Annotated in this window: 54 protein-coding genes and 2 tRNA genes (2 of these 56 cut by a window edge); 26 read left to right on the top strand and 30 right to left on the bottom strand. The window is 48.7% G+C overall.

What is annotated here, in order from left to right; genetic code table 11:
• The 3 genes from IPL32_07630 to IPL32_07620 form a co-directional block, all read right to left on the bottom strand.
• Positions 1 to 829, bottom strand: partial view of a TIGR00159 family protein gene (locus IPL32_07630; protein ID MBK8465686.1) — the 5' portion only. It extends 8 nt beyond the left edge of the window; the window shows 829 of its 837 coding nt (coding positions 1-829); the start codon lies at positions 827 to 829; its stop codon lies off the left edge, out of view.
• An 86-nt stretch (positions 830 to 915) separates the two neighbouring features.
• The gene (locus tag IPL32_07625) at positions 916 to 1989 is read right to left on the bottom strand and encodes a rod shape-determining protein (protein ID MBK8465685.1); all 1074 of its coding nucleotides are present in this window, start codon (positions 1987 to 1989) and stop codon (positions 916 to 918) included.
• A 56-nt stretch (positions 1990 to 2045) separates the two neighbouring features.
• Positions 2046 to 3764, bottom strand: a complete 1719-nt coding sequence (locus IPL32_07620; GenBank protein ID MBK8465684.1) for an FHA domain-containing protein — start codon at positions 3762 to 3764, stop codon at positions 2046 to 2048.
• 66 nt (positions 3765 to 3830) lie between these two features.
• Between IPL32_07620 and IPL32_07615 the strand changes: the two genes are divergently transcribed.
• Entirely contained in the window at positions 3831 to 4976 is a 1146-nt protein-coding gene (locus IPL32_07615) for an aminotransferase class V-fold PLP-dependent enzyme (protein ID MBK8465683.1), read from the top strand.
• 6 nt (positions 4977 to 4982) lie between these two features.
• Here IPL32_07615 and IPL32_07610 read toward each other — a convergent pair whose 3' ends face one another.
• The gene (locus tag IPL32_07610; GenBank protein ID MBK8465682.1) at positions 4983 to 8060 is read right to left on the bottom strand and encodes a sigma 54-interacting transcriptional regulator; all 3078 of its coding nucleotides are present in this window, start codon (positions 8058 to 8060) and stop codon (positions 4983 to 4985) included.
• Between the two features lie 221 nt (positions 8061 to 8281).
• Here IPL32_07610 and IPL32_07605 point away from each other — a divergent pair, with 221 nt between their 5' ends.
• The 6 genes from IPL32_07605 (at position 8282) to IPL32_07580 (ending at position 14349) form a co-directional block, all read left to right on the top strand.
• Complete coding sequence (locus IPL32_07605; GenBank protein MBK8465681.1) at positions 8282 to 8599, top strand: ATP-dependent Clp protease adaptor ClpS; 318 nt, start codon at positions 8282 to 8284, stop codon at positions 8597 to 8599.
• 139 nt (positions 8600 to 8738) lie between these two features.
• Positions 8739 to 11573, top strand: a complete 2835-nt coding sequence (gene ileS / locus IPL32_07600) for an isoleucine--tRNA ligase (protein MBK8465680.1) — start codon at positions 8739 to 8741, stop codon at positions 11571 to 11573.
• A gap of 8 nt (positions 11574 to 11581) precedes the next feature.
• Positions 11582 to 12031 (top strand): nuclear transport factor 2 family protein, encoded by a 450-nt coding sequence (locus IPL32_07595; GenBank protein ID MBK8465679.1) that lies wholly within the window; start codon positions 11582 to 11584, stop codon positions 12029 to 12031.
• Positions 12031 to 12576, top strand: coding sequence for a signal peptidase II (lspA, locus tag IPL32_07590; GenBank protein ID MBK8465678.1), 546 nt, complete (start codon positions 12031 to 12033; stop codon positions 12574 to 12576). Before IPL32_07595 ends, lspA begins: the two co-directional genes overlap by 1 nt.
• Positions 12566 to 13384, top strand: coding sequence for a prolipoprotein diacylglyceryl transferase (gene lgt, locus IPL32_07585; GenBank protein ID MBK8465677.1), 819 nt, complete (start codon positions 12566 to 12568; stop codon positions 13382 to 13384). Before lspA ends, lgt begins: the two co-directional genes overlap by 11 nt.
• Positions 13381 to 14349: an RluA family pseudouridine synthase gene (locus tag IPL32_07580; GenBank protein ID MBK8465676.1), complete on the top strand. Its 969-nt coding sequence runs from the start codon at positions 13381 to 13383 to the stop codon at positions 14347 to 14349. Before lgt ends, IPL32_07580 begins: the two co-directional genes overlap by 4 nt.
• Here IPL32_07580 and IPL32_07575 read toward each other — a convergent pair.
• Positions 14288 to 15112, bottom strand: coding sequence for an IclR family transcriptional regulator (locus tag IPL32_07575; protein MBK8465675.1), 825 nt, complete (start codon positions 15110 to 15112; stop codon positions 14288 to 14290). The genes IPL32_07580 and IPL32_07575 overlap by 62 nt on opposite strands.
• A 155-nt stretch (positions 15113 to 15267) precedes the next feature.
• On the opposite strand from IPL32_07575, the gene IPL32_07570 reads away from it, so the two are divergent.
• From IPL32_07570 to IPL32_07560, 3 genes are all read left to right on the top strand, one after another.
• A complete protein-coding gene (locus tag IPL32_07570; protein ID MBK8465674.1) occupies positions 15268 to 16836 on the top strand; it encodes a hypothetical protein in 1569 nt (522 codons plus the stop codon).
• A gap of 70 nt (positions 16837 to 16906) precedes the next feature.
• Complete coding sequence (gene aceA / locus IPL32_07565) at positions 16907 to 18229, top strand: isocitrate lyase (GenBank protein MBK8465673.1); 1323 nt, start codon at positions 16907 to 16909, stop codon at positions 18227 to 18229.
• 495 nt (positions 18230 to 18724) lie between these two features.
• Positions 18725 to 21835 (top strand): GH92 family glycosyl hydrolase, encoded by a 3111-nt coding sequence (locus IPL32_07560; protein MBK8465672.1) that lies wholly within the window; start codon positions 18725 to 18727, stop codon positions 21833 to 21835.
• A gap of 63 nt (positions 21836 to 21898) precedes the next feature.
• Here IPL32_07560 and IPL32_07555 read toward each other — a convergent pair whose 3' ends face one another.
• A complete protein-coding gene (locus IPL32_07555) occupies positions 21899 to 22558 on the bottom strand; it encodes a DUF2306 domain-containing protein (GenBank protein MBK8465671.1) in 660 nt (219 codons plus the stop codon).
• Between IPL32_07555 and IPL32_07550 the strand changes: the two genes are divergently transcribed.
• On the top strand, positions 22557 to 23330 hold the full coding sequence (locus tag IPL32_07550; protein MBK8465670.1) for a YARHG domain-containing protein: 774 nt from the start codon (positions 22557 to 22559) through the stop codon (positions 23328 to 23330). The two genes, IPL32_07555 and IPL32_07550, sit on opposite strands and share 2 nt — an antisense overlap.
• A 34-nt stretch (positions 23331 to 23364) precedes the next feature.
• Here IPL32_07550 and IPL32_07545 read toward each other — a convergent pair whose 3' ends face one another.
• Positions 23365 to 24057, bottom strand: coding sequence for a hypothetical protein (locus tag IPL32_07545; protein MBK8465669.1), 693 nt, complete (start codon positions 24055 to 24057; stop codon positions 23365 to 23367).
• 1 nt (position 24058) lies between these two features.
• Positions 24059 to 24508: an SRPBCC family protein gene (locus IPL32_07540; GenBank protein ID MBK8465668.1), complete on the bottom strand. Its 450-nt coding sequence runs from the start codon at positions 24506 to 24508 to the stop codon at positions 24059 to 24061.
• Between the two features lie 86 nt (positions 24509 to 24594).
• Between IPL32_07540 and IPL32_07535 the strand changes: the two genes are divergently transcribed.
• The 6 genes from IPL32_07535 (at position 24595) to holA (ending at position 30773) form a co-directional block, all read left to right on the top strand.
• A complete protein-coding gene (locus IPL32_07535) occupies positions 24595 to 25017 on the top strand; it encodes a PaaI family thioesterase (GenBank protein ID MBK8465667.1) in 423 nt (140 codons plus the stop codon).
• A gap of 88 nt (positions 25018 to 25105) precedes the next feature.
• The gene (gene tilS, locus IPL32_07530; protein ID MBK8465666.1) at positions 25106 to 26134 is read left to right on the top strand and encodes a tRNA lysidine(34) synthetase TilS; all 1029 of its coding nucleotides are present in this window, start codon (positions 25106 to 25108) and stop codon (positions 26132 to 26134) included.
• 168 nt (positions 26135 to 26302) lie between these two features.
• Positions 26303 to 28189: an ATP-dependent zinc metalloprotease FtsH gene (gene ftsH / locus IPL32_07525; GenBank protein ID MBK8465665.1), complete on the top strand. Its 1887-nt coding sequence runs from the start codon at positions 26303 to 26305 to the stop codon at positions 28187 to 28189.
• Between the two features lie 82 nt (positions 28190 to 28271).
• Positions 28272 to 29114 (top strand): dihydropteroate synthase, encoded by an 843-nt coding sequence (gene folP / locus IPL32_07520; GenBank protein ID MBK8465664.1) that lies wholly within the window; start codon positions 28272 to 28274, stop codon positions 29112 to 29114.
• Positions 29104 to 29679, top strand: coding sequence for an LptE family protein (locus IPL32_07515; GenBank protein MBK8465663.1), 576 nt, complete (start codon positions 29104 to 29106; stop codon positions 29677 to 29679). The genes folP and IPL32_07515 overlap by 11 nt, the downstream gene beginning before the upstream one ends.
• A gap of 50 nt (positions 29680 to 29729) precedes the next feature.
• The gene (holA, locus tag IPL32_07510; protein ID MBK8465662.1) at positions 29730 to 30773 is read left to right on the top strand and encodes a DNA polymerase III subunit delta; all 1044 of its coding nucleotides are present in this window, start codon (positions 29730 to 29732) and stop codon (positions 30771 to 30773) included.
• Positions 30774 to 30777: 4 nt separating this feature from the next.
• Here the strand turns inward: holA and IPL32_07505 are convergent, their stop codons facing one another.
• From IPL32_07505 to IPL32_07460, 10 genes are all read right to left on the bottom strand, one after another.
• The gene (locus IPL32_07505) at positions 30778 to 31470 is read right to left on the bottom strand and encodes a hypothetical protein (GenBank protein MBK8465661.1); all 693 of its coding nucleotides are present in this window, start codon (positions 31468 to 31470) and stop codon (positions 30778 to 30780) included.
• A 43-nt stretch (positions 31471 to 31513) separates the two neighbouring features.
• The gene (locus tag IPL32_07500; GenBank protein ID MBK8465660.1) at positions 31514 to 32719 is read right to left on the bottom strand and encodes a PilT/PilU family type 4a pilus ATPase; all 1206 of its coding nucleotides are present in this window, start codon (positions 32717 to 32719) and stop codon (positions 31514 to 31516) included.
• Between the two features lie 157 nt (positions 32720 to 32876).
• A complete protein-coding gene (gene thiE / locus IPL32_07495; GenBank protein MBK8465659.1) occupies positions 32877 to 33503 on the bottom strand; it encodes a thiamine phosphate synthase in 627 nt (208 codons plus the stop codon).
• A 68-nt stretch (positions 33504 to 33571) separates the two neighbouring features.
• Entirely contained in the window at positions 33572 to 34105 is a 534-nt protein-coding gene (rimI, locus tag IPL32_07490; protein MBK8465658.1) for a ribosomal protein S18-alanine N-acetyltransferase, read from the bottom strand.
• A gap of 83 nt (positions 34106 to 34188) precedes the next feature.
• A complete protein-coding gene (gene queA / locus IPL32_07485) occupies positions 34189 to 35220 on the bottom strand; it encodes a tRNA preQ1(34) S-adenosylmethionine ribosyltransferase-isomerase QueA (GenBank protein MBK8465657.1) in 1032 nt (343 codons plus the stop codon).
• Positions 35221 to 35306: 86 nt separating this feature from the next.
• The gene (locus tag IPL32_07480; GenBank protein ID MBK8465656.1) at positions 35307 to 36278 is read right to left on the bottom strand and encodes a DUF4433 domain-containing protein; all 972 of its coding nucleotides are present in this window, start codon (positions 36276 to 36278) and stop codon (positions 35307 to 35309) included.
• Between the two features lie 10 nt (positions 36279 to 36288).
• Positions 36289 to 37197 (bottom strand): macro domain-containing protein, encoded by a 909-nt coding sequence (locus IPL32_07475; protein ID MBK8465655.1) that lies wholly within the window; start codon positions 37195 to 37197, stop codon positions 36289 to 36291.
• Between the two features lie 274 nt (positions 37198 to 37471).
• Positions 37472 to 37870: a hypothetical protein gene (locus IPL32_07470; GenBank protein ID MBK8465654.1), complete on the bottom strand. Its 399-nt coding sequence runs from the start codon at positions 37868 to 37870 to the stop codon at positions 37472 to 37474.
• A gap of 488 nt (positions 37871 to 38358) precedes the next feature.
• A tRNA-Leu gene (locus IPL32_07465) sits at positions 38359 to 38446 on the bottom strand.
• A gap of 42 nt (positions 38447 to 38488) precedes the next feature.
• Positions 38489 to 39193, bottom strand: a complete 705-nt coding sequence (locus IPL32_07460; GenBank protein MBK8465653.1) for a hypothetical protein — start codon at positions 39191 to 39193, stop codon at positions 38489 to 38491.
• A 180-nt stretch (positions 39194 to 39373) separates the two neighbouring features.
• Here IPL32_07460 and IPL32_07455 point away from each other — a divergent pair, with 180 nt between their 5' ends.
• The 3 genes from IPL32_07455 to IPL32_07445 are packed head-to-tail and all read left to right on the top strand — an operon-like array spanning position 39374 to position 43513.
• On the top strand, positions 39374 to 41017 hold the full coding sequence (locus IPL32_07455) for a PAS domain-containing protein (GenBank protein ID MBK8465652.1): 1644 nt from the start codon (positions 39374 to 39376) through the stop codon (positions 41015 to 41017).
• A gap of 35 nt (positions 41018 to 41052) precedes the next feature.
• Positions 41053 to 42444, top strand: a complete 1392-nt coding sequence (locus tag IPL32_07450; protein MBK8465651.1) for a sigma-54-dependent Fis family transcriptional regulator — start codon at positions 41053 to 41055, stop codon at positions 42442 to 42444.
• 13 nt (positions 42445 to 42457) lie between these two features.
• Positions 42458 to 43513 carry a thermonuclease family protein gene (locus tag IPL32_07445; protein MBK8465650.1) on the top strand — a complete coding sequence of 352 codons (1056 nt, stop codon included), beginning with the start codon at positions 42458 to 42460 and terminating at the stop codon, positions 43511 to 43513.
• A 15-nt stretch (positions 43514 to 43528) separates the two neighbouring features.
• Here IPL32_07445 and IPL32_07440 read toward each other — a convergent pair whose 3' ends face one another.
• The 3 genes from IPL32_07440 to IPL32_07430 all read right to left on the bottom strand — a co-directional run bounded on the left by IPL32_07440 (position 43529) and on the right by IPL32_07430 (position 45279).
• Complete coding sequence (locus tag IPL32_07440) at positions 43529 to 44485, bottom strand: hypothetical protein (GenBank protein MBK8465649.1); 957 nt, start codon at positions 44483 to 44485, stop codon at positions 43529 to 43531.
• Positions 44486 to 44489: 4 nt separating this feature from the next.
• Positions 44490 to 45098, bottom strand: a complete 609-nt coding sequence (locus IPL32_07435; protein ID MBK8465648.1) for a class I SAM-dependent methyltransferase — start codon at positions 45096 to 45098, stop codon at positions 44490 to 44492.
• Positions 45099 to 45192: 94 nt separating this feature from the next.
• Positions 45193 to 45279: transfer RNA gene (locus tag IPL32_07430), tRNA-Leu, on the bottom strand.
• A 91-nt stretch (positions 45280 to 45370) separates the two neighbouring features.
• Between IPL32_07430 and IPL32_07425 the strand changes: the two genes are divergently transcribed.
• The 6 genes from IPL32_07425 to IPL32_07400 are packed head-to-tail and all read left to right on the top strand — an operon-like array spanning position 45371 to position 48571.
• Positions 45371 to 46033, top strand: a complete 663-nt coding sequence (locus IPL32_07425; GenBank protein ID MBK8465647.1) for a YggS family pyridoxal phosphate-dependent enzyme — start codon at positions 45371 to 45373, stop codon at positions 46031 to 46033.
• Positions 46034 to 46035: 2 nt separating this feature from the next.
• On the top strand, positions 46036 to 46497 hold the full coding sequence (locus tag IPL32_07420; protein ID MBK8465646.1) for a hypothetical protein: 462 nt from the start codon (positions 46036 to 46038) through the stop codon (positions 46495 to 46497).
• Between the two features lie 4 nt (positions 46498 to 46501).
• Positions 46502 to 47095 carry a YggT family protein gene (locus IPL32_07415; protein MBK8465645.1) on the top strand — a complete coding sequence of 198 codons (594 nt, stop codon included), beginning with the start codon at positions 46502 to 46504 and terminating at the stop codon, positions 47093 to 47095.
• A 3-nt stretch (positions 47096 to 47098) separates the two neighbouring features.
• Positions 47099 to 47380: a YggU family protein gene (locus IPL32_07410; GenBank protein MBK8465644.1), complete on the top strand. Its 282-nt coding sequence runs from the start codon at positions 47099 to 47101 to the stop codon at positions 47378 to 47380.
• Entirely contained in the window at positions 47377 to 47781 is a 405-nt protein-coding gene (locus tag IPL32_07405) for a hypothetical protein (GenBank protein ID MBK8465643.1), read from the top strand. The genes IPL32_07410 and IPL32_07405 overlap by 4 nt, the downstream gene beginning before the upstream one ends.
• Positions 47782 to 47830: 49 nt before the next feature.
• A complete protein-coding gene (locus tag IPL32_07400; GenBank protein MBK8465642.1) occupies positions 47831 to 48571 on the top strand; it encodes a YebC/PmpR family DNA-binding transcriptional regulator in 741 nt (246 codons plus the stop codon).
• A 14-nt stretch (positions 48572 to 48585) separates the two neighbouring features.
• Here IPL32_07400 and IPL32_07395 read toward each other — a convergent pair whose 3' ends face one another.
• The 9 genes from IPL32_07395 to IPL32_07355 all read right to left on the bottom strand — a co-directional run.
• The gene (locus IPL32_07395) at positions 48586 to 50895 is read right to left on the bottom strand and encodes a tetratricopeptide repeat protein (GenBank protein ID MBK8465641.1); all 2310 of its coding nucleotides are present in this window, start codon (positions 50893 to 50895) and stop codon (positions 48586 to 48588) included.
• A 93-nt stretch (positions 50896 to 50988) separates the two neighbouring features.
• Positions 50989 to 52818 (bottom strand): hypothetical protein, encoded by a 1830-nt coding sequence (locus IPL32_07390; GenBank protein ID MBK8465640.1) that lies wholly within the window; start codon positions 52816 to 52818, stop codon positions 50989 to 50991.
• Positions 52819 to 52914: 96 nt separating this feature from the next.
• The gene (locus tag IPL32_07385) at positions 52915 to 53181 is read right to left on the bottom strand and encodes a DUF2277 domain-containing protein (protein ID MBK8465639.1); all 267 of its coding nucleotides are present in this window, start codon (positions 53179 to 53181) and stop codon (positions 52915 to 52917) included.
• A gap of 3 nt (positions 53182 to 53184) precedes the next feature.
• Entirely contained in the window at positions 53185 to 54222 is a 1038-nt protein-coding gene (locus IPL32_07380; protein ID MBK8465638.1) for a methyltransferase, read from the bottom strand.
• Between the two features lie 133 nt (positions 54223 to 54355).
• Positions 54356 to 55033, bottom strand: coding sequence for an alpha/beta hydrolase (locus IPL32_07375; GenBank protein ID MBK8465637.1), 678 nt, complete (start codon positions 55031 to 55033; stop codon positions 54356 to 54358).
• Positions 55026 to 55748, bottom strand: coding sequence for a hypothetical protein (locus IPL32_07370; GenBank protein ID MBK8465636.1), 723 nt, complete (start codon positions 55746 to 55748; stop codon positions 55026 to 55028). Before IPL32_07370 ends, IPL32_07375 begins: the two co-directional genes overlap by 8 nt.
• Positions 55688 to 56119, bottom strand: coding sequence for an OsmC family peroxiredoxin (locus tag IPL32_07365; protein MBK8465635.1), 432 nt, complete (start codon positions 56117 to 56119; stop codon positions 55688 to 55690). The genes IPL32_07370 and IPL32_07365 overlap by 61 nt, the downstream gene beginning before the upstream one ends.
• 69 nt (positions 56120 to 56188) lie before the next feature.
• Entirely contained in the window at positions 56189 to 57502 is a 1314-nt protein-coding gene (locus IPL32_07360; protein MBK8465634.1) for a homogentisate 1,2-dioxygenase, read from the bottom strand.
• 22 nt (positions 57503 to 57524) lie between these two features.
• A protein-coding gene (locus IPL32_07355; protein MBK8465633.1) for a tetratricopeptide repeat protein crosses the window boundary here: on the bottom strand, positions 57525 to 57671 show its final stretch. It continues 525 nt past the right edge of the window; the window shows 147 of its 672 coding nt (coding positions 526-672); its start codon lies off the right edge, out of view; it ends in the stop codon at positions 57525 to 57527.

Raw genomic sequence — 57671 nt, 5'->3', positions numbered from 1 at the left:
TCTCTGTGTTCTCTGTGCTCTCTGTGGTGAATCTTCTTTCCGAGCGGGTTTCAATAAGCGGAATTTCCATCGCGTCGAGCAACAGTTTGCGAAGCTGGGTCGTATCGAGATTTCGCCTCACTTCGCCGGCTTCGACGTAGGTTATCAGGCCTGTTTCTTCCGAGACGACGAGCGAGATCGCGTCGGAGCCTTCGGTGACGCCGATCGCGGCGCGGTGACGCGTGCCGAGTTCGCGGGAGATCTCTGGATTTTTTGTCAGCGGCAGAAAAACTGATGCGGCGGCAAGTCTTTCGTTTTGGATAACCACCGCTCCGTCGTGAAGCGGCGATGAAGGATTAAAGATCGAAACGATCAGATCGTAACTTATCTTTGCATCTAGCTGCACGCCTGCGTCGATAAAATTTCGCAGGCCGATGTTTCGCTCGATCACTATCAGCGCACCGGTCTTTTCGGTCGCAAGCGTTGTCATCGCAAGCACGATCTCGTCATAAACGCTGCCCCCAAATTGCCCGCGCTGACGCTTCAATATCGGAAAGCGAAACCGGTTGGCGAAGTAAATCAGAGCTTGCCTGATCTCTGACTGAAAAAGAACGATGATCGCGATGCCGATAAACCCTACTGCGTATCGAAGCACGAATTCCAACGTGGAAAGCTCCTGCGCAACAGCAAACCAATACAGCAGCGCCAGTATCACCATACCTACGACCGTCGGCACAGCGCGCGTTCCACGCAGCAGCTTAAGGACGACATAGACAATGATAAAAACGAGCGCTATGTCAAGGACATTTCGCAGCGTATTTATCGTCGGAATGTAATTCGTGATCTGCATCTCTCCGGCTAAGCCTGCTCGACACAAATGTGCCAATCTAAGCGTCTATTGCCATAAGAATAACACAACAATGAAACAGATTAAGGTTAGGCTTCGAAGGGAATTTCGCCGTGTTGGAATACTCCAAGCTCATTGCGTGAGACACGTTCCAGCAGTTTTTCGTCCTCGAACATTTTGACGAGGCCGTTGACGGTTGCGTATCGCGGCTCCTCGGGAATGGTGATAGGAAGATTGATCGACCCTCGCATGTATCGGTCTATACCTTCGAGCAGGGCTCCGCCGCCGGTAAGGATGACGCCTCGGTCGTAGATATCAGCCGCGACCTCGGGGCGAAGTTCGGTAAGCGTATCTTTAACACGAAGAGCTATACGACGCACCACGCTTTCGACAATCGGATAGACTTCGCCCAACGTAATGTCGACGGCTCCCGGACTGCCGGTTTGAATATCGCGTCCGCGAATGGTGATCGTTTTGGAAATATCATCAGGAAGAAATGTCGATGAAAATGTCGTCTTTAGCAGTTCAGTGGTTTCAAAGCCGACCTGCAATCCGCGATGACGGCGGAGATGCGTTGCAAGGTTTTCGTTAATTTCATTGCTGCCGAGCCGGTCGGATGTCGAATGAACAATAGAGCCTTTTGCGACGATCGCAATATTTGTTGTGCCTGCGCCGATGTCAACGATCGCCGAAGCACGTTTGTCAGTCGGCAGAACGCCCGCGCCAAATGCAGCAGCCAGGCCTTCTTCCATCATGAAGACCTTGCCTATATGAGCATCTTCGGCGGCGTTAAAAAGCGCGCGCTGCTCGACGTGCGTAACATCTGAGGTCATGCTCATCACGGCCTGGACCGAGATACTCGAACCGCCCGTTTTTGCCTTTTTGACAAAATGGGCAAGCATCTTCTTTGTGCGTTCAAAATCGCCAACCACGCCGCCGCTAAGCGGGGCTACCACGACAAGGTCCCGGCCTTCCCGTCCACGCATCTCGGCTGCTTCCGAGCCGTAGGCGATTATTTCGTCTTTTTGTTCGTTGATTGCAACCAGCGAAGGCTCGTCGAGCACGACACCTCGGCCCTTAACGGCGATGATCGTGCTCGCCGTTCCGAGATCGATAGCCATCGAATCAGTAACCAGTTTTCTTAATGATGAGATCTTCAGCATACGGGTCTATTAGCCGCAATGATTGATTATATGTCTATTTGAAATTTGCGCTAACGTCAGACCCATTTTACTTCAAATAGGTCTACCGGTTGCAAGCGATTTTTTACAACGAGCGGTTCTCGTTTTGTTAACGGGAATACAGCTCCCGCCGCTTGGGCGGTTGCTTCGCTGACAAGTATCTGTCCGCCGGCTGCATTTGACTGGAGACGTGAAGCAAGATTAACAGTGTCGCCGATCGCTGTGTACTCAGAACGCCGCTCGGAGCCAATGTAGCCGATAGTGGCTTCGCCGGTATGAAGGCCGATGCCAACCGCGATCTGCGAGAAGCCGAGATCGACCAATTCCGTGTTTAGAGTAATAAGCCTTTTCTGCATTGCTGCAGCGGCTTTGAGAGCATTTCTCGCATCTTCCGGCGTTGCGGTAGGTGCTCCGAACAAAGCCATCAATTCGTCACCGATATATTTATCAAGCGTTCCGCCATGCTCGAAAATTATCTCGGTCATTGCGGAAAAGTAGAGATTTAACAAACCGACAACCTTTTCCGGATTCTCATTTTCCGACAACGAGGTAAATCCGCGAATGTCGGCAAAGAGAACGGTGATCGTCTGATTGGCACCGCCTAGACGGAATGAATCGGGGTTTTCGAGAAGCTGTTTTACGACATACTCAGGCATGAAGCGGCTGTAATTAGCACGTGCAACTTCTTCGCGGGCAAGGCGCTTGTGGGCTTTCACGGTTTCGACTGTTACCGCTGTTTGCGCCGCCACTGCGCTGATCAACTCTAAATGGTCCGGCGAAAACGCTGCAAATGGATCAAGCCTATCGGCGTAAAGAACTCCGTGAACGCTCGATTGCGTTATCAACGGAGCACAGATCGTTGAGCGAACGCCTTGCGCGACGATCGACTCTGCGCCTTGAAATTGCTCGTCAGTCTTTGCGTCCTGCGACAGGATCGCAACGCGGTCGCGCATTACTTTTTGCGTGATCGTCCGGCTGACGGTTAGTTTATCGGTCAATTTCTTTATGCTTTCTTCGCGCGTTTTGGCTCCGATCTGATACAGGCTGAGATCGAACGAAACCGAATTGTCATTTTCATCTGTCAGCAGGGCCACAACGCGATCGGCCGGAGTTCCGCGAAAGATAAGGTCAGTCGCTCGCTCAAATATCTCTTCAAGATCAAAGACGGTGCCCAACGTTTTGCTCATTTCAAAGAGAAGCCCGAGTATTTTTGCTTTTCGCCGAAGATCCTTGATCTCCTCAGGTGTCGCAACAGCATTCTCAAGTGACAAGCTTGAACGCCGGCCAATAAGGTCATTCACCGAGATCTGAACCTGCGTATGGCCAAGTGGAGCATCGTCGTAATTAATAGGCTGCGACTTTTCAGTCCCAGCATCATGCTCGGCGGTAACGGCTAATTGGGGAATCGGATCGTTTTCCAAAACAACGTCAGAATCACCCACACCAACGAGAAATCTCAGCTTGCTCTCCCCGATAGTAATGACGTCATCAGCGGTGAGTGGACACTGGATCTGAATATTTCCGTTTACAAAAACGTGATTGACGCTGCGGATGAGCTGGCCATTTTCGAGATGGCCGTCGATAACCTTAAATGTTTTGCCATCGCCGAAAATAAAGGCGTGCTTTCTTGACACTCGCCGGTCGTCGAGGACAATATCATTCTCTCTTGCACGCCCGATCGAATAGGTTTTGGCGTGGACAAGTTTTACTTCCCACGTTCTGCCGGTTGGCTCTGTAATTTTTAGTATTGCGTCCAAGGTAACCGTAATTGTAATTGTTTAACCGCAAATGGTAAATTGAGCGGGTTCTACTTTCAAGTTTTTATGATCTATTTTGACAACAATGCGACTACGCAGGTCGTTCCACAAGTTTTGGATGCAATGTTACCGTATCTTGGTTCGTCTTACGCTAATTCATCCTCAGGCCACTCATTTGGACAGAAATCGCTTCAAGCCGTCAAATCTGCCCGACAAAGCATTGCCGACTTGCTTGGCGCACGCATTGCTGATGAAATTGTTTTTACATCATGCGGCACCGAGAGCGATAATTGGGCGATCATTGGCGCTGTAAAGGCTGCACCCGAAAAAGATCATATAATCACAACCCGAGTCGAACACGAAGCCGTCCGAAAAGTCTGTCAAAACCTCGACGGAGTATCACATCGCGTGACATGGCTCGATGTGGACGAAGACGGCAACTTAGATCTCGATGCTTTGCGTTCAGCTCTCAACGAAAAGACAGCGGTCGTGTCGGTAATGCTTGCAAACAACGAAACTGGAATCCTTTTTCCGGTCAAAGAGATTGGTGAGATCATTAAGGAAAAATCTGATGCTCTGTTTCACGTTGACGGTATAAACGCTGTTGGCAAAATTTCAATTGACCTGAAGAACACAACGATCGATCTGTTCTCCGCAGCCGCGCATAAGTTCTACGGCCCGAAAGGAATTGGGACGTTGTACATCCGAGAAGGCGTCGAATTGCCTTCGTTCTTTATCGGCGGCGGACAGGAAGGCGGTCGGCGTGCCGGAACCCCCGCAACGCACCAGATCGTCGGAATGGCTGCAGCTGCAGAATTTGTCAAAGATATGTCGCCGATGGAAAAGGTCAGAGAATTACGTGACCGTTTGGAAAACGGGATCCTAAAGGATATTTCAAATTCTCGCCTCAACGGCACTAGCGACACGTCAAAACGCCTGCCCAACACATCGTGCATTTCGTTTGAAAATACGAACGGAGAAATGATCATGCACAAACTCGACGAACTCGGCATCTGCATCTCGACCGGCTCTGCCTGTCATTCGCATGACCACACAGCATCGTCTGTCCTTCAGGCGATGAATGTTCCGTATTCCTATGCAATGGGGTCAATACGATTTTCGCTTGGACGCTTAAATACTGAAGATGAGGTTGATATCGTAGTTGACGCTTTGACGGGAATCGTAAAGGAACTAACTGCGTTGGCTGACTAGTGTAGATCAAGCAGCTTTTTCGATTCCGTAGCGGGCTAATTTTAGATAAAGTCCGCGTCTTGTGAGGCCGAGTTCGTTGGCGACTCGGGAGATGTTCCAGCGGTGGCGTGTGAGCGAGGCGCGAATGAGTTGCATTTCGAGTTCGGAGACTGCATTTTCCAGAGTGCCGCCCTCGGGGATATTTGTAAAGGGAGAAATCACTCCGTCATACGATGCGATCGGCTTAATATTTGAACCCGTGTCGAACGGCGTTAAAGGTTGAGCACTTCGTTTTAATTCAGGCGAAAGATGGTCAGGTGTGACGACCTCATTATCGACCGCACGGGCGATGATTCGCTGTATTTCGTTGCAAAGCTGCCGGACATTTCCCTGCCAGTTGCAAACCATCATCAGATCGATCGTCTGTGGCGTAAAACTAATATTGTGTTTTCCAAACCGCGACGAGTAATGATTGATGTAGTAGTTTACGATCGGCGGTATCTCTGATCGACGTTCACGAAGCGGCGGCACACGCAGCCGAATTACATTTAGCCTATAGTAAAGGTCCTCGCGAAATGTACCGTCAGCAACCTTTTCCTCTAACGGCATATTGGTCGCGGCGATGATACGGACATCGACCTTTAGCGGTTTTTTGTCGCCGAGCGGCTGTATCTCACCTTCCTGCAGAAAACGCAGAAGTTTTGGTTGGACGTCGATAGGCAAATCACCAACCTCGTCCAGGAAAAGCGTTCCGCCGTCAGCGGTGCGGATCATGCCGGGCGAATCTTCGACAGCTCCGGTAAACGCACCTTTTTTGTAACCAAATAGATGCCCTTCAGCAAGTTCCTTTGGAACGGCGGTGCAATTAAATGGCACAAAGATCTTATCCTTTCTGTTAGAGAGGGTGTGGATCGCACGCGAGACTAGTTCCTTACCGGTTCCCGATTCACCCGTTACAAGAACAGTCACATCGGACGAGCGTATCTTATATACCTCCTCGACCAGCTCCGTCATCGCCAGCGACGAATGAATAAAGCCCGGCATTAGGCTATTGGACGTGTACGGCGAAGATTCGTGTTCGGTTGGTGAAGATTTATCTCTTTCGCGAAGTGCGATCACGTCCATACCGAGTTCGACGACACGAAGCAAAGGGGCTAGTGAGCTGTTATCGCTCAAAACAGCGCCGGATGCGGGACTCATAAGCAAAAAGGCCGGTGATGCCGCTGAGCCATGAAGTGGAAAGACCGCAATGTTCTTTGTGCGTGCGAAGGTTTTTTCCTCGCCCTTTGTCCGAGCTTCGCTAAATTTTTTGATCAGGTCGTTGCTTTCCTGCGGAGAATACCCGTGAGTAATAAAAGGATAGAGCTGTTTCTGATCGTTGAACTGGGCGAGCGCGATCTTGCTGGCATTGCTGTCCTGTTGGAGAACGGCGACAAGCTCTCGAAACATCAATTCGCGTGAGGCAGTGGCTTCAGCCAAACGCACGGTCAGGAGCTGTGAAACAACGGAATTTGACCGCTTTTCTGATGCGGAATTTCCGGTTGACACCGAATCTTTTTCTACTCTTTCTAGTTCCTTACCGATCCGCGCAATATAGGACGCAATACCAAGTTTTTTAAAGATATCCAGGGCCGATATTAGGTGGCGTCTTGCCCGGACAGAATTTCTAGCATCGAGGTGAGATCCAAGCAAAAAATGGAGGATGCCGGTGTGATACAGATCCTCGGCTGCTTCGAAAATGGTTAATCCACGGCTGAAATGATGAATTGCCATTTCGGTATCCTCTTCGGCAAGGGCAGCAAGCCCTCTGATCCGCTGAATGTTGCCGAGGACAAAAAAATCTGTTGGAGTGTCGCCTTCCTCCATCTCGGCCAGTGCATTTTCATATTCTTCGAGACCACTTTGGCTTAGGTAGCTTTCAGCAAGGATCAAGCGGGCCATATCCGCATATGCTTTTGTCCCAAGTTCAATCGAAAAATCAATAGTCTCACGAGCTTTTTCGATCGCCTTCTTGAACTTACCCTGAGCGAGGTAGCATCGAGCCAGGCTGCGCATTGGCTGAACTGTGTACCACGCATGCTTGCGCTGCTGTGCAAATTCAATTGCTCTGTGCAGCCATTTTTCGGCTTCGACGAGATCTTCGCGGAGAATGTTCAACTCGCCCAGCGAATCATAGATACCGGCGACATGAACATAATTTTCCCGCTCGGCTATCTCGAGAGCCCGGTTAATCATCGACTCAGCTTTTTCCCATTCGCCGATCAGGACGAGGTTCATGCCCATATTGTTATAGGCGATGACGCTATTCAGTGCGTGGTCAGTTTGGTCAAAAAATTCGATAGATTTTTCAAGACATGCTATACCGTCCTGCGGGCGGCGAAGGAACCAATAGGCACCGGACATATCGGTATAAAGTTTGCCGAGCATGAACGGAGCTGAGTTTTCACCAATAATATTGATGCCAAGTTCGAAGTTCTCTAATGATCTCTCGCTGTTGCCTTCCTGATGGTAGCTGTTAGCGATCTCACGATAGGATTCGGCCATTCCGAGCCAGTCGGCTGTGTCGCGAAAATGGTCGAGAGCCTTGAGAGCATAGTCGCGGCAGATTGGATATTCGCTCAACTTCCGGTAAACGCGAGCGAGGGCGATCTCAATACTGCCCGAGAGATGCCAGAGTTCGTTCTCGTCTGATTTTTGGCGGTTTTCTTTAAGAAGCGTGATAGCTTTTGGTTGGTCGCCAGTGTTGCTATATGCGATCGCAACCTGTGTCGTGACCTTTACCTGCGTTTCGGAGCCAAGCTGGGAAAGATTCTCATCCTCAGCAAATGGCTTGATCGTCTCAAGCGATTCCTTATATCGTCCGATCGTCTCTAGCGTGAATGACAATAAACGTGTCAGGTTGGCGAGATTGTCGGGCGTATGGTCGTAGCCTTCAATGGTTTTGACGAGTATCTTTTCAGCCTCGCCCGATTGGCCCTCGCGCAGCTTTTGCCCGACGCTGCGAAATACGGCGTCGATGCTTTCAAACGAGATAGCCCTCGCAGCAGCAGCCGAACCGCGGGCTTGTCGCGGCAACGACGAAGTTGTGGATTGTTCCCTTTTCATTTACTGTGCAAAAACAAAACGACGAATCGCCATATGCTTTCAATAATTGAATACTAAGTAAACAGTTGCGCATTTGAAATCTAACAGAAAAAACTCGCGGCGTCCACAATTTTTTTATTGTCTTGCTACAGAGAAAACAGAGGGTACTGAGATTAAGGAATATTATCGTTCTTTAAGGTCACTGTGTTCTCTGTGACGGATATAGCGGATATAATGGAACGATGCCTGAGTTTCCCGACATAGACGGCGGCAGCGATGTCTTGGAAGAAACCAAGATCAAGCTCGAAAAGCCGAAACTATTTAAAGTCATCCTTCACAACGATGACTTCACAACAATGGAATTTGTTGTTTTCGTTCTGCAATATGTGTTCAATCGTTCAGATTCCGAAGCTTTCTCCATTATGCTCAAAGTTCACAATGAAGGCATCGGCATCGCGGGAATTTACCCGTATGAGATCGCCAATATGAAAAGCGAAAAGGCAAAAAATCTTGCCCGTTCACGCGAGTATCCGCTGCTTTGCACAGTCGAAGAAGAGTAAAAAAATTCCCTTAAAATGATGGGCAAAATGTTCAGGTTCTGAAAAACGACCTGTTAACCATGCCTATTGTGTCCGAATACTTCTTTAACAATGATTCTGCGTGGTAATATCTAGGTTTTATACGGAAATGACAGAACCAATCGATCTTAAAAAAACAGTAAACCTTCCCAAGACCGATTTCGCCCAAAAAGCAAATCTTGGGCAAATGGAACCCGCGCGGCTAAAGAAGTGGCAGGAAATGGGCCTGTATGAAAAAATTGCCGATGCTCGCAAGGGACGAGATAAATTTATCCTTCACGACGGCCCGCCTTATGCCAATGCCGACATTCACATCGGTACTGCGCTCAACAAGATACTCAAAGATTTTGTCGTTAAGACGCGTTCGATGATGGGCTTCGATGCGCCTTATGTGCCCGGATACGACTGTCACGGACTGCCGATCGAGACAATCGTCGAAAAGAAACTAGCAGAAAAGGGAAAGAACAAAAACGATATTCCGGTAGCCTCATTTCGCCGTATTTGCCGCGAACATGCTTCAACGGCGATGAATAATCAGACGCGCGATTTTCAGCGTCTTGGGATTCTCGGCGAGTGGAAAAATCCATATCTGACGATGTCGCCCGAATACGAATCATCGACGGCGCGGCTGTTTGGTAAATTTCTCGACCGTGGCTTTGTTTACAAAGGATTGAGGCCCGTTTATTGGTGCATACATGACCAGACGGCTCTTGCGGAGGCCGAGGTTGAATATAAGGAACACAGTTCGCCGTCAGTGTATGTAAAATTTTCGCTAAAGACCGATCCGGCAGAGATCGATCCCGCTTTGGCCGGCAAAAATATGATAGTCGTGATCTGGACGACGACTCCATGGACACTGCCCGCAAATCTCGGCATAACCGTTCATCCGGATTTTGAATATTCGGCAATTGAAGTTTCTGACGCCGAAGTATTCATCGTTGCGTCAGAACTTGCAACTGCATTTACCGAGACATGCGGTTTTGCCGAGTATGAGGAAATTGCTCGTTTTAAAGGTTCAAAGCTCGACCGAATGGAAGCGAAGCACGCATGGCTGGATCGCACTTCATTGATAATGAACGGCGATCACGTCACGCTTGGTGAGGCTGATGCAGAGGTGGAGCTTGATGCACGGCATGAGAACAAAGCGGCAGGTAAATCAGGCACAGGTTGTGTTCATACGGCTCCGGGGCACGGCGCAGACGATTTTGCCGTTGCAAAACGATACGGCCTTGATATCTATGCTCCGGTCGATACCGCGGGCAAATTCACATCCGAAGTCGAACACTGGGCCGGCGAAGATATTTTTATAGCTAACTCTAAGATCGTCACGTTCCTTCGTGAGAGAGGTGCGTTACTTTTTTCGGAAACCTATCAGCATCGGTATCCGCATTGCTGGAGATGCAAAAATCCTGTGATCTTTCGCGCAACGCCGCAATGGTTCGTGTCGATGGATGAGGCAGTTGATGGCAGATCGTTGCGGCAGCGTGCGAGGGACGAGATCGAAAAGGTCAAATGGCATCCCGCTTGGGGCGAAGGCCGTATGAACAATATGTTCAAAGGGCGACCAGATTGGTGCGTTTCGCGTCAGCGGTCATGGGGCGTGCCGATACCGGTGTTTTATTGTAAAGGCTGTGACGAAGCAGTTGCCGATCCAAAGATTATCGACCACGTCGCTGATATTTTTGCGGTTGAGACGGCCGATGCGTGGTATGCACGGCCTGAGAGCGAATTACTTCCCGAAGGTTATAAATGCACAAAATGCGGCGGAGCAGACTTTCGCAAAGAGACGGACATTCTTGATGTTTGGTTCGATTCGGGCTCGAGCTGCGTCGCGGTTCTTGAAACGCGCGGCGAAACACTGCGGTTTCCGGCGGATGTATATCTCGAAGGCGGAGATCAGTATCGCGGTTGGTTTAACTCAAGCCTTAGCTGCGGTATCGCGGCACATGACGCTGCGCCTTACAAACAGATCATCACCCACGGCTGGGTCGTCGATGGCGAAGGCCGCAAGCAGTCCAAGTCTATTGGCAACGTGACAGCTCCGCAAGAGATCATCGACAAATCGGGTGCCGAGATACTTCGTCTATGGGCGGCGGCGGTCGATTATACAGAGGATGTTAGGTGTTCAGACGAGATATTGGCACGCGTCGTCGATGCGTATCGCAAGATGCGAAATACGCTGCGTTATGCGCTTGGGAATCTTGAAGGATTTGATCCCGTAAGTGATGCTGTGGCGCCGTCGGAGATGCTTGAGATTGACCGTTGGGCTCTTGCGGGACTTAACGATGTCACGAAAAAGGTGCTTGCGGCCTATGAGGCATACGATTTTCAGGCGGCGTATCATGTTCTCTACAATTTCTGCACGGTGACGCTATCGTCTAGATACTTTGACATTATCAAGGACCGGCTCTACATATTTGCTCCGAGATCTTTGGAACGACGCTCGGCTCAGACTGCTCTGCACACAGTTGTTGACAACTTGTGCCGCCTGCTCTCGCCAATATTGGCTTTCACGTCTGACGAGGCGTGGGAAAATTTACCCGGACAATCTGTGGCCTCGGTCCATCTTGCCGAATTTCAGGTCGCAGATGAGGCGGACCACTCAAGCCTCAATGAGAAATGGGAAAAGATCTTCGCGATCAGGGATGAAGTTTTGAAGGCACTCGAAGACGCTCGAAATGACAAGCAGATCGGCTCATCGCTTGATGCCAATGTAATACTGACAACAGACGCTGCGACGACACGATTTTTGATGGATTATTTTGACCAACTGCGTTACGTTTTCATCGTCTCGCAGGTCGAAGTTCATGAAGGAGATGCGTTCAGGGTCGAGATCCAAAAAGCAGACGGTGAAAAATGCGAACGCTGCTGGAATTATTCTGTTCGCGTTGGAGAGTTTGTTGAGTATCCTTCAGTTTGTGAAAGATGCAACGATGCTCTGAAAGAGATCGTATAGGAGTAGTTATGAAAGTTGGTATTGTATTTCTCATCCTGATTTTTGCTTTTGCGTTTAACGCATCGGCTCAGACATCAGAAAAAGATGCTGTGCGTGTTCCGCTCGAAAACTATATCAAGGGCCATGCGACCGGTGACGCGGAGTTTTTTAAAAAAGCGTTTCACACCGAGGGCAACCTTATCTTTATCCGCGACGGCAAATACACAACACGCAGCTTTTCCGAGTACATTGCCGGGGCAACCGGTGGCAAGCCTGCTGCCGATGAAGCTAAACGTAAACGTTCGATCGAAAGCATCGACGTAGTCGGAAACGCCGCGACAGCTAAGATAATCCTCGACTATCCTACAGTTAAGCTGACAGACTATATGTCGCTGCTCAAGATCAACGGTGAATGGAAGATCGTAAATAAAATATTTACCTCTGAGCCTAAGGCTCCCGTGGAAACCAAAAAGCCTTAATGAATAAGCGTGATCTATTGTGGAAGATTGCCTACCTCGCCATAGCCGGCGGGGTTTTTCTAATAGACCAAACTACTAAGGCGTGGGCGACAAAAGAGCTGCGTTTTGGAGGTGACAGGACACTAATTTCCGGCTTTCTTAATTTTGCATACGCGCAGAATACCGGCGTTGCGTTTTCGATGCTTGACGATCATGGTGATGCAGGACGCTGGGGGCTTTCGATAGTTGCCATTGTCGCGGCAGCCCTCGTCATGTATTTCTTTTGGCGAACGCCTCGAACCGACGACAGAATGATGGGAGCTCTCGCATTACTTCTTGCGGGCATCGCCGGTAACGTGACCGACCGGCTGCGGCTCGGGTTTGTTGTTGATTTTATCGATGTTCAATTTGGAAACTGGCATTATCCAACATTCAACGTGGCCGACTCAGCGATCTGTATTGGTGCGGGGCTACTTATTATTGACATGTACCTAAATGGCCGAAAGACCGTAACAACAAACGCACAAACCGCGATCCGCTCTTCGCATTCGAACGATGTATCCTGAACTATTTCGCATCGGCACATTTCCTGTAACGACCTACGGCATTTTTTTGGCGTTGGGGATGTTGCTCGCACTGTTTGTCGCATCGCGGCTCGGCGCTCCTGACGGATTGCCGCGTGAACGTATTTATGACCTCGGTCTTTGGACGTTGGTCGGCGGGCTTGTCGGTTCAAAGGTACTGATGTTCTTTGTCGAGGACAACGTCAACATATTTACTCTGGATTTCCTGCGATCCGGCGGTGTCTATTACGGGGGGTTGATAGGAGGCTTTTTGGCCGTTGTCATTCTCGTGCGCCTTTATAAATTGCCGTTATGGAAAGTCGCCGATGCATTTGCTCCCGGCCTTGCTCTCGGGCAGGCTTTCGGGCGACAGGGTTGTTTTTCCGCCGGTTGCTGCTGGGGCAAACCGACAAATTTGCCGTGGGGAGTACATTTTACCGAGTTGGGTCACGAATACACCGGCGTTCCGATCTACGGCCTCGACGGCAACCACATTCATCTACACCCGACACAGCTCTACGAATCGTTCATAATGTTTGCCGTTTTTGCATTTCTTATTTACCTGCATCGGCGAAAGAAATTTGACGGGCAGGTTCTTATTGCTTACGGTATCATCTATTCGATCGTTAGATTTTCTATCGAATTTATCCGCGACGACCCGCGCGGCGACCTTCTTGGATTTACGTCTCTTACAGGGCTTTCAACTTCACAAGGCATAAGCCTAATTGTCGCTGCCGGTTCGATTGTCTTTATGTTTATGCGTCATAAGCGAGTTTCGAGTTCAAAGTTCAAAGTTCAAAGTTCCGAGTGACAGAAGAACCTTCATCCTTCATCCTTCATCCTTCATCCCTTGATACGGGAAAGCGTCTCGACGCTTATCTTGCTGAAAATATCGACGGCTGGTCGCGTTCGCGCCTTCAGCGGCTGATCGAGAACGAAGATGTTCTGGTCAACGAAGCAGCGGTCAAGCCTTCGTATAGGGTTCGCGATAGTGATGAGATAGAGGTTGATCTGATCGAGGTGCCGGTTGCCAGATTTGAGCCGGAAGATATAACGCTCGACATTGTTTACGAGGACGAATATCTTGCCGTAATAAACAAACCGGCAGGAATGGTCGTTCACCCCGGTGCCGGTGTTCAAAGCGGGACACTGGCGAATGCGATCGCGTTTCATTTTGGGTCCAAAGCCCAGAATCCAACTTCCAAAGACCAAGACAGGGTCGGCATTGTACACCGCCTGGACAAGGACACGTCAGGCCTGATCGTCGTTGCTAAGACGGACGAAGTTCACGAAGCCTTATCTGAGCAGTTTCGGGAGCGGTTAGTTTATAAGAGTTACGTTGCGCTTGTTCACGGCTCGCCTGACACGAATACAGGTAAGATCGAAGCTCCGATCGGCCGCAACAAACATAATCGTCTAAGGATGAAGGTCGCTACGCACGGGCGGAGTGCTCTCAGCCTTTGGAAAGTGCGAAAACGTTACGCCAAATTCACACTTCTTGATGTTGAGATCAAAACCGGACGGACGCATCAGATCCGCGTTCACATGGGCTATATCAATCATCCGGTAGTCGGTGACGAGATCTATAACGAGGGCCGAGATAACACAGTTGCTGATACTAACACCCGAAATGCGATCAAATCAATGGGGCGATTTTTTCTCCATGCGGAAAAACTCTCATTCACACATCCGGTCACAGAAGAGCAGCAGGATTTCAGCGTCCCGCTTCCGCTCGTTTTGTTGAGTTTTCTGGAGACGCTTGAGAATGGCTCGTAGCGGTATAGCCTATTTCACGCGACACTTTGGCAGCAGCATCTGTAAGAAGGGCTACGATCTTCGGCAAATTCGGCTCATCTATGTGCTGGATGATGCTGGATGTTCCTAAAGCAGCTACCACTGAGCCGCGTGCATCATAAATTGGAGCCGCAATACACCGAACTCCTTCCGCATTTTCCTCGTCATCAACCGCAAAACCGTATTTTCTAACTCGAGCCGCCTCGCGCAGAAATTTCTCTGGTTCAGTTATCGAACGTTGCGTTTTTTGTTCCATACCGTGCAGGTTAAGGATCGCAATTATCTCCGTCTCCGGCATAAATGAGACCAATATCTTTCCAATCGCCGTCGTATGCACAGGCAAACGGTGGCCGACCCAGATGTCCAATTTGATAAAGCTCTTTTCGCCCTCGACCTTTTCGACATAGACCGCTCGGCCGTTATCGAGAACGGCAACGTGAGCTTCGGGCAGACGGCATTTTTGTAAGAATTCCGTGAGAAATGGTTTAGCCGCCTCGCGCACATCGAGTCCGGGAATCGCTCCTCCGGTCAGATCCATTACTTTTAGACCCAAACGATATTTGCCCTCAGTGTCGCGACGAAGATACTCACGCCGTTCCAAAACACGAAGAATATAGCTTGCCGAGCTTTTAGGGATGTTCAATCTCCGACTGAGGTCGGAGTTGCTCAAGCCGTTCTTGCCGACTGCAACCATTTCCATTATCGACAGTGCCCGTTCTACAGCGGTTGACGTTATTTCTGACATATTTCGTATTGTTCCATAATGTGAAATATTGTTCAAGATGCCGAACGCATCATAATTCTGGTATTTACAACGGATAATCAACTAATTTACCCTCAACTAAACTAACCTTCTGGAAAAAAGCGGCTGTTCGAAATATAGAACAACGGAAGTAATACATGACACAGGCTACACTAGAACGAACCGCCGATCTACGGATCAATCAGGCACCTGCGGATTTTGCGGCTAAAACCGTCTGGAACGAAGGTTTCTATGAACTTCTGGCGGAATTGCATGAAAAATTCACTCCGCGTCAGCGGGAATTGGTGAAAAAGCGGCGCCAGATTCTATCCGAAGCTCATAATGGGAATTTGCCGACCTACCTCGAGCCTTCAGAAGCAACGGAGGGCAATTGGCAGATAACGATTCCCGCTTGGTGCTCGGACCAGCGCAACCAAATGACCGGGCCCGCTGACGATGGTGAATTGGTCGTCAAAATGCTTAACTCCGGTGCTCCAGGCGTGATGATCGACCTCGAAGATTCGATGGCAAATGTCTGGGCGAATCTTGAAACCGGCATTGCAAACTCTCTGAACGCTCTGCATGGCGACCTTACGTATTTTGACAAGAAACGTGATCGCGAAGTCACGATCAAAGAAAGCTCGACCGTGATATGGACTCGTGTTCGCGGGCTGCATCTTAGTCAAGCAGGCATTTTCGATGACCTGATGTCAGCCTCAGTTTACGACGCTGCAAGAATTGCGTTTGGAGTTGACCGAACAAAACTAAAGCATAATCTGTGCTTCTACATTCCAAAATCGGAATCGGCCGAGGAAGCCCTGTTTTGGCGTGACCTATTTCAAATGCTCGAAGCGAAGCTCGGTTGGGAAAAGTGCTACATCAAATGCATGGCTTTGGTCGAGGCACATCCTCTCGCCTTTCAGACCAAAGAATTTATCTACAATCTCCGCGACCATCTCGTCGGGTTGAATCTTGGACGTTGGGACTACATGGCGAGCCTTATCTATTTCAATCTACATAATCCGAATTGGGTCTTGCCGGACAGAAACACCATTCCGTCTGACATTCCGTTCTTTCAAAATCTGCGAAGGTTGCTTGTCGAGGTTTGTCACAAACGAGGAATTCTGGCCATCGGAGGCATGACAGCTTTGTTTCCAAATCGACAAGATGCTGAACTCAACGAGCGAGCGTTAAAAACACTCGAAGCCGACAAGCTAAACGAAGCCAACGTCGGTATGGACGGTGCGTGGACAGGGCATCCCGACCAAAATGCTATCGCGGTCGAACAATTTCCAGATCCAAATCAGAATTTTGTCAGGTTTGAAGGGCAATCGCTTTCGCCCGATCTGCGGCCTTTGCCTACGGGTGTTGGTAAGCACACCTTAGACGGAACACGAGCCGCTGTAAGCACCGTTATTCGATACCGGCACGGCGTTTTAAGTGGCAAAGGAGCTTCGCTGCTAGACGGTTACATGGAAGATCTTGCTACCGACCGCATCTATCGCCTCATGATCGCTCAACGAATGAAACATCGCAAAACCGTGAAGATTATGGACGGTGATGTGGTTGTCGAACATACTCCTGAGTTTATCAGCAAGATATTTGACGAGGAATTGGCAAAGATACTTGAGCGAGTGCCGGACGCAGCGTCAGAAAAAGATCGATACGAGGAATCAAAACGCATTAGTGAAAGAATGATTTTTCAAGAGGAATTTGATCCGAGCTGAGCATGAATTTTAAATCTAAAATTTGAGATTTGATATTGGAGAAAAGGAATTTAATTTTCGGGGGAACACTATGAAAAAAGATGAACAGATAAAGGCAATGGAACAGGATTGGGCAACAAATCCGCGATGGGTGGGCGTGGTCCGCAATTACACTGCGGAAGACGTCCTGAAGCTTCGCGGCTCGGTGAAGATCGAATACACCCTGGCAAAGATCGGGGCGGAACGTCTCTGGGATTCGATGAAAACCAGCGATTTCGTCAACGCTCTTGGAGCGATGACCGGTGGACAGGCCGTTCAGCAGATACAGGCCGGACTGCAGGCGATATATTGCAGCGGCTGGCAGGTTGCGGCCGACGCAAACACGGTTGGCCAAACTTATCCCGACCAGAGTCTCTATCCATCGAACAGCGTTCCCGAGCTTGTCAAAAAGATCAATAATTCCCTGATGCGCACCGATCAGATCTACTCGACCGAAGGGAAGAATGGCATCAATTGGTTCGCTCCGATCGTTGCTGATGCCGAGGCCGGTTTTGGCGGCAATCTGAACGCCTTTGAACTGATGAAATCGATGATCGACGCCGGTGCGGCAGGCGTTCATTTTGAAGACCAATTGTCTTCGGCGAAAAAATGCGGCCATATGGGCGGCAAAGTTCTCGTGCCGACAGGCGAGGCCGTTCAGAAGTTGATTGCGGCGCGGCTTGCTGCCGATGTTTGCGGCGTGCCGACCATCGTTGTTGCCCGAACGGATGCAAACGGAGCAAATCTTTTGACCTCGGACATCGATGATAACGACAAACCATTCTGCACGGGCGAACGAACCGTCGAAGGCTTTTTCCACGTAAACGCAGGTATTGAACAGGCGATCTCACGTGGCCTTGCTTACGCACCGTATGCCGATCTCGTATGGTGCGAAACCTCGCATCCGGACCTCGACGAAGCCCGCGAATTTGCCGAGGCAGTCCACTCAAAATATCCGGGTAAGATGCTGGCGTATAACTGCTCGCCGTCGTTCAACTGGAAGAAAAAGCTCGACGATGAAACGATTGCAAAATTCCAATGCGAATTGGGCGCGATGGGCTATAAGTTCCAGTTCATCACGCTGGCTGGTTTTCACTCGCTCAACCACGCGATGTTCGAACTCGCCACAGGCTATCGCGAACGACAGATGTCCGCCTATGCCGAATTGCAGGAGCTGGAATTCGCTTCGGAGATAAGTGGATATCGAGCGACCAAACACCAAGCGTTTGTCGGCACAGGATATTTCGACGCACTGACACAAGTCATATCTGGCGGTGCGTCGTCGACAACGGCTTTGTCCGGCTCAACTGAGGAGGAACAGTTCGATGATGTAGTGATCAACGACGTATCGAGCAAAGAAGCAGTTCGCGTTTAGAAAGACTCCTCTTTTTCACACTGCGAGGTCGTCTGAAAGTTGGATTTCGGACGGCCTCATCTTATGTCTTCTCTTGGAGTCAAAATTTCATTTTTTTTGGAAACTTTTTTAGGAAAAATAGTATTCTCAGAAAAGTGCTGGTTTTTGAGGCAGTTTTGAATGTGGCACGTGCCACATTTTTAAAGTTTCCGAGCAAAAACACATGTTTTTTTGGGCTTTTGGGGGTAATTGTTGGCAAAAATAAAAAGCCATCTGACAGGGGCAAAAAGCCACTTTTGAGACCCAAAAAGCCATTTTAGACGGTCAAAAAGCCACTTTGCGTAACGATTTTAGAGCGCCATTTTGAGAGGGACTTTCGTCAATAATTCGTGTTGTCGTCGCTCACGTTTTCTATCCGTTCTCGTCGATGTAATCAGTGGAATCAATGGCATCAATGAGCCACCCGTCACCCTTTTCTTTTTTCCTGGCAGAGTTCGTGTTACAAATAGAGCAATTATGCGAGCCACTTCTAACTTCTCTGCATCTTTGCGTCTTTGCGGTTTGGTTCTCGCTCTGTGCATCTCGATCACGGCACAGAGAAAAGATTTCACTAAATGGGTAAATCCTTTTATCGGCACGGGAGGACACGGACACACGTTTCCCGGAGCGGTCATGCCGTTTGGAATGGTGCAGCTCTCGCCCGACACGCGCACCGACAACTGGGACGGCTCGTCAGGTTATCACTACTCCGACGACATAATATATGGCTTTTCGCACACACACCTCAGCGGAACAGGCATTCCGGACGGGTGCGATATTTTGTTCATGCCGACAGTTGGTGAGCCTCAGTTTTTTGCAAAGGAAGGCGATAAATCCATAAATGGCTACGCCTCGAAGTTCTCCCATGCGAACGAGAAAGCCGAGCCTGGATACTACGCGGTGAAGCTGGATGACGATGGAATTTTCGCTGAGATGACCGTGACGAAGCGAGTTGGATTTCATCGTTACACGTTTCCCGAAACCAAGCAAGCAAATATCAATCTCGACCTTAAGTGGCGGGACAAGGTGATTGATTCTGAGTATTCATTTTTGGCCGGTCCGGTGTCTAATTCGATTCGGATTGAAGGCCACCGCAGGTCAACCTCATGGGCAAAAAACCAAATCGTTTATTTCGTGGCGGACATTTCAAAACCATTTGAATCGGTTCGTCACGAAGGACGTGCAGTAACTTCGGCAGGTGACAAAGGAAGATTGCGGGTGACGCCGCCAAAATCGTCACGAGAAGTCTCGTTCCAATTCACGACATCTGAGAACGAGCAAGTCTTGATGAAAGTCGCGATCTCTTTTGTTTCCATCGAAGGCGCTCGGGAGAATCTCGAAGCCGAATTGCCTCATTGGAATTTTGATAAGGTTCGCGCCAGTGCAAAAGCGGCTTGGAATAAGGAGTTGTCGAAGATCGAGGTTTCGGGCGGGACGGATGCTCAGACAACGACATTTTACACGGCGCTTTATCACACGATGATCCACCCGAGCATCTTTAATGATGTTGACGGAAAGTATCGGGGGCTGGACGGGAAGATACACAACATTGCGGACGATGCTTTGAGTACCGGCTTTAGCCGGCCTGCTGCAACGAAGAGGCCGCCTAAAGGCGAGACTCAAAAGGAAAAGCCGCCTAAAGGCGGGACTCAAAACTCGTCGGATCAATACACAGTCTTCTCACTCTGGGACACGTTCCGTGCGGCGCATCCGCTTTATACGATCATTGATCAGAAGCGGACTGTTGATTTTATCAATAGCTTTATCCGAATATATGAGCAGGGCGGGCGGCTGCCGGTTTGGGAGCTTTGGGGCGAGGAAACCGACACGATGATCGGCTATCACGCCGTTTCGGTGGTCGCTGACGCGATGGCAAAAGGTATAAAGGGCTTTGACTACGAAAAAGCCTACGCCGCCGCCAAACACTCCGCCGAACTCGACCACTTTGGCCTAGCCGCTTACAAAAAACGCGGCTACATCTCCCAGGAAGACGAAAACGAATCAGTCTCAAAAACCCTCGAATACGCCTACAACGACTGGTGCATCCTTCAAATGAATCGCGTTTTAGGTCAGCAATATCCACACGCGGCAAACGGGAAACAACGAGCCATGGACTGGATAGAATACTCACGTCGGGCACGCTCTTTCGAAAACCTTTTTGACCCGAGGGTTGATTATTTTGTGCCGAGAAAGAACGGCGGCTTTATCAGGCCGTTTGCTCCGAATGAGGTTACATTCCATTTTACCGAAGGCAATAGCTGGGTCTATTCTTTCTTTGTTCCACACGACACTTCGCGAATGATGGAATTGATGGGTGGCAGCGACTATTTTGCCGGTAAACTCGAACGTCTTTTCGCGACAACGGAAAAATTAACAGGACGCGAACAGCCTGATATTACAGGGCTGATCGGCCAATACGCCCACGGCAATGAGCCTTCGCATCATATTCCATATCTTTTCAGCTATGCTCAAATGCCCTGGCGAACGCAGGCTTATGTTCGCAAGATCATGGACGAATTTTACAAACCTACGCCGGACGGCCTGATCGGAAACGAAGACTGCGGTCAAATGTCGGCGTGGTATGTTTTGAGCGCAAGCGGCTTCTATCCTGTTGTCCCGGGTGATGGCGTTTATGCTTTTGGAACACCGCTGTTTCCAGAGATGACATACAGGCTCGAAAACGGCAAGATGTTTAGCATCAAAGCCTTAAACGTCTCGCCGAAGAACAAATACATTCTAAACGCTGGACTAAACAGCGCTCCTTACAAAAAAGCGTATATAAGGCACGAAGACATATTGAAAGGCGGCTTACTCGAATTTGCGATGACCGATAAGCCCGTGACCACGGCATTTACGGAATTTCCCGCATCGGATATCTCGACGTCTACTGTGGCAGCTCCGTGGATCGACTTCGCATACAAGGTCTTTATCGGAACTACAACGCCGGGCGCGGCGGTCTTTTTCACGACAGATGGCCGCGAACCGGTTGACGGCGCATGGACGTTGTACTCGCAGCCTTTCGAATACGACCGCGATGCGAATTTGACGATCAAGGCCGTTGCCGTTTATAAAAAAGGCAATCGGAGCAAGACTGTCGAGGCAGTTTTCAGAAAACGCCCAAATGGCTGGACGGTCAAGATCGACTCGAAATACAACCGGCAATACACGGGCGGCGGTGATGAAGGGTTGATCGACGGTATTCGCGGTTCGACGAATTTTGCGAGCGGCGAGTGGCAGGGTTATCAGGCTCAGGACTTTGTCGCGACGATCGACTTGCAACGCGAAACCGAGATCAAAAAGGTTGGCGGCGGATTTTTGCAGGTTGCCCGTTCTTGGATATGGATGCCAACGCGAATTGTGTTTGAAGTGTCGTCTGACAATGTGAATTTTACTCGCGTTGCCGATATCAAAACGGATATTGATCCGAAGGACATGGAAAGCAAGATTCGCGATTACGTGCAAACGATCTCGCCGGTAAAAGCGAGATACGTCCGCGTCCATGCATACAATCTCGGCAAGATACCTGCGTGGCATCCCGGCGCAGGCGATGATGCGTTTATTTTTGTGGATGAGATAATGATCAACTAAGCAGAAACACGCGCGGTAGCAAGTGTGCCCTAACAAATCGGAGTCGGTTATAGCGCACACTCTCTACCGGTTGTGTTTCCGCCTTATCCATATCTCGGCAAAGATCAGGTTGGGAACCCAGCCGAGCCAGGCGACGGCACGATAGACGTCCATTGGCGGCAGTTCGATGGTGTTGGTGATCGACCATTTCCACGCACGCAAGGTCACTGCCGAAAGCGTGAGAGCGTAGCTGCGGATCATAAAGTTTCGATGCGCGGCGAAGTCGCCATTCTTAGCCTTAACCAAAGCAACAGCAGTAAAACTGATCCAGCCGATCGCCAATAAGACAAAGGCGATCTTTGACGGCAGGCCGCCGTTGGCGTAAAAGCCCATTAGCAAACCCGCAGGCCCGGTTATTAACAGAACATCGATGACATACACATAACCGAAAGTGCGGTGCAGCCTGGGATAGAAATCCTGTATCTTGCTCGAGAACTGTGTAAATCCTGCGAGCAGCGCCCACATGCTTGCATAGACGTGGACAAAAAAAGCGACGCGCCAGTGGTAAATGTCTATATAATCTTGTTTGATCTGTAGGAAGCCGACATCGAGATTATAGGGAATGTATGCGACCGTGATCTGGGCCATCAAGAAAGTAAAAAAGCCGAGCGTGAGTAAAACAATTGCATTGAAAGCACTAATACCATTGAAAAAATGCCTGATTTTTAGTAAACCTTTAGCCATGAAAAAGCTTATCTATATACCGCTGTTCGCGTGCTGTCTTCTCGCCTGCAATATGGAAAAGAGTGTCAGCAAAAATTCGATCACGAAAGATGATACCACTACGGCTACGACGGCAGTGGCGTCAAGCCAGGCACAGTCGGCACCTGCGCCTGCGGCCAGCAAGGCACAGGAAATTCTCGGTTCATTTGTCGGCCCTTTTGGTGACAATAAGATCACTTTGCTGATAACTAAAGTGGACGATACAACGGTGTCGGGACGAAGCATCGTAGGCGGTAACGACCGGCCTTTTGACGGAACTTTTACAGTAGAAAATGGCGTTTACAACATCATTGGAAAAGAACCGGGTGATCATAAAAATGATGGTGTCTTTACCTTCACCGTCAACGCAGCCGAGCCGAACAAGATCATCGGCGATTGGAAACCAAACGATAAGAAACAAAACGAAAAGATTTATACCCTCGAACGAAAAGAATTTAAATATAGAAAAGATGTGGGAACGTGGCCCGAGGCTTCACAGCGATTGCTGAAAGCTGGCGATGTCGAGAATCTTATAAAGCCTGAGCTCGAGCTTATGCGTAACGAGATATTTGCCCGTCATGGTTACTGCTTCAACAAAAAGCACCTGCGTCAGCAATTTGAAAACGAAGACTGGTATGTTCCGAACACCGTTGACATCAAAGGCTATCTAACCGATATTGAAAAGAAGAACATCGCTCTCATCAAACGCTATGAAAAGTATGCGGAAGAATACGGTGATGAGTATGGAAGATAAAGCACAGGAGAAGTTTTGAATATTTCTGTGCTATTCAAATCAGACTAGGAGTTTTCCGACCAACGTAACTTTTTCCATTTTTTGTTAATGTCCAACGCTTCCAATGTTTAGGGGAAATACGTGCGGGAAAGTACTCCTGAATGCGCGTTGCTAACATTCGAGCTTCATCGCTAGCTTCTCCGAACGGCAAGGAAAGAAAAAGATGAGCAGTTGATGTTTCTGAAATTCGAGCGTACACAAATGATTCGCCTAAATATCTTTGAAAGTCGACGTCAAATTGTAAGTATTCGGTTCTAGATTGAAACGGAAGTCGCAGTCCGTTGGAATCGGCAAAGATAAGATTCCAGTAAACGTGTATCACTACTGATCGTCCTGCGTTCCCCGCGTTCGGTATTGGACGCAGCCGCTCGAGGTCATAAACTAAAGGTTCTAATTGAATTGGATCAACGATCCATTGATGTCCAATGTGTTCGCCGATTTGTCGGCTCTCTTTCTGTCGAAATTTCTGGTCAAACTCTCTACCTAGAGCTAAGAAATGTGTATATGCACCATCACCTGGGTCGAAAAGTTCAAGGGTTATTGAAGTCGCCTCGGGATAAAGGGACACTACCCTTACGAATCCATCTAGTGCTTTGAAAGATTCCACAAATCCTTTGAGACGGAGGGAATGCGCGCCTCCACTCGATATTGGTAATCCATCGTAAGTAATCGCCCCGAGCTGCGCCATTTTAGGATTCCGATATCTCGGCCTCTACTAACAAAGCCAGTAGATTCAACGATTCCTGCCAGCCGAGGTAGCAGGCTTCGGCAGGGATCACTGCGAGAATGCCTTCTTGTACGACATTGATCTCAGTGCCGACGGAAACTGCCTTTAACGTTACGGTCGTGACCATCTCTCCGGGCATGTTCGGGTCGTCGAATTTGTCTGTGTTTACGATCCGCTCATTTGGAACAAGTTCGAGATACTCACCGCCAAATGAATGGCCCACACCCGTACCAAAATTTGTGAACGATATCTTGTAAGTTCCGCCGACACGAGCATCGACGTGATCGACTTTGCCAGTGAATCCGTTCGGCGGCAGCCATTTGACCATCGCGTCGGGGTCGAGGAACGCCTTGTAAACTTTTTCGGGAGATGTCTTAAGAACACGATGAAGTTTTATTGTGTTTGTTTCCATAATTCTAAATTTCCGTATATAAGTTTTCGCATTTTGTCTGGACCAGGTCAAAGCGTCCATATATGGATTAAGATAGAATTTTAGATATGGACAAAGCGGAACTCATAAAAAAAGTCGGTGAAAACGAATTGATGAAATTCCTCGGTGTGAAGATCGAGGTGGCGACTGCTGAGCGTGTCGTGCTTACTATGGAAGTTACGCCAAAGGTGCATCAGTATGTCGGGATAATGAATGGCGGCGTTTCGATGTATCTATGTGAAACGGCCGCTTCCATAGGTGTGGTCGCCGGAGCCGATCTTACAACGGTCACGCCTGTTGGCATCGAGATCAATGCCAATCACCTGCGTGCAGTGAGCAAAGGCATCATTACTGTTGAAGCTAAGCCGCTTCATACGGGCAGGACAATGGGTGTTTGGGTCATCAACATAACCAATGATAAAGGCAAACTCATCTGCACAGCACGCCTTACGATGCTTATCCAAAAGCGCGCTGCTTATCAGTCGGAATAAGAAATTTTGCTGTGAATTGCACCAAGAGCACAAATTTCAAGAAGCATAAATTCGTGCAATTCGCGTAATTCGTGGCTAAACTCAGTTTGTGCATAACTTTGTCCGAAATCTTATCACCGAATGGCGGCGGCTTGAGTTGCCGGTTGAGAACGCGACTGTTGTCGTCGCCGTTTCAGGCGGAGCGGATTCGGTCAGTTTATTGCTTGGGCTGAATGAACTAAGGAAAGCCTCAAAATTAAACCTCAAGATAGTCGCTGCACATCTTAACCATCAATTGCGCGGCGTCGAGAGCGATGTGGACGAGCAATTTGTAAAGCATCTCACTACCGAATTAGGCATTGGACTCGATCTGCATCGCGAGAAGATAAAACCGCAAGGTAATCTCGAGCAAAATGCTCGCAATACGCGGTATGCATTTCTAGCCGAGGCGGCACGAAACCTTAATGCTTTTGCTGTTCTGACAGGCCACACGCTAAACGATCAGGCTGAGACTTTTCTGTTAAATCTAATTCGCGGCAGCGGACCCGAGGGCTTGGGCGGTATGCGCGCTGTCCGGGAATTAGAAAGTGTGAAAATGAGAACGCAAGAAGATGAATCGTCTCTTCTCCCTTTTTCATCTTCTCCCCTTTTTCTTGTCCGTCCACTACTTAGCTGGGCAAAGCGCATTGATACTGAAGCTTTTTGCAATGAGATGGGAATCGAATATCGTTATGACACGATGAATGAAGACACGGCATTTAAACGGGTTCAGATCAGAAAGATCCTATTGCCGCTTCTAGAGGACATGAATCCGAAGATCGTCGAGACGCTCGCAAATACTGCTTCGCTAATGCAGGGTGTCATCGAACCTTCTGATTCTTTTAACGAGACCCTGATAGAGGCTGATCTTAGCTTGGGAGAGCTAAAAACCCTCTCAAAACCTGAACTTTACGGAAAGCTCCGTTCGTGGCTGCGGCAGCATCGTGGAAATTCAAGGCGATTGGAACTGAAACATATTCAAGCCATTGAGCGTTTGGTTTTTAGTGAAAAGAGCGGTAAAACCGCCGAGCTTCCGGGCGGTAGGGTCGTCAAGAGCGGCGGTAAGCTTATGTATAAAGAAAATAAGGTTGAAAATTGACGGTTCCGCAACTAAACTTAAAGGTTGGCGGCGCAAAACGCGTTACGCTATTGGAACAACGCTTTAGGCGTAGGTTTCATCATATTGCGTTAATAACTTTCGAGACGCGAAAGTTAATTTGGAGGCTATAAATTGAGTTCTAAGGCAAAACAAGTTCTGTTGTGGTTAATGATAATTTCGAGCGCGCTCGTGTTTGTTTGGTATTTGCAAACAAAGCAGACGACACCGGCAAAAGAATTGTCGTTTGACGCCGCCCTGACACAGATCAAGAATAAGGACATAAAAGAAGTTACCGTTAAGGATGACACGCTTGATCTAACAAATAAGAGCGATGTAAAACTTACGGCACGTCTCGACAGAAGCGACGCAACACGCGACCAGATCTTTACCGCAGCTAAAGAAACGGATACCGTTATTAAACTCGAGGCTGCATCGACGGGCATCGGCTGGCAGCTTCTGTTGTCATTTTTACCGTTCATTCTGCTCATGGGTTTCCTGGCATTTACGCTTCGTCAAATGCAGGCAGGCGGCAACAAGGCCCTCAGCTTTGGCAAATCAAAAGCCAAGCTGCTTAATAATCAACAAAAACGTATTACCTTTAAGGACGTCGCCGGTGTTGACGAAGCCAAAGAAGAGCTGCAGGAGATCATCGAATTTCTCAAAGATCCGCAAAAATTTCAAAAGCTCGGCGGCAAAATTCCTAAGGGTGTTTTAATGGTTGGCCCTCCCGGAACTGGCAAGACTTTGTTAGCGAAAGCCGTTGCGGGCGAGGCAAACGTTCCGTTCTTCTCGATCTCAGGTTCAGACTTTGTCGAGATGTTTGTCGGTGTCGGCGCATCGCGTGTTCGCGACCTTTTTGAACAGGGCAAGAAAAATGCTCCGTGTATCATCTTTATCGACGAGATCGATGCCGTCGGGCGTCATCGCGGAGCCGGACTTGGCGGCGGGCATGATGAACGTGAGCAAACGCTCAATCAATTGCTGGTCGAAATGGACGGCTTCGAATCGAACGATGGCGTTATTCTTGTCGCTTCGACCAATCGCCCCGACGTTTTGGACCCTGCTCTTCTTCGTCCGGGAAGATTTGACCGGCGTGTTGTCGTCGGTAGGCCTGATGTGCGTGGACGCGAAGGCATTTTGAAGGTTCACACCCGCAAAATTCCGCTCGACGAAGGTGTCGAGGTCAACGTCATCGCCCGCGGAACACCCGGATTTACCGGCGCCGACCTTGCCAACATCGTCAACGAAGCGGCTCTCAACGCTGCGCGCTACAACCAGAAGGTCGTGACGATGGCTGATTTTGAGGTCGCAAAAGACAAGGTGATGATGGGTGCCGAGCGCAAGAGCATGGTCATCTCCGACGAAGAAAAGAAAATTACCGCTTACCATGAAGCGGGCCACACATTGGTTGGGCTTAAGGTGCCGAACAGTGATCCGGTTCACAAGGTAACGATCATACCTCGCGGTATGGCGTTGGGCGTGACGATGTATCTGCCTGAAAAGGACCGTTTGAGCGCCAACAAGGAATTTTTGCTAGGCAATATCGCGATGGCAATGGGCGGCCGTATCGCCGAGGATATGTTTATAGGCAGCATCACGACCGGTGCGGCAAATGACATAGAAAAGGCAACTGAGATCGCACGCGCGATGGTTTGTGAATACGGCATGTCGGATCTCGGCCCGCTAACATTTGGCAAAAAAGAAGAACAGATATTTCTTGGCCGAGAGATAGCTCAACATCGTGATTATTCTGAGGACACCGCGATCAAGATCGATAGAGAAGTTCAGAAGATAATCGGCGATCAGTACGCTAGGGCGCAAACGATACTTGACGAAAACCGCGATACGCTCATAAGGCTCGCTGAAGCTTTGCTCGAATTTGAAACCCTTGACAGCGTCCAGATCCGTCGTGTGGTTGCCGGATTACCGCTCGACAAGCCCAATTCTCCGACAACCGATGATGATGGTACTCCGGAATCTGAGGAGACATCGAAGAATCCATTCAAGAAACCGATATTGCCGCCGATCACGGGAAACAACCCCGCAACGGCTTAGCAGAAGTAAAAAACCATAAGTAGAAAGGCAAAAGTGAGGCACCGGCTTTACTTTTGCCTTTTTACTTTTTACTTTTGCCTTAATGGAATACTGGCAGACATCACGCCGAAAAATATCGCTTGATCGGCCGCTCGTAATGGGCATTCTTAATGTTACGCCGGACAGCTTTTCAGACGGCGGCGAGTATCTGTCTGTCGATGATACGATTCGTAAAGCTGAAGAAATGGTCGCTGAGGGAGCCGATATTCTTGACATAGGCGGCGAATCAACTCGACCGGGCAGTAGGTCGGTCGATACAGATGAGGAAATTAAACGAGTGGTGCCAGCGATTGAGGCGATCTCAAGACGTTTCGATACGCCCATCTCGATCGATACGACCAAATCTGTCGTCGCCGAAAATGCTATCAAAGCGGGAGCTGAGATCATTAACGACATTTCAGGACTTCGGTTTGATGAACGGATCGCCGAAGTAGCCGCTAGTAACCAAGTTGGCCTTGTTTTGATGCATTCGCGCGGAACATTTGCGATGCTTCATGAGCAGCAGCCAGTAGATGATATTTTTGCGGATGTTTCAGCTGACTTTGAACGGGCTTTGGGCATTGCCCGCTCATTTGGAGTTAAGGAAGAACGGATCGTCTTCGATATAGGTGTAGGTTTTGGCAAGACGCCAGAGCAGAACTTAGAGTTGATCGCAAAACTTGATAAACTCGTAAACGAATTTCCAGAATATCCGATCCTGGTCGGTGCGTCGCGAAAATCCTTCATCGGAAGGATCCTCGGCGATGTTCCACCGTCGGAGAGGCTGGGCGGCAGCTTAGCGGCTGCGTTGATAGCCATCCGTAACGGTGCGAAGATCGTCCGTGTTCATGATGTTAAAGAAACTGTCGCCGCGATCAAAGTTGCGATGAAACTAAATGTCGTTTGAAAATATGATCAAGATGAAATATTTGCGCCTATCGCTGATTGTGTCCGCATTCCTGCTGTTATCCGGTTTTACAGAGTGCTATAAACCTGTCACTAATTCCGGCCTGCCGAAAAATATTAAAACCGTGGCGGTGCCGGCATTTCAATTTGAGGCTAAAGGACTACGTTACCGGGTCGAATCACGCTTTACAGACGCAGTCACTCGCGAGATCATCCGTCGCGGCAATGGACTCAAAGTGCAGGGAAGCTTAACGGGTGCGGACGCCGTTCTCGAGGGAACTATACGAGATTTTAGTTTTTCAGGTGTCTTACTCGATAGCGAAGGCCGCGCACGCGTCTATGAGGTTACGATAGTTACAGCGGTTACGATCCGTGACTTAAAGGAAAATAAAGTGTTGTACGACAACCAAAATTTCACATTTCGAGATTCGTTCGAATTTTCATCCGACCCGCGATCGTTCTTTAACGAGGAGGACCCTGCCGTAGAACGCATGGCCCGAGCGTTTGCTGAATCTGCCGTCTCCGCCTTCATTAACGGAATTGGCGTGAAAGAGGAAAAGAAATAGGAGAATTTGCCGCAGAAGGTGTATCTGCGTCAATCTGCGGCTAAATTTTTATGGTTTTTTCGCGTGAAGACTTACGAAATCAACTAAAACGGCGTGAGATAAAGCCGATTTATTTGTTGTTTGGTCCGGAAACGCATCTGCGCGATAGTGCCGTAAAAACTATTACGGATTTTGCATTCGCCGAGGGTGACCTGCGCGATTTTAACGAAACAAGCTTTAGCCTAAACACAGAAGATAATCTACAGCGAGCAATTTCCGCTGCTGAGCAGTTACCGATGATGTCGACGCGTCGCGTTGTACGAGTAACAGATGTGCGGATCTCGGCATCGGGCATTCGAGACACGATCACAGAAGATCACGAGCCAATTCTCTCGGCGTACCTTTCAAACCCTTCACAACATTCAGTTGTGATCTTTGTCGCGGACGAGCTGAACGGTGTGCGTAAGATGGGAAAATTTTTGCGCGAGAAAACTACCGCGGTAGAATTTTCATTTTTAGACGACGGCCAATTGACTAAGCTGGCTCGCGAAAAAATTACTGAGGCGGGAGCTGAAATTGACGATGCAGCTTTGCGCTATTTGATCGGGTTGGTTGGCCAGGATGTGCGTCGCTTGACCAATGAGATCAATAAGTTGGCGACGGCAGTATTGCCCGGCAAAACTATAACGTTAGAATTGATAGAATCTCTAGTTCCTAATTCGCGTGAACTTAGCAACTTTGATCTGACGGATCATCTAGTTGCCGGACGCAGAACGCAGGCACTCGCCGTTCTGAAAAAGATCCTGGACGACGGCGGTGAACCGCTCGCTTTGCTGGGTCTGATTTCTTACAATTACCGTCGCCTTCTGATAGTCAAGGAAATGATGTCGCGCGGTGCCGACCGCCGCGAGGTCGCAAATGCCGCAAAGCTTCGATATAACGATCAGGAGCCGTTTCTTACTGCGGCAAGGCGTGCTGAAATGGGCAGCCTTACACGGGCGATCAAACTCCTCGCCAAGACAGATCTTGCGATAAAAACTTCAACAGGCGGCAGCGGCCCTGTAGGGGCAAGGTTACAGATCGAAATGCTCGTTTGTGAGCTAGCCCTTATATAAATAACTAGATCGCCGCCGCATTGGTTGCGTTATTATAGTTACGATAGAGGTCGTTATAATCGCCGATCGCTCGATTGAGTATCAGCGGCATCTGCGTCATGTCGTGCGTGTTTACAATAAGGTTTAGATTGCGCAAGAACGCATCGTGGGCATTCATTGTAGTTCCGCTGTCTTCGAGTGAGATCAGGAAGAGACGCCGTCGTTCCGAAGAATACATAGCGTTGGCCTTTTGCTGGATAATAGCCGCACCGCCCATTTCGGCGGCGAAATCCGGTGAGAAAACCAATAACTCCGTTTTGCCGTCCCGTAAACGTTCGTTTGCTTGTGCGGGTGTTTGGGCAATATAAACTTTATAACCCGCTTTTGAAAGTACCTTAGCCGCTTCGTCGCTATTCTGCCCTAGGCATAATAAAATACGACGCGGCTTTTCGTTCACCTCTTCGTCAGAAGCGAGTGTATTGGTTCCTGTCTGCAATGCTTGCAGCAGCGAGCGCAGAGCGTTGTTGATCTGTAGGTCAGATTCCTTAGCAGCAAAATCCTGAGCTCCATCACCAGTCGGAGCCGCCGGCTGACTCGCTGTCAACTGTTCAACGGGTGACAGTCCTTTTCCCGAAGCGTCCTTCTGTACGCGGAGCAGGTTTTGACATCGCGGGCATCGGACCGAGAAATTCCCGCTAGGAATTTTTGATTCGTCCAACTGTAAAGAAACAGAGCAATTATCGCATCTAATAATCATATCTTTATTCCATCATATTCAGAACTGAGTCTGGATTGTCCGGCGGTGGCGGTGGCGGGATCATTGGCTTAGGCATCGGCCTGTTGAGATTCGCATTTGCGTAATCTTCGGTTGACGAGAGTCCCTTTAATTGCAGCAGAAGATTATTCTGATTTGTTGCAAATGAAAGGCCGTCGTCCATTGTGACGAGTTTCTTTTCGATCATTTCCCGGATCACCGAATCGAAATCCTGCATTCCGTCGAGTTCCCCGTCGCGTATCGCATCGAGGAGCGTCTTACCCTCAGTCTCACCTTTTTCAATGTACTCTCTGGTACGCGGATTGGATTTCAATATCTCACAGGCAGCGATACGGCCTTTGCCGTCCGCAGTCGGGATCAACCGCTGCGAGACTATGTATCGAAATGTTTGAGCCAGACGTGTACGGATAATGCGTTCTTCGTTCTTTGGATAAAGGCCGATGATACGGTCGATCGTTTTTGAAGCATCGATCGTGTGAAGTGTTGACAGCACAAGATGGCCTGTTTCGGCCGCTTCTAACGCGATTTCCGCCGTTTCCAGATCCCGCATTTCGCCGACGAGGATAACTTTCGGCGCTTGCCGAAGTGCAGCTCGAAGTGCGGACGCAAAATCTTTTGTATCGGCGCCAACTTCACGCTGGTTGATCGTGCTCTTCTTGTGATTGTGCAGAAACTCGATCGGATCTTCGATCGTTACGATATGGTATGCCTTCGTTTCATTTATTCGATCAATGATCGCGGCAAGAGTCGAGCTTTTTCCTGATCCTGTCGGACCGGTCAGCAGTACGACGCCATTACGAATGTCCGCAATATCGGCAAGCTGATGCGGCAAACGAAGAGTGTCGAAACTTGGTATCTCATGCGGAATAACACGCATTACGATCGAGAACGAGTTTCGCTGCTGGAAAATGTTGACGCGAAAACGGCATTTGCCGGGCAATGCGTAGCTCAGATCGGCTGTTTGCGTTCTAGCCAACTGCAGAGCAGCTTCCGGACTATCGCGGATGAGCGACATCGCGATCATCTCGGTCTGAAAGGCAGAAAGTTTGCCAAGACCGATGGGCGAAGCCGGATAAAGCACACCGTTGATCTCGACTTGCGGCTTTTGGCCGCAGGAAAAATTCAGGTCGCTGACATTTTCGGAAATGAGCAGCATCTGCTCAATAATGGGCGCTACATCAAGCAAGCTCATGATTTGGATTGCTCCCGGAAGTTAGTATCAAAAAAGGAAGGATATGTCTGAGGTAAGCCTAGACTGCGGCGCTGGCTGTGAATGCCGCAATAATTATTATGGCCGTCTTAGTCGGGAAATGCAAGTAAATTTTTAATAATGATTAACAAAATTTATCTCATGTGGATAATTGGAACATCCGACGGATAGTCGATTCTATTTTCGCAGTCTCCGATATTATCGAACCGATCATTGCAGCGGAATCTGCACCGGCGGTGATAACGGATAGCAGATTTTTCTCATTGATGCCGCCTATTGCGACAAGCGGAATATCGCCGATGGCACTTCGCACGTTATGCAGTTCATTTAGTCCAACGACATTGTCAGGATCAGCCTTAGTTTGAGTCGGAAAAACCGGCCCATACGCGATGTAATCAATTTGAAATTTCATGGCCTCGCTTACCTGTTCCATCGTGTGTGTCGAAAATCCAATGATCGAATCGTTGCCAAGTATCGACCGAGCCATGTCAGGCGGCATATCGTCCTGCCCAAGATGAACACCGTCAGCTTTTAACGCTATCGCAATATCGACTCGGTCATTGATAATGATCTTCACGCCGAGCGGTTTCGCGAAATGAATCACCTCGACCGCAGCTTCATAAAAATCACGCGGACTTGCATGCTTTTCACGAAGCTGTATCAAAGTAGCTCCGCCGGCGATCAGTCGTTTGACTTGCTCGGCATGAGAGAGTCCCGAGATGCGGACGTCGGTTATCGGGTAGATTCTGGGTAGTTCAAAGTTCAAAGTTCAAAGTTCAAAGTTCAAAGCGGACTCATAGGTTCAACTTTGAACCTGGAACCTGAAACTTTGAACTAATAAAGGGCTTTCATCATCAAAAAACAATCTTCGCCGTTATTGTAATATTTGCCTATGCGCTGGACGATCGTGTAACCCGAGCGGCGATAAAGGTCCTGGGCGGTAGTATTGCTGACCCTAACCTCGAGCATTATCGTTCCGATCTCGCGCTGTCGAAGCGACTGCTCAACATGAAGCAGCAACCCCTCGGCAATTTTTCGGCGGCGATGTTCGGGCGCAACGCCGATAGTCGTAAGGTGCGCAGCGTTATTTTCATTGACCATCACAAACGCAAAACCGACCATCTCGTTGGCAGGCGTCACCATGCGATAACTCAACGTCCGCGGCTCGTTCAGCAAATACTCAAATGTGTATTTCGTATAGTTGTCGCCGTTACGAAAGCACCTGATGTTCAGCCGCAGAGCTTCCTGTAAATGATCCAGCGTCAAAGGGCGTACTGCATATTCGCATGGCGGCGCAGGAATGATCACTTCCGGCCCTGAAGAAAAACCGGGAATGAAAAAATTTCGAATTGTCTCCAAAACAGCCATTCTATAAGTTGGGAGTTCCCAGAGTTACCAGAGTTACAAAGTTCTGTTTCTAACTCTGTAACTCTGCAAACTCTGTCAACTCGCTAAACTATCAACATGCAGTCGCCGTAACTGTAAAAACGATATCTCGCATCGACGGCATGTCGGTATGCATTCATTATAAGTTCGTGCCCGCCAAAGGTGGAAGTCAAAACGAGCAGCGAGCTTTTCGGCAGATGAAAATTTGTCAGCAGAGCGTCTATCGCCTTGAACTTGTATCCCGGCGTGATAGTCAGATCTGCTGTGTGTGCGCCCGCAAGAAATCGATCGAATTTCGCAATCGAAGTTTCTAATGCTCTCGTTGTGGTAGTGCCAATTGCGACGATTCGCCGTCCGTCCTTTCTAGCTGCTGTTAGAGTTTCAGCAGTTTGCTCAGCTATCTCGTAAGCTTCAGCCGCCACGCTGTGGCCGCTCAGATCTTCCACGCGAACCGGTTCAAACGTTCCATAGCCGACATGCAGCGTGATCTCGGCGATCGTGACTCCAACATCCTCAATTGATTTAAGTATCTCCGGCGTAAAGTGCAGCCCTGCTGTAGGCGCGGCAATAGCTCCTCGATTTTTGGCAAAGACCGTTTGATAGCGCTCGCGATCTGTATCGATCGCCTCTGTCTCGCGTTTGATATAAGGCGGCAGCGGCGTCTTGCCGACCTCATCCAACACCTCAAACAGCTCGCCATCGGCCTCAAAGCGCACCAAAACCCTTCCGTCCTCAGTTTTCTCAACTATCTCAGCCGCCAGTCGATCACCAAATACGATCCGCTTCCCCGCGCGAAGCCGTCTTGCCGGACGCGCCAACGCTTCCCAAATGTCGTTCTCATTTCTCTTTACAAGAAATATCTCAACATTCGCACCCGTTTCCGACCGCCCAAAAAGCCTCGCCGGAAAAACCCTTGTGTTGTTAAGAACAAGAACATCACCTTTCCGCAGCAGCCGCGGTAGATCAACAAACTGCCTATCATCAAACGAATTCGTAGCGAGCTCGACTACAAGCATCCGCGAAGCCTCCCTTACAGAAAGCGGCTCCTGCGCGATCAACTCCGCAGGCAATTCGTAATCAAATTCCGAGATCCGCATTCTCAAAGTATTCTATACATGCCATCTTTCCGACATTCGCTACACTAGGTATATTGGGTGATAATTGAACGCCGGGAATCAAAGATTTAGAAAGGCTTCTCCTCCAATTTCTCGTCAAATGCTCCTGCGAATGCGAGGTTGTTATCTAGATAAACTTCGAAATCATAATTTTGTAATCGCGAGGAAAAGACAATTGGCAGCGAGCGGTTCGCCGTAAAATTCTTAATGATTGTTTCTTTGGGTTTTCCAATCTTTCGAACAAGCCGCAATTCAAACGGTTTTGCATATTCTGGGTCGGGCGAAAAACTGATAATAGTGCGATCAGCACTTAGCGTTGTGGTTTCGACAAAAGCCCATTTTCGATAAAAAAGAGTTGCGGTCGAAGCGACAGCTACTTTATTGCTCCACACATTCCGAATTTCCGCAGGTAACAAATATAACAACGTCTCTCTTTCCGCTGCAGAACGGCAGTAAATTAACTTAAGTGCTGACAAATCGAGTTGGCTAGGAATGACTAATTCAGCATTTCGATGCGAAACAATATCTTCGCGCTCCTCGTTGGAAACCCATGTGCCGTGGTAAATCTTACGAAAATCAAACGTCGCTAATTCGGCAGCCGACGAACACAAGCTATCGAACCCGAGCTTAGCCAAATTGCCATCCGAAAATTGACAATCATCTCGTACAAGCAGTTTGAAAAGATCAAATAGGAAAAAGACCGGTACTGGACAATGTGAGCCTTCCCAATATTTTTCTCGGGGTCTAAATCCCTCTGACCTATATTGAGTTGGCGTTCGAGGACGGAAATACAATCTAACATAAGATTTTACGGAAGAATCTGTTTGTGCAATCACCCGTGGACAGGCAGCATCGACGAAAGAGCCGTCCGCAAGATCTCCTCGACACATTATCCTGCCACTAATGAGAATATCCGCAGCATTTCGTACGTCTGTAAAATGAAAAGCGTATTTGGTCCAGTAAGATCGAATCCGGTCTAGGGAAAGTTCTTTTGGTAAACCGCTTAGAAACTGTCGAAACTGTTCAGCATCAGCCTTCATGCAAGAAGTATTAAAGAAAGAGTGACGGTTGGGTGCCACCTTGACTGGGAGCAGTATATTGCAAACCACTTAATGGCTTACCAGTTCCAGACACAGAAAAAGTATCCGTCTCTGAGAGTTCAATCCGGTCGACGTAATCAAGCTCTGCAAGAACAGGAATGATATAATAGAGAACCTTCTCAATCGAATTGGTGACAACACCGCGTCGAAGGTAACCATGCGCCCTAAAGCGGGACCATACTTCGAGTAAGTCATCATATTCGATTCGATAGGAGCGACTTCTTGTGTCAATTTCCAGATACCTTTCCGAAGTATCAATAATTCGCGCCGAGAATGTTTTTGATGAGGTCCGAAACTCTGACTTATTCGCAAGAACATGTTTCAAATCGCGCCACACTTCGCTAAAGGCTAAAGTTCGGGGCTCAGAACGCAGCCATTTGGACACGACCTTTTGAGAACGGTGCTCAGGTATCTCTTCGTTGGAGATCGGTGGATGAATGAAGATGTCAGCAGGAATCAATCTCAGGTGTGATTCCATAAGGGGTTTGACTTCGGCCCAGTTCAATTCACCGTTACCACAACCAAGTGCAGGGAATGCTATGCTGTGGATTTTTAAATCACCGAACTCAGCGACAAATTTTTGCAGTCCAAAATCGATATATTCAATCCTTGAAGGCTGACGCCACAATTTCTTCGTCGGGAAATTAAGAACCCATTTGTGCGGCGATTTATAAATCCAAAGCTTTCCGATGTCTATTTTGCCTTGTTCGCACAGCGCCTGATATTCGGAAAACATCTCCGGGAATATTTTTTTAAACTGCAAAGCAAGACCTTTCCCCATTACACCTTCAGTATTGACGGTGTTCACCAATACTTGTGCCGGAGACTCAAAAATGCTGCTTCCTATATAAGTAATCATATCCAATTCGCAGTTGTGAGTGCGCTAAATATGCAACATTGTATTATCATAATATGATTCTTCGACTGTTAACTCATATTACACACTACTTGTCTAAATGAAATCGGCTACTTTGTTATAGTACCAAATCTTTGAATCGCAAAGAATGCCTACTGCGCGGAGTTACAGACGTTTTTCACGATTGCGGTAGTGGTTGGCTACGCGGGATGAGATCTTTGCGGTGCGCAAATCCGACTTTGTGATGCCGTTGCTTCGCTCGAACCTCGCGTCGTGACTATTTTCGCCGTTTTCGTCGTCTTCCGCTGACGTTTACTGTCGTCGTTAGGTCGAGGTGCAAGATGCCCTCGTTGTCGACGTCGGGATTTACGAACTTTTCCGTTCCATCCAGTCTTATGCCGAAGTTGATGCAAAAAGGGCTTGCGTGGATCAGGTATCCGTGGTTTTTTTCCTTCACCTGAAACACATCTTTGAGCCTGGCGTGGGCTGGTTTGAGCGCGATCTTGTTTTTTGGACGGTTAAAGAACATCTGGACCGCTTCGGGGCGGCCCATCATTCTGTAGGCGTTCCCATTTATGTATATGATCCCGCCTTTGTTCATCGTGATGTGGATATGATCCTGTTTTGGAAGGTTCTGGCCGCCGTTGAACTTTTCCCATTCGTGGTCTAGTGGCATGTGTGTATTCATCTCCTGTGTATAAAACTTAGTGTTTCGTGTCTGTCTCATAGATAATACATACATGCGAGAATGATGTCAAGCGACAATATCGCGCGGGCAAATTCACGGGACAAATTGATCGAAGTTGTCTGCAGGTGGTGGCGGTTCGTGAAGTTCGTTGGGGTGAAAAAACATTGCCAAAAAATCACTTTTTTCGGTGGCTTTTTGGGGCTGTCCGATGGCTTTTGGGGGGTCTCCGATGGCTTTTTGGGGGTTGTCCGATGGCTTTTTCCTTCCGTATGGCTAGATGGAGGCATTAAAAATAAAACGGCACGTTCCGAAAAACGTGCCGCCTGTTACTTCCGGATCGTGAGATCCGTTTAGAGTGTAACTACCTCTGTAGAATTATTTTTTATCATAATATCACCCCCAGTGACACTAGTGTCGCACAAAAAACAAAAAGTGAAAAGCAAAAAGTTAGTACTTTGCTTTTCACTTCTAAAGAATGGTACCGGAGGTCGGAGTCGAACCGACATGAGCGTTAAGCTCGTCAGATTTTGAGTCTGGTGCGTATACCAATTTCGCCACTCCGGCAGAACTATGATGATAAATCGCCGAGAGGTTTTTTTCAAACGGCTATACTTCGATAAGTATCTCGATCTCGGTGCGGCGTTTGGCTTCGTCTAGGAATCTTTCGATGCCGGCTGCTGTTTTTTGCCGGGTTAGGATCTCGTTGATGTTACTTCGCATTTCGTCGAGTGTCGGCATTAGCTGCCCGGGTGAGTTCCGGCGAAAATTCGGCACGAAAATGTCACGAAAATAGCTGGTTTCCTCGTCCGATGTCACCACTATGAATGAGCCGAATCGAAAATCTACGTACTTGTCGATAGCGACGCGCTGCTTGATTATCTCCTGAAAGCCCGGGTCTTTTATCGAATCAAAACCGACGGTTTTCAGACGGGACTCAAACATTGAAGGAGAAGAAAAATACGAAATTGTGTCGGTTATCTTTTGATTGATCTCGGTTTCGGAAGGCTCAATTCGCGGCAGCCGCCTTGCCTCGAGTGCAAAAAGCCTTTGGTCTATCAAGAGCTGCAGGGCCTGATTTAGGTCCTCAGATCGCGGCAGATCGAGCGGAGCTCCGGGTTGGAGGGCCAATTGCCACAAAAGATCGGAATACGTGATCAGCTCGTACCTCGAACTGTCTCGCACTACTGCAACGGTTTTATCGACTGTCTCCTGAGCCCTAAAATTGCCCGAAAACAGCAGCAAAATCGCCCACGAGATCGTCGAGATCACGATAAATTTGTGTCTGCCTGTTTTCGAACTGAAATTCTTCATCACTTTCATTTTTCTCCCAAAAAACCTTGCTGTCAATAGGAATTGGATGGTTAAATCTGTTGACAAGATGTTAAAATTCGTTTTTAATAGATAAGGAGGTTTCCTAAACCCTCGTTTCCGAACATTCTCCTTCTTCCAGCGGAACTTCTGCACCGATTCATACCGGCTGCGATCAAACCAATGCTAACCTCTTCGCCGCCGAAAAAAGACGCCAGGCCTATTCCTGCGACGCCGTACTCGGACGACAACCTAAACGGCCTAAAGTTCATTTCTGAGCTAGGGCGGAGTTTGCTTTTTACGGTACATCCGAAAAAAGTCGCCTCACGAGTTGCCGAAGCCCTTCGTTCCGCCGTCGATGCGGACGCCTGCGCCTTTGTCGCCGAGCTTGAAAACATTGGGCTGATAAGCTGTGCATTTAACGAAAAAGGCGAGTTGAACGCCGGATTTCTGCGGAGGGAAAGATTCGACAAATGGCTGGCATTTATGCCGCCGCATGTTTCCTATTCCGAACAAACGGAGAGCGAATTTCTGCTCGATGGCGAACATAAATTTGAGTACATATCGCCGATTCACACAAATGGCGAAATTAGAGGCGCGATCGTTTGCAGTTTTCAGACAGAGGACGATCTGAGCGAATATAAGGCAAAACTGATCGAGGCCGCAACGCAAATGTCGGCTATGAGCATCAATTTGTCTTCGCATTATGGAGCAGCTCTTCACAACTCGGTCAACGAGGCTCGTGAAGAGCATCGCAAGTTTACCGAGGCAGTTCTTGATGCTCTGCCCGTGTCGTTGTATGTGGTTGACCGCGATTACCGCATCGTCACTTGGAATAGGCATCGCGAAGTCGGTGTTCTTGGTCTGCCACGCGACGTTGCCATCGGCCGTGATGTTTTTGACGTTTTAGAAAAATATCCGCAAGGCCGCCTCCGTCAGGAATTTGAAAGAGCATTTCGAACCGGAAATATCGAGCGTATCGAACAGCAGACCGTCGCTGATGACGGATCGGCAAAGCATTGGCTGGTAAGCAAAGTTCCGATGCTAAATTCCGAAACCGACGAAGTTACACACGTTATTACGGTCGGCGAAGACGTAACTGCCCGCGTAGAAGCCGTGCGCGCAGCAAGCCGCGCGGAAAAACTCGCAGCGGTCGGGCGTTTGGCAGCCGGAATTGTACATGAGATCAATAATCCGCTTGCTACCATTGCCGCCTGTGCCGAGGCTCTCGAACAACGCATCGACGAAGGCGCTTTTGATGAGTCTGAGTCGGCAGAAGATCTTTCAGAATATTTGGGCTTGATCAAAAGCGAGGCATTTCGCTGTAAGGCGATAACAACAGGCCTGCTCGATTTCAGCCGTATCAGAACTGGAGACCGTATCTCGATAGACATAGGCGAGATCGTTCGATCTGCAGTCAATCTTATCTCTCACCAGAACCGCGGTGAACGCATCGCGATCGCGGTCGATATAGCTTCCGATCTGCCGCAAGCAAACGCCGATGGCGGGCAAATTCAACAGGCCGTGATAGCGCTCGCGACAAACGGCATTGACGCAATGCCGGACGGCGGCAAGCTCTCGTTTCGTGCTTTTGCGAAAGGAAATCGTGTTTGTATCGAGGTTGAAGACAGCGGAACAGGCATTCCGCAAGAAAATATGTCCAAGATATTTGAGCCTTTCTTCACAACAAAAGAAGTCGGAAAAGGCACCGGCCTCGGCCTCGCTGTATGCTACGGAATCATTTCCGAACACGGCGGTCGTCTCAGCGTTCGTTCGAACGTAGGAAAAGGAACAACCTTTTGCATCTTCCTTCCTGTGGCTGATTAATTTTCCTTAAGCCACCATCGATCCTATAGAAAAACATGGCAAAACTGTTAGTTGTCGACGACGAAAAAAATCTCAGACTCGTGGTGCAGAAAGAACTCACCCGCCAGGGTCATGACGTCGAGTGCGCCGAGGACGGCGAAGCTGCATGGCAACTGCTTGAGGAGCAGGATTTTGACGTCCTGCTGTGCGACATCAATATGCCTCGCCTTGACGGAATGTCGCTGCTGCGCCGAACACGCGAAAGAAGCCAAAACCCTCCCGAAGTGATTATGCTGACTGGTCAAGCAACCGTCGAATCGGCTATCGAGGCCATGAAACTTGGGGCTTATGACTACCTCACCAAACCTTACAGAATAGGAGAACTTTCGGCCCTTGTAACCGCTGCCGCTGAAAAACAGCAATTGAAGGTAGACAATCAAAGGCTGCGGGCCCAGATCGCCAGAACTCATCATAGCCTGCCCGATATCGTTGCCGAATCGCGGCAAATGAAAGAGGCACTTAGACTAGTAAATCGAGTTGCTCCGTCCGACACATCTGTCATGATCACAGGAGAATCGGGTGTCGGTAAGGAATTGATCGCTCAGGCCGTTCATCGACTAAGCACTCGCAGCGAAAAACCGTTCATAGATCTAAACTGCGCGGCCTTGCAGGACACATTGCTGGAAAGCGAGCTTTTCGGCCACGAAGCCGGAGCGTTTTCAGGCGCAAAGGCGCGCAAACTGGGCTTGTTCGAGATCGCTGACGGCGGAACATTATTCCTCGACGAAGTAATGGAAATGCCTATGCCGCTCCAGTCCAAACTGCTTCGCGCACTGGAGACTCGGTCGTTCTTCCGAGTCGGCGGTGTAAAAAAGGTCGAGATCGATGTTCGGCTAATTGCTGCAACAAATCGCGACAAGGATCTGGCTGTTGCCGATGGCATTTTCCGAAACGATCTGATGTATCGCATCAATAGCTTTGAGATCAATATCGCTCCGCTGCGTGAACGACGAGAGGATATCGAACCGCTTGCTCGGCATTTGCTCTACAAACTCGCAGGCTCTCGCGCACCGGAAATGTCGCCTGCAACTATCGAGGCGCTGTCCGCTTTCGATTGGGCTGGCAATGTTCGCCAACTTCGCAATTGTCTCGAACGTGCGATTCTGCTGTGCGATAACGAAATGATAACGCCGCGTGAACTGCCGCCCGAGATCGCTTTTCGCATTGAAAAACCTGTCTTGTCCGTTAGTTACAATTCTCCGCAAGGAGCAACTGTTAGTTCTTTTCACAACGCCTCACCGACGAATCTGCGCGATTCCGAACGTCAGCAGATCATCGGCGCACTGGAAAAAACCGGCTGGCATCGGGGCAAGACAGCTGAGTTACTCGGTATTTCGCCGTCGACGCTCTACCGGCGTCTGCGTGAATACGACCTTGATGTTCGTTAGAGGAGATCAAAATATGCTTAAAATCTTTGCACTGTCAATTTTTACATTGGTCTCGATCGGTCTATTTGCCGACACGGTATCGGCACAGTTTCCGATCGGCGGGCAGGTTGTTGACGTGATCGACGGAAAAACGCTTCTTGTTGCAGTTCCGGGAGGAAAGGTAAAGGTTGAATTACAGTATATTGAAGTGCCGGAACCCGCTCAGGATCTGCACGACACCGTCAAAGCTCATCTTCGAACCCTCTTGGTAGGAAAGTCCGTCGAGTATCGGCCCAAAACTATATTTACTGATCGTGCTATCGGACAAGTGACGATTAGAAACCTTGATATGAGTCAGCAGATGCTTCGAGACGGTGCCGCGTGGCACATGCCAAAGGAAAGTTCGGGACAGACAAAGGCTGAGTTTGACATTTACGCTTCACTTGAGACGGCGGCAAAAAATGACAAGCTCGGTGTATGGTCGGTTCCTGGTTTAACGCCGGCGTGGGAATTTCGTGCTGAACGCAAAAAGATACAGGAACAACTGCAATACGATTACGCAAAGTCGCCGTCCACTACAATAATGGCAAGCCGCAAACTCCCTTTGCGTCCACGCGGCAATCCGTCGCTTGGAAATGTTGGTGCGCTAGCAAATGGTTATGATCCTCAGACAGGTCGAGGTTATATCGGAACTTCGTTCCTGAAAGTTAGAGAGCTGGACCAATCTATAGAGGCCGATCAACAAACCTCAGTCGATATTTCGTATTTTTATAGGCAGGGAGAAGGAAATAAGAGAACCGGCACTTACGTGTTCAGCATTGTCTCTACGTCAAAGAAATGGCGTTTCCTTACAAATAACAACCTAATTCTCACAGGAAGCGGAAAGGACGTGGTCATAGGCAAAGCAAAAAGGACAAGCACCTCAGACGGCGACGATATGCGTGAAAAACTCGTTTATGAGATAAGCCGAGCCGCACTGGAAAGGATCGTTAATGACGACGAAATAAAGTTAAAAGTCGGAGCCTACCTAGTAGAACCCGCACCCGGACTGAAGTACGTCCTTTACAATCTGCTTCAGGTAAGTCAATGAAATTTGGCTTCTGTATTAGTTGGCCTTTTGTTCTGACACTTTCTTGATGTGATTTAAGACTCGCAGATGTATCTGGTGAATTATCCGATCTGAATAAAAGCTCCAGTACCAAGCAGGGGCAATGTCATGCGTATAAAAGGTTGTGCCTTCGATAACGGTTTTGCCGTCTTTCTCAGATAGTTTGAATTGTCCGCGTTTCGATCTAAGGTAATCCAAATGAGCAGTTTGAAAACGGCCTGTTAAACCCGTTTCGATCATTATCGGAGGCTGTTCTGCTACGTCAAACGCTAAAAGCCACGGTTCATTCCATTCGGTTATTGGTTCAACAAATGAGCCAGTATTGAAGTTACAGTATCGAATCGCTCCGACGCCAGTACCTTCAATTTTGGCATTGATCGGATAAGCAAATCCAAGTTGTAAGATGCCGTATGGCTCTTCATTTATTTGAGGAAACTCGATCACATTTTTCCATACCGTTTCGATAGGAGCATCAACTTCAATTGTAGTAACCACTTCGTGTAGGGCTGGAATTCTCTTATGCGACGCTTCGAATCCCATAAGAAATGGAACTGAAAGTACCAGAATAGTGAGCACGCTGAATTGATTTGTTTGATTCGCATTGGAGCGAAGCACAAAGTAGCTTATTAAGATGCTAACAATAGAAATGGGCAGGGCTAAGGGAACGGCCATCGCCAAGCAGACCAGACCTTCAATTCGAATCGCCATGACTACGAAACCAATCAGCACAAATGACAAAGTTGTGCCCAGAATAGCCATTCCAATTTCTTGTTTATTGCGCGGGCGATAGATCAATCCAGACACAAGACCTATCAGGAATGGGGTAAACAGAAAAAGGGTTAACCCATAATCTTGATTCCAGATAATCGAGAGCCCTACGAACGTCGACGCAATGGCCACTGGAATTACTACCGAAAGCCAAAACCTATGTTCTAACAGAGAACGTTTAGACATATTGCTATTTCTTTTGTATCACAAAAAGATATCGCTGGTCGGACATTGGTAAAAGATACTCGTTGTACTCAATTCTACATTTTTCTAATGCTGTTTTTAACGCCGGGCCTCCAAAGAAAAGGCATGAGCAATTCTTTGCCCATTTAATAAGGTGAGGCACCTTTTGCGAGAATTTATCTAACGCCCGGCACGTTATGTGGCTGACGTTAGGTTTTACTTCGCTAAATTGGCTTCCAACCAGCTCAACGCGATCTGTCAATTTGCATTCTGTTGCAACTTCTCGCAAAAACGCTATTTTTTTCTCTTTCGATTCGATCAATAGAGCTTTTAGATCATCGCGAACCAGCAAACACGGAACTGATGGCAATCCTGCGCCTGCGCCGACATCGGCAAACCTTGCGCCTTGCGGCAAATAATTGAGCAAAGTTAACGATTCGAGAATGTGGCGGATCGCAAATTCCTCAGGTGAACACGGCCCGACGAGATGCAGCAACGGATTATGCTCCATAACCAGATCAAAATAATCCGCAAGACGCTCAATTGCCTCATCGGGAAGCTCAAGCCCGAAGGCGGTTTGGTGAGTTTTTATTGCTTGGATAAATTCGTTTCGCACTGTGTAGAAGTTTCACGCAAAACCGCAAATAACGCAAAGCAAAAGGATAAAGGTATTTTTATCCTTTATCCTTCAGCCTTTATCCTTTGAAAGATGGTGCGGACGAATGGAATCGAACCATCACGGCCTCGCGGCCACAGGCTTCTGAGACCTGCGCGTCTACCAGTTCCGCCACGTCCGCATGTTGGGCGAACATTGATGATACGAATTCGCCCCGCAAAACTCAAGAATGAGGCGCCCAATTTGCTATATTTGATGTTGTGTCAGCCGATATAAAAACAAATTTGGATGAAGTTCGGCATAGGATCGCAGCGTCCGCAATGTGTGTCGGGCGAGATCCTGCTGAGATCAAGCTCGTCGCCGTTACCAAAACTCACCCAGCGTCTGTCTTACGCGAGGCGATAGACACGGGTATTGCCGTTTTTGGCGAAAACAAGGTTCAGGAAGCTGAGTCCAAGATCGTCGAGATCGGCCGCGATCCTGCGGAATGGCACTTGATCGGGCATCTGCAATCAAATAAAGCCAGAAAGGCCGTCCAGCTTTTTGATGTTATTCAGTCTGTCGGTTCGCTCGAACTCGCCGAGCGGCTGGAGCGTATTTGTATCGAAGAAGGCCGTGACGCTTTGTCGGTCTTTGTTCAGGTCGATCTTGCCGGTGAAGAAACAAAATCAGGCGTTGCCGAGAGCGATCTGGCGGAAGTTATAGCGTATTTGAAAACTTGTAAATGCCTACGGCTTGATGGTTTGATGCTTTTACCGCCATTCTTTGATGAACTCGAAAAGACGCGGTCGTACTTTAAACGTCTTCGTGCGATTCGCAATGAGTTTCTGCCCAACGGCGAGCTTTCGATGGGCATGAGCCACGATTTCGAGGTTGCGATCGAAGAAGGAGCAACAATCGTGCGCGTTGGCACCGCGATCTTTGGAGCGAGGTAGGTATGGAACTAAGTAAAACACAGAAAATATTGCTAGGCGTGCTTTCGGCATGGCCCTTTGTTTATATTTTCCTTTTCTTCATATTCATCTTTGGGCTGGTCGCGTTGTCCCCCGGCGGCCCCGGTGGTGGGAATGACCTTGATCCGTTCCTGGGCGGCGGTTTTGTCGTGTTGATGGTTGTTCACATCATTACGATGTTCTTGATAATGGCGTTAACAGTTTTTTATATCGTTCATGCTGTGAAGAATACAAAACTTGATAGCAACATGCGAATCATATGGATCGTTCTATTCTTTTTTGGCGGCATGATAGCTGAGCCGATCTACTGGTATCTACAGATTTGGAAAAAGCCTGAACCATCTATTGGTCAACTGAATGCGCAACCTGCGTCCACTTGGACAGCTGATGAGGACATTAGACAGGGATCCTACATTCCGCCGAACGAACCTCCAGATTGGCGTTAAATATATGCTTTCTACTTTATTTTATCCTGTTATTTTTTGGATCGTCTGGTCGCTGTTTGGCGTTTTTTTTGGCATGTTGATACTGCGGATGATCTTTAATTACACTGATCCAAATCCGTTTGGCAAGGTTGGTAGGTTTGGTTTTAAGGTGCGAAAGGCTACCGAAAGATGGGTCTATCCGGCAGCAAGATTTTTTGCGATGTACCGCGTCGACACGCGGCTCGCTCCTTTGCTGACGATGTTTATCGGGTTTATTTTGACCTTTTTTTTCGTGCAGATTGTTCACAACACTTTTTCGATCATAGACGGGTTGACTGAAGGTTTCGTAACAGCAAATCCGATGAAGATCACAGGGTGGATACTTTATGGGCTACTTAGTGTTTTAGTGCTTTTTATTTTTATCCGTTTTATCGCATCATGGTTTGTTTTTACGCGGAAAACGCTTCTCGGATTTGTAATGAAAGTGACCGATCCGATCATGCTGCCGGTTCAACGGCTTATCCCGCCGATCGGGATGTTTGATATTTCGGCGATGATCGTGCTTCTGCTGATTAGCTTTTTGCAGTCTATGGTATTAAAGATATTTGTCGTAGGGTGATGAATGAATGTTGTTAAAAAGGACGGATCTATCATTTTTGCAGTTCGTGTAGTGCCGCGAGCATCGAAAAGTCGGATCGTCGGCGAGCATGATGGCGCATTAAAAGTGCAGCTTATATCACCGCCCGTTGACGGCGCCGCAAACGCCGAGTTGATAAGATTGATGGCCAAACAATTTGGCGTTTCACAGAGCGACGTCGAGATCGTTGCCGGTGAAACTTCAAAGAGTAAGAGAATAAAGATCGCAAACATGTCACAATCGAAGTTTGAGGAAGTGATCAAATGAAAAGCCAAATTTCTTTTACGACGGATATTTTTGAAAGTAAGAATGTAAAACCTTATGGCAAAGATCTTGCCGAGTGGCTGATCAACGCATGTTGCGGACATGAATTCACATTCGGTGAGCCGTTTCAAGATGATTGGGGCTGGACGCTTTTGGCTGAGGCAAACGGTGAGAAATTTGCCGTCGGCTGCGCGATCATGGATAAGTCCATCGGCGACGAGCAGGCTGATTGGTTGATCACGATCGATAAAGAGCGCAGATGGAAAATGTTCGGGTCAAAGGACTCGGCTCTTCGATCTGATCTCTGTGATCTGATCCAAAATGTCCTACGCGACAAGCCGCACATCAGGGAAATTCGATGGACCGATCAAGTTGGTCATTTTGCACACAAAAAATTGGCGTGATATATTCTCTTATTCGATTTTAATTCAACAAAACAAAGGTTTCGAACACATGTCAGGACACTCCAAGTGGCACACAATTAAGCACAAGAAAGGCGCGACGGACGCCAAACGCGGCAAGATCTTTACCAAGATGATCAAAGAGATCACTGTCGCGGCCCGCACCGGCGGCACCGGCGACCTTGATTCGAACGCACGTCTTCGCAAGGCTGTTTCGGACGCCAAAGGCGCGAATATGCCGAACGACACCATCGACCGTGCTATAAAACGCGGCAGCGGTGAGCTTGAGGGGGCGAACTACGACGAGATCACATACGAAGGCTACGGCATCGGCGGTGTTGCCGTGCTGGTCGAGACAATGACAGATAACCGCAATCGAACGGTGGCCGAGATCCGTCATATTTTCTCTAAGAATGGCGGCAACATGGGAGAAGCAGGTTCGGTCGCGTGGATGTTTGATAAAAAAGGATATTTTGTCGTCGATAAAGCTGCTAAGGGAGAAGAAGAACTTTTCGATATCGTCATCGAGGCTGGTGCCGATGACATGAAGGACGAAGGCGACGTTTTTGAGATCTATACCTCGCCCGATAATTTTGAGGCTGTTTCCGATGCACTGAAAGCCGCTGGTGTTGAACCGCAGGCATCCGAGATCTCGATGATCCCGCAAAACTATATCCGGCTGGAAGGCGGCGATGCCCGCTCCATGATGAAACTTTACGAAGCATTAGACGACAACGACGACGTGCAAAAGGTCTATGCGAATTTTGATATCGACGAAAGCGAAATGGAATAGCGTAAACGCTGGCCTTATTTCGGTGCTTGTGCGGCTCGAAGTTTTTCCATCTGCCTTATAGCTGGTTCAAATGACGGATCTGCTGACACAGCCTGTTCAAATGCTTGGCGCGCTCCGTTAACATCACCTTGTTTCAATTTAATAATGCCTAATTGCGTAGCGACATCAGCTTGAGCAGGATTTAGTTGAAGAGATTTAGTCAGTGCTGCCGAGCCTTCCTGTCTTTTATCTAATCTTTCTGCAACAGCCCCAAAGTTGTTCAGCAGCCCAACGTCATTTGGCTTTATCTTTATCATCGCGTCAAAAGCGGTAAATGCAGCATCCCATCTTTCAGCTTTCACCGCGGCCTGAGCTACGTGTTGGTAAACCTCAAAACTCTTATCACCGAGATCGGCAACTTGAAGCCATGCATCGGTCGCGGCTTGCCAATTATTGTTTGATTCGTACACGGTTCCGGCAAAGACCATATTGTTATGCTGTTTATACATTTCGTCCGGCACTTTCGCGAGCAGTTTTTTGGCTTCGGCTTCACGCTTTTGGGCCCGATACATAACACCTAACGGAAACGTAACCTGTGGATCGTCCGGCCATTGGCGAATGGCTTCTTCAAATGAAGTTTGCGCCAATTGAGTATTTCCGGCTAACAAATACAATCGCCCAAGTGTTCGAGCAGGACCGCTTTCGCCTACAGAAGGAAAAACTCTCGTAAGAAATTGATTACTTCTAAAATGTGGAGGAGTCTCAACTGTGATCGGCTTAGGGTCAGTCCAGTTCATCTTAAGCCGTTGAACAATTTCCTGCATTGACGGATCGTTTCGAACAAAGATGATATGGGAATCATCATAGTAAACCGTGCTCCACGCGGGATCGTTTATCAATCGCTGAACGAGAACGTTATCGTTCTCGATATGACCGATGAGTGTAAATATGTTCAAGCGCGAGACGGTGTCGAGCAAACCCTCGCCAGTGGAGAAGATCTTTACGCCTTCAGCAATGGCGGACGGGCCATATACCTCAAGACGGCCGTCGATATACACGCTCTTCGGCCCATCTTTAAACAGCACGTAGGAACTCGCGCCCATTCCTGTTATCACTGGTTTAGGCAGTCCCTGACTTTCAACGAACTCCATCGCTTTTATCGGAACGCGACGCTCTGCGACACCGAAACCAAATCTCCGATCCGGATCGATGGTGCGGTAATAGTAGTTCGATACAATGAGCGGCACCATCACGACGAGAAAGAGCGCGCACACTCCGCGGACCATCCAGACAAGTCTAGACCGAACAGACAGACCGCCAAAATTCACCATGATGGATGCCCCTGCGACGATTCCAAACAGGGCGTTGTTGCGCTCGGCCATTATAGAAAGATAGAAAAATGCTGCCCAGAGCAAAAACCAACCTAGGGGGAGAGTTCGGCGTCGAAGCACAAACCCATATGCTGAAATTGCGATGACGACGAGATATGAAACAAAAGCAAGAGTAAGGGCAGGATTCGCAAAAGGACCTCGCAATTCGGTGATCAGCCCGCTCAAAGCGTTGTCGGATTGCATTTCGCGAAACAACTCGAAAGCAAATAGAGCTCCGTTAATGCCATATGGATTAACAAGACAGGCCAAGGACGTGGCAACCGAAATCAGGATCAACCACTTAACATTGCCGGATGATGCAGCTTCACCGTCGGCTTGCTGCCGGCCCATCATTTTATCTACCACCTCTGCTCCCGCAAACAGCCACAGGACGACCGGGCCGAGTATATAGATCGAATGTGAATTAACCCATATTATCTGTAGTAGCGGTAATGCAAAAAGCCAATGGGATTTTCCTGTCGTCTGGAAACGCCGTATCAACAGCAAATAAACAGCAAGCAGTACATATGAAACCAATTCCGGGCGTATCATTAGACGCTGATGCATCAATATCAGCGCAGAAAGCAATCCGATATTTACGGCCCATCGGGCCTCTTGCCGGCCGAATAGCCAAAGGCAAAAACCACCGATACTTAATAACACTACTTTTGCAGCGATCAGAGAATCAGGTCCCAGCCATTCATATATTAGGCTTATGACAACACAATAAAACCAACGAACCTCGGTCCAAATTTGGCCCGGAAACGCATAGCTGAACGGGTCGGTTGTTGGAAATCCTGTTTGCCTGACAAGTTGTCCCGCTTTGAGTTGCCACCAGACATCGTAAGCAACAATATGATGTATGGCAAACGCAAGAAAACAGAGAACTATTAGACCCAAAACGATGCGGTCACCATTTGCCTCGAGAACTAAATTATTCTTAGGCTCGACTTTGTTTTTGTCTTTTTCGCGCATTTACAGAATCTGAGTTCAACTGAAAGGTAAAAGTAACGATAACAAATCGTGCGGATCTTATTATAGATTGAAAAATGACCACTGATGCAATAACTACTTATTAAGAGAATCTAACAGTTTTGTTGCCTGAGCGCGGCTGGCTGTAGTTTTCTTGTCCTTGATAGACGCGGTCAGATCCATATATTCGTTAAGTGCCGTGCGGGCATCATCCTTGCGGCCCATTTCCTGATAAAGCATACCGAGCCGCAGGAAGACATCCTTTGATTCCGGAAGAAGCTCCTTTCTTGCTTGATCGCGGCCGTTTTCCAGTTCGGTAAGAGCGGCGTCCTTTTGGCCGCTCTGATACAGGATGACTGCGAGGTCGTTTGTCAGAGCTGCTGCGTAGATCGGCAACTTAATGCGTGCTTCGCTAAAGCTCTGTACCGCTTCCTGATATTTTTTCTGCTCGCTGTATGCAAGTCCCAGTGCCTCGTAGGCTTGATAGAGAGCATATGCTTCCACCTGTTCTCGTGGAAAATTTGCCGCCGCCTCCAGATCAGCCTGCGCTTTAGCATATTGTCTTGTTTTCAAATACACGCGTCCGCGTCCAATAAATCCGCGAGGCAGCGGCCTTTTCTCGATCGCGGCGGTGTATGCGTTTATCGACTCTTCATTGCGGTTTACCTCAGCTAGGGCATTTCCGTACTGCATCGAGGTAAAAGTGGAATTGTCGATACTTGATGTCCAGGACCATAATGTTAGGTCATTTTCCCAAGCGCGGTTGTACATAAAAGTTTGAACCGACAACAAAATGCTGATCGCAACACAGGCGGCCATAACGTAACGTTCGTCAAGAAATTTCACCGCAAACGGCACGATGAGCATCAACATCCCAAGCAGCGGCAGATACAAGTAGCGGTCATGTACCATCTGATCAGAAATGAACGCTGTTGCATTCATCGCCGGAATGAGCGGAAGCAGAAAGATCGCGGCGGCGAGCTTGCCTCGTGTATGTGATCTTACAAGGTAGAACAAAGCAGTGAGGGTCGCAGCGGTAACAACCAATGGAATAAAAAAGTTCTCCGCACCGATCTGCGATACAGGTTCGAGCGGATAATTTACGGCGATCGGGTATGGAAAGAAGATCTGCTTTAGATAGAAAGCAAAGATCGCCGGAATGCTCATCACAGCATTACCAATGCCAACCGCATCGTCCGGTGGGTGCGAAATAGCACCTAGTACTCCCCATCGCATGAGAAAGTAAACAATAGCTATCGTCGCAAAGGCGAGCAACGGTGTTTGTGCATCGATACGTTTCTTTTTCTTATTCTCGGCTCCGATGAAAACAAGATAATAGATAGGCAAGCAGATTATGCCGATCTCTTTTGCTCCGAGCGCCGCGGCATATAGAAGTATGGCTATAAACAGGTTGCTGTTCTTATTCGTCTCGGCATAACTTTGCGCGAACCAAAGCGACGCAAGAAATGCGAGCGAGAAAAGAAGGTCCGGCGATCCTGATATCCAAGCGACGGACTCGGTATGCACCGGATGAACCGCAAAGATAATCACGATCGCAAAAGCAGTCATCGCACTGAATGCCCAGCGGCGAAGCATCGCATACGCCATAACGCAAACTCCGCTGTGAAGGACAATATTCGTAATATGCCATCCGAGCGGACTGGTGCCGAAGAGGCGAAAGTTTATGATATGCCACAGCGTGAACGTAGGCCGCCAGTAATTGCTTGCCGCGATCGAACCGTCTCCCTTAAACGCCCATACGTCGGACGTAAGAGCTTTCCAGAGCAGACTGTTGTCCTGGATCAGCGTATTGCGCAATATCTGACGATTGTCGTCATATACAAATCCGCCGCCTACTGAGTTTGCAAAGACAACAAGACAAACTATCGCTATCGGAATTATCCATTTGAAATCGCTTTTTTCCATTTATCGCTATTTTGCGGTCAGATAGGCTCGGCTACAAGTTTAGAAGACTTTTCTCCAATTATTTCCACTGTGCGATCGTTCGATATTCGGCGAGTCCTATCCGAAACGTTTTACCGCACGAGCCTTTGCCCTTATGGCTTCAGTTTCACAATCTCGCGGCGGGGAAGTTGTAACTAGAGAGTTCAGCATTTCCTGAGCTGCTGCAGCGACACGTTCTACTGCTAGATGAAAGGCTTCTTCATTTGCCTGTGACGGTTTGTTCATTCCCGACAGCTTTCTCACAAACTGCAGCGATGACGCCTGGACCTCATCAGTTGTGGCTGGTGGATCGAAATTGAAAAGAATCTTGATATTTCTACACATAGATTATTTATAAGCGATACCGGCACTCGACGGGCCGGCCAAATGAATAACCTCGGTTCGCTTGAAACCAACCTCCTTACACCATTTGTCAAAATCCGCTCCGCTGTAATCAAATGCCTCGCCAAACTCGACAAGCATATTCAGCGACATCATTAGTCCGAAAGCATTTTCGCGTCGTGCGTCGTCGATCAAGGCTTCAATGACGATGAACGTTCCGTCTTCCGGCAGAGCGTCGTAAGCTTTTTGGATCAGCATCATCTTGTTCTCAAGATTCCAGTCATGGAGGATCATGCCCATCGTAATTACATTGGCTTTTGGCAGCGGATCGGTAAAGAAATCAATCGGAACGGCAGAAACTCTGTCGCTTAGTCCTGCTGCTTCTATCTTCTTTGCGGCTATGGCTGTCGCCGCGGGCAGATCTGCTGAAGTGCAAATAAGGTGCGGATGTTTCTGTGCAACGATCATCGATAAAGTCGCAGCCGCTCCACCGACATCGCAAAGCGTTTCATATTTGGAAAAATCAAACTTGTCCGCAAGCGCCGTAAAATTTCCAGCCGATATGCCCGCCATCGCGTCCATAAACTGTTCGAGACGTGCAGGCTCGCGGTAAAGCTCTTCAAAGACGCCTTCGCCGCCGTGCTTTGTCTCGTTTTGCGGCTTGCCGGTTTTAAGAGCCTCGGTCAGGTCGCCCCAAAACGGGTACAAACGACCGTTTGCCATTTCGAGAAATCCGCCCATAAAAGCCGGGCTGCTGCGGTCGAGGAAAAAGGCAGTTTCATCAGTGTTCCGATATCGCGAATCTGGGCCGTCACCATCGCGTTCGAGAAAGCGAAGTGCGACCAGCGTATCAAAAAAGTCGGGATTTGACCTTGGATGCAGACCGAGCACATTTTGAAGCTCCGCTCCGGTCATCGAACCATTACCCAGCTGCGTAAACACACCAAGTTCAACCGCCGACAGCAGTGTTTTGGCCGGCCAAAATGCCATGCCCGTTTCTAATATTCGTGCAGGTGATAGCCCGGATGCCCCAGCTTGTTCCATATTTTTGTCTCCTTAGTTTTGACTAAATAATACAGCAAAGGCAGATGGAAATGCGAGTTTCGGAACGCAGGCTGCCAGCCTGCGAGTGATTGATTTGACTGACCACAGGCAGAAAGGCTTCGTGTGTTCGGGCTCACGCTTCGACCCTATCTATCCACTCACGAGCCGAACGCGCCATTTCGACAAAAACATCTTCGTCTGACTGGCGCGTCTTTTTGAGAATTTTGTAGCCGTGGTCTGCGGTGTCGAGAAGGTGAAGCGTTGCGTTATCGCCGAGCTTTTTGATCAGAGGGCGAAATAACGCGAGTTCATTTAGTGTGTCCCGCGTTCCCGTGAGAAAGAGCATCGGAATTCTTACGGCGCTTAAGTGTGCGGCTCGCGAATCGTCCGGACGATTTGGCGCATGAAGCGGAAACGAAAAAAGTAAGAGACCTTTGACACCGTCGAGCGGAGATTCGGATTGCGCGGTCGTCGTCATCCGCCCGCCGAAGGAATGTCCGCCTGCAAGCAATGTAATTTTTGGTTCGATTCTTTTTGCGGCCGCGACCGCCGATCGAACAGTCGCTGTTGCGACTTTGGGCGAATCGACTCCGCTCGCCCCACGTTCCTTGAATGGAAAGTTGTAACGAAACGTCGCGATTTTCTGCTCGGCAAGATTCTCCGCGATCTTTTGCATTGATGCCGAACGCATATCCGCACCCGCACCGTGACCTAACACTAGCAAGTGCGTTGCACCTTTCGGCTTTATCAAGATTGCCGACACTTCGCCCTTATCGGATGTGGCGATAAATTTGAATTCCATATTACGCATCCTTTGGCATCTCAGGTTTCGGCAGACGTGCGAATTCGTCTTGAATCGCATGATACGGAATCGTCCACGCGGCATTCCCGTTGTCGCCAATGCTCAAGCTGACCATTGGGTACTCATCGATAAATTCAAGAGTCGCGCATTTGGGAATACGTGCCGACTGAAGGATTTCTTCAGCCAAACCACCATTCTTAGTCCAAATCTTGAAATATTTAGGTGAGGCTACAAATATCTCTTCGAACACGATTTCGCTCTGATGAATGAGACCAAACTCCAGAAATCCATCATTTTCCAATATGTCTTTATAGGATTCAAGAACGCCGACCGCGTCAGCTCGATACGTATAAGGACCAAATATGGGTTCTTCATCTTTCAGACCTATCAATGGAGATGCTATTTCAGGCAAAAGTGAGAAGCAGAGATTGCGGAATACTTCGAATACCTCAGGCGCATGGACATTTGCCTCGATATAAGCGTCGAATGCCTGTCCTTCAGCTTGCGAAATAATATATCCCGTCGTTATCTGAGCGCGAGAAACTCTTTCGAGAATCTCATCTGCATCTGCGGGTGGAATATCGTTTCTAGTTGGAAATCTTACACCCCGCGGAAAAATTAGTGGCTCAGATTTTAGTGTATTATTGTCCAAATCACTGAATATTATTTGAGTGTAGCGCTCAGGCTGATCACAGCCCCGGCAAGCACTTGCGAAACCGGGCATTTCTCTTTTGCCGTTTTGGCAATGGTTTGGAATTCATCGTCCGTGATATTCGGCACTTCGGCGATGGTTTCGAGGTCGATGTTTGGTATTACAAAACCATCGTCCTTTTTTTCGAGATGAACAACGGCCTTTGTCTCGACGCATGTCGGATGAAATCCTGCACGACCCAAAAAGCCGGTCAGAGCCATTGAATAACAAGCTGCATGAGCTGCTGCGATCAATTCTTCTGGATTTGTTGCCTTTGTATCGTCGCCGAATCGCGAGTTGAATGAATACGCGCCCTCAAAAGCACCGCTGCCGAGTTTTACATTGCCGCTGCCCTCGGTGATGCTGCCATTCCATTTTGCTTCTGATGTTCGTTTGATTCCCATTTATTTCTCCTATTACTTTTTACTGTAACTAGAATTATAAAACGGGATTTTCAGAAGCGCGAACTTGGTTCAAGGTTTAAAGTTCTTTCTTAGCCCGCCCCAAACTTCGTGGTAGGTCTTCTGCAACTGCGGACATTCCATTGCAAAACGCGTCGGGCGGATTATGTAGCGCGATTCGAACATAAACGCCATCGTGCCCTCGAGCTTTTGCGGAGCAAGCTTTGCATTCGAAGCTTTGTCAAAAGCGTCTTGGTCAGGGCCGTGAGCTGACATTTGGTTGTGGAGCGAGCCGCCGCCGGGCACAAAGCCTTCTTCCTTGGCGTCGTACTGGCCGTAGATGAGGCCCATGTATTCGCTCATTGTGTTGCGGTGATACCAAGGCGGACGAAACGTGTCTTCGCCGACAAGCCAGCGGTCAGGAAAGATCACAAAATCACAATTCCCTACACCTGCCTCGCCAGATGGCGAGGTCATCACCAAAAAGATCGACGGGTCGGGATGATCGAACGATATCGAGCCGATGGTGTTAAATCGTCTAAGATCATACTTATACGGCGCGTAGTTGCCGTGCCAAGCAACGACATCAAGCGGCGAGTATCCCATCTCACCCGACCAAAGATTGCCGCCGAATTTTGCAATGATCTCGCATGGCGCATCGCGATCTTCGTACCAGGCCACGGGCGTTTCGAAATCGCGCGGATTTGCTAACCCGTTCGCACCGATCGGCCCGAGGTCGGGCAAGCGAAAGTGCTGGCCGTAATTCTCACAGATATAACCACGAGCTTGGCGGTCACCAAGCTCTATGCGGAATTTCAAGCCACGCGGCAAGATAGCAATATCGCCCGGCCCGATCTGCATCGCTCCCAGCTCGGTCAAAATGCCGAGCCGTCCCATCTCAGGCACGATCAGCATCTCGCCGTCGGCGTTATAAAAATAACGGTCGCCCATGCCTTTGTTACATGCATAGATATGCACGGCGATGCCAACCTGTGAAAACAGGTCACCGTTGCCCGCAATTGTCGTTATGCCGTCGATAAAATCCGTCGGCTCGCTCGGTACAGGCATTGCGTCCCAACGCAGTTGGTTCGGCGTGGTTACTACTTCATCAAAAGGCGACGACCTGAACAGTGTGTCAGTACCTCGCACGTCAGTCAGGGCAACATAAGGCTGAAACGGGCTGTGCATTACGCTTGGCCTGATGCGATAGGTCCACGTTCGTCTATTATGTGAGCGCGGCGCGGTAAAAGCCGTCCCCGAAAGCTGCTCTGCATAAAGCCCAAGCGGCGCCTTCTGCGGCGAATTGCGCCCAACCGGCAAAGCGCCCTTTTCCGCCTCGGTCGCAAATTCATTTCCAAAACCTGTTTGATATTTGAGTTTCACAATAGATTTTTTTAAGGCAAGATAATTATTTTAAAAATCGAGCGAATTCAACTTTTGTTTCTTCCATTCGTTTTTCTATCTTCGCGGCTTCGAGACTAAGTCCCGAGTTTTTAAGCAAAACCAAATGTGCTTCAAGAATCTTTATGATTGGTTTCGGATAATGTCCTCCGAT

The organism is Chloracidobacterium sp. (assembly GCA_016711345.1).
Taxonomy (GTDB): Bacteria; Acidobacteriota; Blastocatellia; order Pyrinomonadales; family Pyrinomonadaceae; genus OLB17.
The sequence above is the reverse complement of the archived record's forward strand: the minus strand, read 5'-3'. Positions and strand labels throughout refer to the sequence as shown.

Coding starts and splice junctions, on each gene's coding strand:
- IPL32_07400 (MBK8465642.1), top strand. CDS start 47,831: ATGTCAGGACACTCCAAGTGGCACACAATTAAGCACAAGAAAGGCGCG.
- IPL32_07365 (MBK8465635.1), bottom strand. CDS start 56,119: ATGGGAATCAAACGAACATCAGAAGCAAAATGGAATGGCAGCATCACC.
- IPL32_07410 (MBK8465644.1), top strand. CDS start 47,099: ATGAATGTTGTTAAAAAGGACGGATCTATCATTTTTGCAGTTCGTGTA.
- IPL32_07535 (MBK8465667.1), top strand. CDS start 24,595: ATGGACAAAGCGGAACTCATAAAAAAAGTCGGTGAAAACGAATTGATG.
- IPL32_07460 (MBK8465653.1), bottom strand. CDS start 39,193: ATGAAGAATTTCAGTTCGAAAACAGGCAGACACAAATTTATCGTGATC.
- IPL32_07475 (MBK8465655.1), bottom strand. CDS start 37,197: ATGATTACTTATATAGGAAGCAGCATTTTTGAGTCTCCGGCACAAGTA.
- IPL32_07540 (MBK8465668.1), bottom strand. CDS start 24,508: ATGGAAACAAACACAATAAAACTTCATCGTGTTCTTAAGACATCTCCC.
- IPL32_07420 (MBK8465646.1), top strand. CDS start 46,036: ATGGAACTAAGTAAAACACAGAAAATATTGCTAGGCGTGCTTTCGGCA.
- lgt (MBK8465677.1), top strand. CDS start 12,566: ATGTATCCTGAACTATTTCGCATCGGCACATTTCCTGTAACGACCTAC.
- IPL32_07380 (MBK8465638.1), bottom strand. CDS start 54,222: ATGGAACAAGCTGGGGCATCCGGGCTATCACCTGCACGAATATTAGAA.
- IPL32_07370 (MBK8465636.1), bottom strand. CDS start 55,748: ATGCCCGGTTTCGCAAGTGCTTGCCGGGGCTGTGATCAGCCTGAGCGC.
- IPL32_07385 (MBK8465639.1), bottom strand. CDS start 53,181: ATGTGTAGAAATATCAAGATTCTTTTCAATTTCGATCCACCAGCCACA.
- IPL32_07615 (MBK8465683.1), top strand. CDS start 3,831: ATGATCTATTTTGACAACAATGCGACTACGCAGGTCGTTCCACAAGTT.
- IPL32_07445 (MBK8465650.1), top strand. CDS start 42,458: ATGCTTAAAATCTTTGCACTGTCAATTTTTACATTGGTCTCGATCGGT.
- lspA (MBK8465678.1), top strand. CDS start 12,031: ATGAATAAGCGTGATCTATTGTGGAAGATTGCCTACCTCGCCATAGCC.
- IPL32_07550 (MBK8465670.1), top strand. CDS start 22,557: ATGAAAAAGCTTATCTATATACCGCTGTTCGCGTGCTGTCTTCTCGCC.
- IPL32_07470 (MBK8465654.1), bottom strand. CDS start 37,870: ATGCCACTAGACCACGAATGGGAAAAGTTCAACGGCGGCCAGAACCTT.
- IPL32_07560 (MBK8465672.1), top strand. CDS start 18,725: ATGCGAGCCACTTCTAACTTCTCTGCATCTTTGCGTCTTTGCGGTTTG.
- IPL32_07390 (MBK8465640.1), bottom strand. CDS start 52,818: ATGGAAAAAAGCGATTTCAAATGGATAATTCCGATAGCGATAGTTTGT.
- IPL32_07515 (MBK8465663.1), top strand. CDS start 29,104: ATGTCGTTTGAAAATATGATCAAGATGAAATATTTGCGCCTATCGCTG.
- IPL32_07375 (MBK8465637.1), bottom strand. CDS start 55,033: ATGCGTAATATGGAATTCAAATTTATCGCCACATCCGATAAGGGCGAA.
- IPL32_07405 (MBK8465643.1), top strand. CDS start 47,377: ATGAAAAGCCAAATTTCTTTTACGACGGATATTTTTGAAAGTAAGAAT.
- IPL32_07545 (MBK8465669.1), bottom strand. CDS start 24,057: ATGGCGCAGCTCGGGGCGATTACTTACGATGGATTACCAATATCGAGT.
- IPL32_07440 (MBK8465649.1), bottom strand. CDS start 44,485: ATGTCTAAACGTTCTCTGTTAGAACATAGGTTTTGGCTTTCGGTAGTA.
- IPL32_07595 (MBK8465679.1), top strand. CDS start 11,582: ATGAAAGTTGGTATTGTATTTCTCATCCTGATTTTTGCTTTTGCGTTT.
- IPL32_07395 (MBK8465641.1), bottom strand. CDS start 50,895: ATGCGCGAAAAAGACAAAAACAAAGTCGAGCCTAAGAATAATTTAGTT.
- folP (MBK8465664.1), top strand. CDS start 28,272: ATGGAATACTGGCAGACATCACGCCGAAAAATATCGCTTGATCGGCCG.
- IPL32_07605 (MBK8465681.1), top strand. CDS start 8,282: ATGCCTGAGTTTCCCGACATAGACGGCGGCAGCGATGTCTTGGAAGAA.
- IPL32_07610 (MBK8465682.1), bottom strand. CDS start 8,060: ATGAAAAGGGAACAATCCACAACTTCGTCGTTGCCGCGACAAGCCCGC.
- IPL32_07575 (MBK8465675.1), bottom strand. CDS start 15,112: ATGTCAGAAATAACGTCAACCGCTGTAGAACGGGCACTGTCGATAATG.
- IPL32_07455 (MBK8465652.1), top strand. CDS start 39,374: ATGCTAACCTCTTCGCCGCCGAAAAAAGACGCCAGGCCTATTCCTGCG.
- ftsH (MBK8465665.1), top strand. CDS start 26,303: ATGATAATTTCGAGCGCGCTCGTGTTTGTTTGGTATTTGCAAACAAAG.
- IPL32_07480 (MBK8465656.1), bottom strand. CDS start 36,278: ATGAAGGCTGATGCTGAACAGTTTCGACAGTTTCTAAGCGGTTTACCA.
- holA (MBK8465662.1), top strand. CDS start 29,730: ATGGTTTTTTCGCGTGAAGACTTACGAAATCAACTAAAACGGCGTGAG.
- IPL32_07625 (MBK8465685.1), bottom strand. CDS start 1,989: ATGCTGAAGATCTCATCATTAAGAAAACTGGTTACTGATTCGATGGCT.
- rimI (MBK8465658.1), bottom strand. CDS start 34,105: ATGGCTGTTTTGGAGACAATTCGAAATTTTTTCATTCCCGGTTTTTCT.
- queA (MBK8465657.1), bottom strand. CDS start 35,220: ATGCGGATCTCGGAATTTGATTACGAATTGCCTGCGGAGTTGATCGCG.
- IPL32_07570 (MBK8465674.1), top strand. CDS start 15,268: ATGACACAGGCTACACTAGAACGAACCGCCGATCTACGGATCAATCAG.
- IPL32_07500 (MBK8465660.1), bottom strand. CDS start 32,719: ATGAGCTTGCTTGATGTAGCGCCCATTATTGAGCAGATGCTGCTCATT.
- IPL32_07555 (MBK8465671.1), bottom strand. CDS start 22,558: ATGGCTAAAGGTTTACTAAAAATCAGGCATTTTTTCAATGGTATTAGT.
- IPL32_07450 (MBK8465651.1), top strand. CDS start 41,053: ATGGCAAAACTGTTAGTTGTCGACGACGAAAAAAATCTCAGACTCGTG.
- aceA (MBK8465673.1), top strand. CDS start 16,907: ATGAAAAAAGATGAACAGATAAAGGCAATGGAACAGGATTGGGCAACA.
- IPL32_07415 (MBK8465645.1), top strand. CDS start 46,502: ATGCTTTCTACTTTATTTTATCCTGTTATTTTTTGGATCGTCTGGTCG.